Here is a 52,095-nt window from a genome sequence, read left to right on the forward strand (position 1 = left end):
CCTCATTGTGCTCAATAAATTCTAGTCGTAAGCGCATGCTGGTAATGGGGGTACGTAAATCGTGAGAAATAGCAGCAAGCATCTTTGTTCTATCATCAACAAACTGCGATAGTTGTGTTTGCATCTGATTAAATGCCTTAATTGTCGGTAAGATCTCTTCTGGCCCTGAAAGTTCAAGCGGGGTAAAGTCTCGTTCTTGCCCCAATTTTTGGGCGGCAACAGCCAGCTTTTTAACCGGAAGTAACGATCGTTTAACCACCCAATACATCGCAATCATCGTAAATAATGCCACTAAAATTAACCCAGTAATTGCGGACCAAGACCAGCGTAATGCCTGCTGATCAATCGCAGAACTAAAATTTAGCCAATAATTATTGGATAACTTTACCGAGCCAATCAGCTGCGTTTTATATTCAACCGCCGATTGTTGCATCATAGGCATGTGTTTCATCGACATATGCATATGCCGCATCATCTTGGTCATGCCTGCTCGTTGTTCGTTATGATGTTGCGAGGTAACAGATTGGATCTTCACTTGATGAGGAAGGGGCTCAGAGAAAGACTGTGTCAATTGTGAAGATAAATCTGCTCGTTGGTTTCCAGTCACAACCGCAGTCCTATCAAGCGACAAAGTTAAACCTGAGCTTTGACTGGCTGCCAATATTTCATCATGCAGCCCTACAGGCGTGCGATCAATCACATTAACCAAGGCTGCAACACGTTCTAAGGTACTATTACTTGTGGTTAAATTAAGCATCTGAACGCGTTCGTTCGTAAAAATTTGAAGGGCAATCAATAACTCAAATACCAAACCGAGTACCATAATGATACAAATTTTACCAATAAGGCTAGAAGGTAAAATACGTTTAATCATGTTTTACCTCGCACACCATTTGATAACCCCCACCCCAAATAGTTTTGATTAATTCAGGCTTTTTATGATCGATTTCTAACTTCTTCCGTAACCGGCTAATAATAGTATCAATAGAGCGATCATATACATCAGTCTCTCGCCCTTTGGCCAAATCCAATAACTGTTCTCGGCTTAATACTTTTCTTGGGTGCTCAACAAATACTTTCAATAAAGTAAATTCTGCACTCGTTAATGAAACCGCAATACCATCGTTGTCTGTTAACTCACGCTGACCAATATCAAAACACCAACGATTAAAACGATAAACATGGCTTTCTTTATCTTGCACCTCTTCAACAGAATCCGCTTTTGACTTAAGTACTGACTTACCTTCAGGAATCGCATTAAAACGACGAATAACAGCTTTTATGCGGGCTAATAATTCGCGAGGATTAAACGGCTTAGGCAAATAATCATCCGCGCCCATTTCGAGGCCAATGATTTTATCAACCTCCTCGCCCATAGCTGTCAGCATTATGACCGGTATATTAGAATGAACACGTAATTCACGGCATAAGGTTAATCCATCTTTTCCGGGCAGCATTAAATCCAGCACAATCAAATCAATGGTGTTGTCTCGAAGGCATTGCTCCATTTCATCCCCATCTGCGGCAACAGAAACCCGATAATTATGCTGGCTTAGAAAACGCTTTAACAAATCACGAATCTCACTATGGTCATCAACGATTAATAGATGAGGTAGTAAAGGTAAAGCGGAACTGTCCATGAAAACCCACAATATAAGACGAATGAATAATGACTATACGCCATTAACCTATTGAGTTCTTGTCAATGTATGTCAATGAGTTGAGTACAATTCAAACTGGCATAATTTGACATAAATGAATTCGTTTCTGACAAATCTGCGACAAACTTTTTTGTTTTAATAGCTAGGTCAAAACAAAAAACATTAAAGGTGATCAAATGAAACGTTCAATTTTATTAGCAGCAAGTCTAGTTATTCTTCCTTCGATTGCGATGGCTAACAGCGCTCATCATGAAACAGACCAAGATGGCACTCACATGACTGGAATGCATTCTGAAATGATGCACAACATGATGAAGAATCCCGAGCAGATGCAAGCCATGATGACCGAGATGCAATCAAACCCAGAGATGCAACAAATGATGAAGAAAATGGGGTGTCAGGGAAACATGACAACAATGATGAAAACCACCCCTGAACAACAATAACGCTGTCATTGAGTTCATTAATACATATTTACCCCAGGAGATACTATGCATACTATGCACACGATGACTATGATGCCATTTTCAATGATTTTCATGTGGATTCTTATGATTGCCTTTGTATACCTAATAATAAAGGCTATCAAGCAAGATAATAAATCGCCCTCTAGCTCTGCGATTGAAGTTGCAAAATGCCGCTTTGCTAACGGCGAAATTACGCGGGAAGAGCTAAAGGAAATAAAAAAAGAGCTGTAAATGATGATATTCACAGATGTCCTACCATCATGATGTAGGGCATCTAAAGCAACAGTAAATCGTTATCCCCTTACCAGCAGTATCATAGACTTCCCCATCATAGTTGCCATCAATACGCATCATCGTCATTCCCCCCAAAAAAACAAAAAACACACCGCATAAACTATTCGTAAAATATGCTAATGTATTGGCATATTAAACAACGTTGCTGAATTGTCGTCATTCACTAGCAATATTGATTGTCTCTTCTTATTGAATCGCTATAATCACCGCGCTTAACACTATACCTTTATTCTTTACTTCTGCTTTTAGGAGCATGCTCTGTGCATAATTACAGGCGTGAAACACGTCAACTTCTTACTCTAGCAATACCTGTTCTTATTGCATCTGTTGCCCAAACATCAATGGGATTCGTTGATACCGTTATGGCTGGTGGTGTCAGTGCTACCGATATGGCTGCCGTTTCTGTTGCTTCTAGTATCTGGTTACCTGCCATTCTTTTTGGTGTAGGGTTATTAATTGCCCTTGTACCAATCGTGGCGCAACTTAATGGTTCAGGCAAAAAAGATAAAATTCCTTTTGAAGTACAACATGGTTTTCTTCTTGCCTTGATCATGTCCATTCCCATTATGGCCATTTTATATAATGCCGGTATATTGATTGACTACATGGATGTCGAACCTATTTTGGCTGAAAAAACCATTGGTTATTTACATGCTGTTGTATATGCCGTGCCCGCTTTTCTACTATTCCAAACCCTAAGAAGTTTTGCAGAAGGGTTATCTTTAACTGTGCCCGGCATGGTTATCGGTTTTATAGGTCTAATGGCTAATATTCCGCTTAACTGGATTTTTGTTTATGGAAAATTCGGTTTCCCTGAAATGGGCGGTGTCGGTTGTGGGGTGGCTACAGCCATTGTTTATTGGTTAATGTTCTTCTCTATGTTGGTTTATGTATTAGTAAACAAGCGCCTTAAACGTGCTGGATTGTTTGAAATTTGGTACAAACCACAGCCTAAAGCAGTACTTCGATTGTTCAAGCTTGGTTTCCCTGTTGCCGCTTCAATGTTTTTTGAAGTGTCATTATTTGCGGTAATTGCTTTAATGATTTCACCATTGGGCTCAATTATTGTTGCCTCACACCAAGTCGCGATTAACTTTTCGTCGTTGATCTTCATGTTACCCATGAGTTTAGGTGTTGCATTAAGTATTCGTGTTGGTCACATGCTTGGTGAACAAGACTTAGTTGGCGCTAAAATAGCAAGCCATTGTGGTCTTATTGTTGGGTTAATTATGTCGTTAATGACCGCTATTTTAACCATTATTTACCGTGAAGAGATTGCTCTTCTCTACACCGATAATACCGATGTTATTGTACTTGCTGGCCAGCTTTTATTCTTAGCTGCTGTTTACCAATGTAGCGATGCGATTCAAGTTGTCGCTGCAGGAGCCTTACGTGGCTATAAAGATATGCGAGCAATCTTTATTCGTACATTCATCGCGTACTGGATACTAGGTTTACCTGTTGGTTATATTCTGGGTATGACAGACTGGATTGTAGAGCCGATGGGTCCGCATGGTTTCTGGATTGGTAATATTGTTGGTTTATCCGCTGCGGCGATTATGCTTGCCATGCGCCTACGTTGGATTCAGCGCCAAAGCGATGAATTCCAAATAGCAATGTCACTTAAATAAACGTCAAGATAGATAACAAATAAACCGCATATATTATCAGCTACAAAGTAGCTTCTGTATGCGGTTCTTTTTACCCTTTCAGTAAGAATATAAATGAGCTGGTGATTCAAAAAAAATGTTACCTTTGCTTTGCTATTCAGTGAATAAATGAAATCACTCGCACATATTAATATTGACAATATTCAATCTTGTAAATAAACCTACCTTTATTTCCAGCCTAAACAACCAAAAATTTCAAAACATAATATATTAAGCAAAACATTTAGAGTTAATCACCAATAGGGTGCGAACTTTCAGTTTAAAATGAAATTTCACCTCGGTGGTTCAAGTGCAAACAAGGTTATATATTGCAATAGCTATGCATTTGATAAAGAACGAAACTGAAGTCAACCCTAAGCAATAAACACTAATCGTTCATCGTGAATAGCACAATGAAACAAACAACATAAATGTTTATTAAAGGGATACTAATATGTTTAAATTCCGGCACTTAGCAATATTACTCAGTTGCCCCCTTGCCACCAGCAGCTTTGCTATGAGTATTCAGCCAGACCCCAATAACCCGGGTGGCTATGTTATACCTCGGTCTGATATTGAAGCTGCAGAGCAAGCTAAAACAACTGATCCAATGTATGACACCTGGGAAAAAGCACTTGAAACACTGCCTAATCAACAAGTTGAGACCATTTTACCAGGCTTAGCCTCTAATCCAAGTAACGTCATTCGAGCAGAGCGTGTATTTCCAAAAACAGAATGGAACTACCTAACGCAAATGGCTGCACCAGAATACACCTATACCCGCTTTCTTCGTGCAATAGGCAAATTCCCAGCGTTTTGTGGCGAATATACTGATGGTCGGGATTCCGACGCGATTTGTAAACGATCTATTATTACCTCTTTTGCCCATTTTGCTCAAGAAACAGGTGGCCATATTGCCGTCGACAATACTTGGGACAATCCGAAAGGTTTAGAAGAGTGGCAACAGGCATTGGTTCACGTTCGCGAGATGGGTTGGTCTGAAGGACAACCCGGCTATACAACTGGATGTGGTCAAGACGATTGGCAGAATAAACGCTGGCCATGTGCAGAAGGACAAGGCTATTTTGGACGTGGTGCCAAGCAGCTTTCATACCACTTTAACTATGGTGCTTTTTCTGAAGTCATGTTCGATGGTGATGCAACTGTCTTGCTTAACGACCCAGGACGAGTTGCAGATTCGTGGCTAAATTTGGCTTCTGCAACATGGTTCTTTCTAACCCCTCAATCGCCCAAACCTGCCATGCTGCACGTAATTGATCGTACATGGAAGCCATCTCAGCGAGAAACAGAGGCAGGAATTGGCTACGGTTTTGGTACTACTATTAATATCATTAATGGTGGTATTGAATGTGGTGAACAAAATAAAGATAAAGGGCAACCCGTTAATCGTATTCGCTACTGGGAAGGATTATCAGATTACTACCAAATACCTATCCAAGCAGATGAAAAAAATACGTGCTGGCAGCAAAAACCATACGGTAGCCTTAACCTAGATGGTGCGACCCATGTACTTTACACCAACTGGGATGGTGACTGGACGTATTACGCTGATCGCCCAGGTGGAGTCTCTTTTGAGTGTAAGCTGGTAGGTTATCAAACTGCCTATTCAGCTTTGATTAAAGCTGACTACGAAAAATGTGTCACTAATTTCTATGAGTCTCACGCTAATTGGCCAAGCGTCCGCGTGGTTGATCAATTAGATCCTGTAGACCCTCCAGTTGATCCTGAGCCGCCAATCGATCCAGAACCTCCTGTCGATGGCACCTACCCTGCGTGGAACGTAAACACTGTTTACATCGGTGGTGAGAAAGTGAGTTACAACGGTGCTTCTTATGAAGCGAAATGGTGGTCACAAGGTAATGAACCAATCAAAGGTAATCCGTGGAAACTCATTTCCAATACTCCCGTCAACCCAGAACCACAGATAGAGCCAGAGCCGCCCGTTGTTTCGTTACCACCAACAGGTTTCGTTCAATGGATTGCAGGGCAAACAACTGTGAATAACGGTGATAAAATAATGAATATCGGTAAGTGCTTTGTTGCCAAAAATAGCCCAGGCGTTTGGGAAAGCCCTACCAGTACAAATTGGTTCTGGGATGAAGTTTCATGTTAATAAAACGATGCACCGACTCTTAAATAGAAACCCTAACGTCTTTCTAGCAATAAGATAATCGTTAGGGTTTTCCATAAAGACTCTCGCTATACTTTTTTACCCGAACAAAAAAATCGAATTGCTCGCAAAAAGTCGGGCCAAGCTCCGAGCCAAACATTGTTAATACCCTTGACTGTCTAACGCTTGGTACAAGCTGCGGAACCATTGCCCCCACTAAACTCTATCCAAATTTTGGTGGGGTGATGACATGGTCTATCAATTGAGATGAACATGATGGCTATAATTTTTCAGGTCCTGTTGGTGACAAGCTAAAGGCAATGAACGGGAAATAGCAGCAATAGGAAATAACAACAACGAAAAAAATGATAAGAGATGTCAGTTTTTTTCTTAACTATAAATGCCCCCTGCCATAGATGGTAGAGAGCATTTTCTTCGAACACTCACTGCAAGCTAAATAATGTCCCTAAACATTTCTGATACCAATGCTATTAATAAGAATAAAGTTTCAACAACGAACTTATAAACAACATAATAAATAAGATTAGTGTCATATTTACAACACCTAATCTTTAACATGATAAAATCTCAAATCAAACAAATATATTCACACTAAGAAACAGCACTCAGCAATAATAATTAGGACATAATAAATATCACTTCCAATTTAACCTCTCACTTTAGAAACCAAAAAATCAAATATAAAAACAACATATTTTATATTTATAATAATATCGCAAAAATGATAAATAGTTTTTACATTTATCACTCATTATTAGTTGGCAAGGAATAAAACTTAATCATTGTTAATTGTGTTAGAAATAAAATTAAAACACTAGGAGCGCGTAATGAGTAATAGAACGAATAAAAGACGTTCACGGCTCGGTGCTGTGATAGCAGCTACAACTATATTTGGATTATCGACAGGGTATGTTTATTCAGTAGAACCAGTTGTTGTTGAACCTCCATCTATTGGTTCATTAAAAGGAATAGAACCAGCTGCGGTTCCAGGCATTGAAAAATATATCAAGAATAAAGATGCTGCTATTAAGCTAGGTAAAGCCCTATTCTGGGATATGCAAACAGGTAGCGAAGGTCAAAGCTGTGGTAGTTGTCACTTCAGTGCCGGTGCGGATCCTCGTGATAGAAACCAACTTAGCCCCGGTTTAAATCATACTGACCCAAGTAAAAGAGAAATATTCAACTCTACTAAGTCTGGCGGTAGCGGGGGACCGAATTACACCCTTACACTTGATGATTATCCATTCACCCAATTTGCTGACCCCAAAGATCGTAACTCTAACATTGTATTTGAAACCGATGACGTAACTTCTTCCCAGGGTATATTTGGGAGTAAGTTTAATGGATTAAACATCGTCAAGGAATATAACGACTTTACTGATGGTATTGAAAATTGCGATAAAGTAGAAGATATATTCCATGTTGCCAATGTAGGTAGTCGAAAAGTTGAACCACGTAATACACCGACTATGATTAACGCCATTTTTAATTTCAGAAACTTTTGGGATGGTCGCGCAAATAACGTGTTTAATGGTGTAGACCCATTTGGTCGTCGAAATGAAGACGCAAGAGTTGTTTATTATAACCAATTAACCCACAGTACCAGCCTTGAAGAAGTTAATCTAATTAACTCAAGTGCAGCATCACAGGCTGTTGGTCCCCCTTTAAGTGATTTCGAAATGTCTTGTGGCGGAAAGTCATTTAAACAACTTGGCCGTAAAATGCTAAAACTTAAGCCGCTCGCATTACAGGAAGTTGACCCTACCGATAGTGTGCTTGGTTCAACAGCTGTACTTGGTGGCAAAGGTTTAATGGTTGATTACCGTAAACTGATTATTGATGCCTTCCAAGACGGTTATTGGAAGAGCCCATATAAATCAACTGATGGCTATAACCAGTTTGAAATGAACTTTTCATTATTCTGGGGGCTAGCAATCCAGATGTATGAAAGTACATTGATTTCAGATGATTCTCGATTCGACCGCTTTATGGATGGTGATTCTTATGCATTAACCAGTGAAGAACAAGCAGGTATGGGCATCTTCCTAGGTAAAGGTAAGTGTGCAAACTGTCACAGCGGTCCTGAATTCTCGAAAGCTGCGACTCACCTTGTACCAGAAAACGAAGAAGATGGTTTAGTTGAACGTATGCTTATGGGCAACCAGCTTCCAGCTGCTTACGATAATGGATTCTACAACATTGGTGTTCGCCCATCTGAAGAAGACTTGGGAGTAGGTGCTGATGGACCATTTGGACACCCTCTATCCTTCACACGTCAAGCTCAGGTTGTAGCTGGTGGCGGTAATGCACCAGACGATTTTGAGGTAGATCCAGATACGTTCGAAGTTAACCCAGGCGTACCGCTCACAGCGTATGAACCTAACGCAGTAGATGGCGCATTTAAAGTACCTGGTCTGCGAAATGTAGAACTAACGGCACCTTATATGCACAATGGTGGTATGGCAACCCTAGAACAAGTTGTTGAGTTTTATAACCGAGGTGGTAATCGCCAAGGTACTGATACACATAATACATCAGGCTTTGGATCTCACGATTCTAACCTAGACCCTGATATTAATAGCTTAGAACTATCATACGAAGAGCAAGCCAACCTTGTTGCCTTCTTAAAATCACTAACAGATGACCGTGTTCGTTGGGAGGCTGCACCGTTTGATCGTCCACAGTTATTTGTACCAATCGGTCACCCTAATGATGAAAACTTTGCATCAAATCGTGGCGATGGTCTAGCAGTTGATGAGTGGTTAGAAATTCCGCGTGTGGGTGCACAAGGTCGAGCAGCTAAAAATCTACCAGCATTGGTTGGATTCTTAGATGCACCAGAAGACCTTTCACCTGATGCGGTAAACGACTATGCAACAACAAAGCGTTATAGAACAATCACCCTTCGAGTGCTTGATAATGACGTAGTTAATGGTGCAGCGCTTGATAAGCGATCTGTCGTAGTCACTAACCTACCACCATCAAGTAAAGCAACTATCACAGTCAGAAATGACGGTACAATTTCGTACTTCGCGAAAAGTAAAGGTACATTTAGCTTTAACTACACCGTTAATGATGCCAACGGTAATACTTCAAACGTAGCAACAGTCACTGTAACAGTGAACTAATTACCCTACAAAAAACTTGAAGTAACAAAACCCAGATCGAAAGATCTGGGTTTTCTTTTATATCGCACCTTCGGTACAGGCAATGTGCTTTTGCTTCGCTCAGGTGAACCCAATCTAGGATTCTGCATCCCTATCTTATTTGGTAAAACCCAGGCGTAAAAAAACCGCTAACAGAGTAGCGGCTTCTTTGAATGTGGCGGAGTGTTCTGGGTGAGGTGGATTTGGAACAAATCCCTCTAGCCACAATCCCTATATGCAAAAAGGGCGCTGATAAATCAGCGCCCTTTTCTAAATATGGCGGAGAGATAGGGATTTGAACCCTAGAAGGGCTATAAACCCTTGCCGGTTTTCAAGACCGGTGCTTTCGACCACTCAGCCATCTCTCCGTAGGCGGCAGATAATACGTATCTTCTTCTTTGCTGTAAACTCTTTTTATTAACTATTGGCTCGACTGCGCAAATTATATATAAAATGATGAATAAATCGTTATTTAGCTGAAATTTCACTTATTAATGACAACTTTTGTGTTTCTATATGTCCAATTATTGAATTTATTAATGTAAACACATAGACCGATATGCTTAGCAACATTAGCCGTTTTGCAGTTTACTGCTCATTATTTGCTTGCTTACCTTTTGTAAATCTAGCAAAAGCAAACTCGATACCTCCTTCAGGTAGTTCGTTATGCGCAGTTGAAATATCAACGACGAATAACGTGTGGAAACAACTTAACAATACTTGTGATATTGGTGCTGGGTTATGGGGAAAAATACCAAAATCAAACACTGGTAGTTTCTGGGTTCAATGTAACTACAGTAGCGCAATTCCAAACACAAATTTTTCGCGAAAAGTGAACCTCTTATTTCCGGACAATGCTTATTTAATAGAAGACACTGGTAAATATCGTTGTCTTATTGGTCCCTACTCGACGTACACCAAGGCTATGGGAGCAAAACAACAACTTGAAACCAAAAAAATAACAAGCACATTTATACGGCACACCACAAAAACAATATCTGGTTTAGCTAAATCACCTACATTAAAATCCGTATCAAAGTCCAAAAACACTCAAGTAACGCCAGCCAAAGAACCGAATAATCCCAAGCTAAACACGCTTGTTGAAAATCGAGTGGTACTTAACTCGATTATTTACTCTTTTACATTTAACGGATTACAGTATCACCAGCCCAAAGATATTTACTCGACTGAAAATATGCCACCAATGTTCATTAATGAACAAGATAACTATTGGTCGCGTATAAATATTAATAGTGCTCAAAAATGGTGTCGCAACTATGGATTACGGCTTCCTACGTATGATGAAATTGAACTGCTACAAAGCCATGGCAGGCACCTCTTAATGCGATATCGCTGGCCAACAGAGATCAGCTATTGGACTTCATCAGTCAACCCTATTACCAACGAAATAAAGACGTTAAATTTGCGAAGTGGTAAGTATGATGAATATCGCCCGCCCGCGCTTTTATATACAACGTGTGTTAAATAACAGCCTAAAAATAAACCATTACATTAACAACCCCATACTAGCCTCATTACTTATTCCGTGTTTTTTTGCTTTGTTATAGTGCAATTGCCACATAAACGAAGCAGAAAAACTCTTTCACCAATCATATATAAAAAACCACAATATGCATATATCCGAAAATTACAACATTGCGAAACGACCTTATCAATATTAATTCATTACAGTACTCTTCCAGTTTTATTATCAGGATAAAATCCAGTAGCCTTTTCTCCCTCCTAGAACAAATAAGATGACAAACAAAAAAATAGACATAAATCAATGAATAATATGCCAATATTACAATAAATATTTTCATCACAATAGTATCTCCATCTTTACCCCCCCTAATGTACCCCTACGTTTAACATTTCCTTCATTACAGATACGGCTATTAACCTCATTAAAAACCGGCTAAATCACGATGAGCATTCAATCAGTAATACGGCATAAAAATTCACACGACAATTTTAATCTGTAACTTGCTAATTATAAAGAATTAACGAAAACGTGATCAAAAACCGTCATAAGAATAGACGTTAATGATTATGTTTCTATACTTGTATTTGTTAACAAGCCATTTACATTTAAATGGTGAGAGATTCAAAACAAACACAACATGCGCTTTTACATTAAACAAGGACGACAATAATGGCTAAAAAATCATCAGTGCTATTTGCGGCAATAGCCACTACATCAGCACTTTTTGCGGTTAATGCATCTGCAGCGAATACAACCCTAGAAAAGGTAATGAAGCAAGGTTATGTCCAATGTGGTGTGAGTGCTGGCTTACCAGGCTTCTCAAATCCAAACTCTAAAGGGGAATGGGAAGGGCTTGATGTTGAATTCTGCCAGGCAATCGCAGCAGCAACTGTCGGTGATAAAACTAAAGTTAAATATATTCCATTAACAGCAAAAGAACGTTTTACTGCACTTCAATCAGGCGAGATTGATGTGTTATCTCGAAACACAACATGGACTCTACATCGTGATAGTGCTCTAGGCTTGAACTTTGCTGGTGTAAGTTATTATGACGGCCAAGGGTTTATGGTCAAAAAAGAACTAGGTGTCTCTAGTGCAAAAGAGCTAGATGGCGCAGCAGTATGTGTTCAATCAGGTACAACGACAGAACTTAACCTTGCCGATTATTTCCGTGTTAATGGCATGAAATATAGCCCAGTTGTATTTGATACGGCCCCTCAGACATCTAAAGGTTTTGACTCTGGCCGATGCGATGTATTAACCACAGACCAATCAGGGTTATATGCACTTCGTCTAAACCTTGCCGAACCTGCTTCTGCGGTTGTTCTTCCTGAAGTGATTTCTAAAGAACCACTAGGACCCGTTGTTCGACAAGGCGATGATCAATGGTTCAATATTGTTAAGTGGACATTAAGTGCAATGCTTAATGCTGAAGAATACGGCGTTACATCTGCAAATGTCGATAAAATGAAAGAATCAAAAGATCCAAATATTCGTCGTCTAATTGGTTTAGATGGTCCTAAAGGTAAAGGACTTGGCCTAAGTGATGATTGGGGATACCAAATCGTAAAACAAGTTGGCAACTATGGTGAAAGCTTCGAACGTACTGTTGGTACAGGTTCACCTCTTAAAATCGAACGTGGCTTAAATGCACTTTGGAAAGATGGCGGTATTCAATACGCAGCCCCTATTCGTTAATTTTAAATCAATCTACGTATTATGAAGCGGAGGCAGTGGCATTATTGCTGCCTCCCAACATCTCAATAGGAACTGAGGTTGTTGTATGGCTCCTAAAACAGCAAAAGCGTTAAATACATCGGATGTAGCAAGTCCACCTAAGAAACAAAACCTTTTTTATAACCCCACTTTTCGCGCCATTGTTTTCCAACTAATCGCGGTATTGGGGTTACTTTTCTTTTTTTACAACATCATAAATAACGCACTGGAAAATCTTGATGCACGTGGTATTGCAACAGGGTTTGGATTTCTCAACCAAGAAGCTGGTTTTGGTATTGGCTTAACACTGATCGATTACGATGAAACATATACTTATGGTCGTACCTTTTTTGTCGGCTTACTAAATACAGCGTTAGTGTCTGTTTTAGGTATTTTTTTAGCGACAATTATCGGCTTCACCGTCGGTATTGCACGTCTTTCTTCAAACTGGTTAATCAGTCGCTTTGCGGCGCTTTATATCGAAACATTCCGTAATATCCCCCTCTTATTACAAATTTTCTTCTGGTACTTTGCAGTACTTCAAGCACTGCCGTCACCACGTCAGAGCCTAAGCATTGGCGAGAGCCTTTTTATTAATGTGCGTGGGCTTTATCTTGCTGGCCCTGTATTTAATGAAGGTTCAGGTTGGATATTTGCAGCATTTGCTTTAGCGGTTGTGCTATCCATCATATATGCCATTCGATCACATAAAAAACAGCAAGACACAGGGGAGCAATCGCCAATATTACTCACAACCATAGGCATGGTAATTGGTTTACCACTTATTGCTTTTTTTGCAGCAGGTATGCCTATATCGGTTGAATATCCAGAGCTAAAAGGGTTTAACTTTCGTGGTGGTATCTCTATTTTACCGGAGTTAGCCGCTTTACTTGTCGCACTTAGCATCTATACCGCCTCTTTCATTGCTGAAATTGTGCGTTCAGGCATTAATGCCGTCAATCATGGACAAACAGAGGCATCGCTTGCTTTAGGTTTACCACGAAGTAAAACGTTACGCTTGGTCGTTATTCCTCAAGCGATGCGAATCATTATTCCACCTCTTACTAGCCAATATTTAAACCTTACCAAAAACTCTTCATTAGCGATGGCTATCGGTTATCCCGATCTTGTGTCTGTTTTTGCTGGCACAACATTGAATCAAACAGGTCAAGCTATTGAAATTATTGCTATGACTATGGGGGTTTACCTAAGTTTAAGCTTAATTACGTCATTCTTTATGAATATGTATAACAAGAAAGTCGCTTTGGTGGAGAGGTAATATAATGAGTCATCATAATTTTCAGCCTGACTTACCACCACCAGCAAATACTGTCGGTATTATTGGATGGGCTCGTCAGCACTTATTTTCATCAATAACAAATTCTATCATGACCATTTTCCTTGCTTATTTTGCAATAACGGGATTATGGGCCGTTATCCAATGGGCGTTTATAAACGCTGATTGGGTTGGTGATACGCGTGATGCATGTTCTAGTGATGGAGCATGTTGGGTATTTATTAATGTCCGTTTTGACCAATTCATGTTCGGATTCTACCCTGCCGATCAACTTTGGCGACCAAAGCTGTTTTATTTCACGCTAGCAATTTTCATTTCATTGCTTGTGATAGAAAAAACACCGGGTAGAAAATGGATTTGGTTATTCTTTGTTAATGTTTACCCTTTCTTTGCTGCCTTCTTGTTATACGGCGGTGTATTTGGCTTAGAAGTTGTTGATACCCACTTATGGGGTGGTTTGCTTGTCACACTGGTTATTGCGATTGTAGGCATTGTTGTTTCACTGCCTATTGGAGTAGCACTCGCTCTTGGGCGCCGTTCTGAAATGCCAATAATACGTAGTATATGTACCGTTTATATCGAGATATGGCGTGGTGTCCCCCTTATTACCGTATTATTCATGGCTTCTGTACTACTGCCATTATTTTTAACCTCAGAAATGGAAATGGATAAGCTTTTTCGGGCATTAATCGGTGTGGTGTTATTTAGCGCCGCCTATATGGCAGAAGTTATACGTGGTGGGTTGCAAGCCATACCTAGAGGTCAATACGAAGCGGCAGATGCTCTGGGGCTCTCTTATTGGAAGAGTATGTACCTGATTGTATTACCGCAAGCCTTAAAGATTACCATCCCTTCAATTGTGAACACCTTTATTGGTCTATTTAAAGACACCAGCCTTGTATTGATCATCGGTATGTTCGATGTGTTAGGTATTGGCCAAGCCGCCAATAGCGACCCCGACTGGTTAGGCTTTGCGACAGAAAGCTATATTTTTGTCGCTCTCGTTTTTTGGGTTTTCTGTTTCAGTATGTCTCGTTACAGTATCTTTTTAGAAAATAAATTGCACACGGGTCATAAACGATAAGCAAGGATAGCACTATGACAAGCAGTACGTTGATTGCAAGTAGTAACCTTTCTGGTGGTGAAGCCACTTTGGACGAAACAACAAAGTCGGATCAATCTATTATGACCGATACAATGATTCAACTATCTAGCGTTAATAAATGGTATGGGCAATTTCACGTACTAAAAGACATCAATCTAACCGTTAATAAAGGTGAAAAAATCGTTATTTGTGGTCCTTCTGGCTCAGGAAAATCAACCTTGATTCGCTGCATTAACCGCCTAGAAGAACACCAGAAGGGTCAGGTAGTTGTTGCAGGTAACGAACTAACCGATGATCTTAAAAATATCGAATTAGTACGTAAAGAAGTCGGTATGTGTTTTCAGCACTTCAACCTCTTCCCCCATCTTACCGTATTAGAGAATTGTACCCTTGCGCCTATTTGGGTGAAGAAAATGCCTCAGAAAGAAGCTGAAGCATTAGCGATGAATTACCTTGAGCGCGTTAAAATACCCGACCAAGCAGATAAGTATCCAGGGCAACTTTCTGGTGGGCAGCAGCAGCGTGTCGCGATTGCACGTTCGCTATGCATGAACCCGCAAATAATGCTCTTTGATGAGCCTACTTCAGCGCTAGACCCTGAAATGGTACGCGAGGTGTTAGATGTTATGGTTGAATTGGCTCATGAAGGTATGACCATGATATGCGTGACGCACGAAATGGGGTTTGCCCGTCAGGTTGCCGATCGCGTTATCTTTATGGACCTTGGTGAGATCATAGAAGAAAACAATCCTCACGATTTCTTTGACAACCCACAATCTGACCGTACGCAGTTATTCTTGAGCCAAATACTGCATTAAATGTAGTTGAATACAAAAACAGAAGCTTTATTCAGCTTCTGTTTTGCTGCATGATGTAATCTATCAATAGAGCAGAACATTAAATATAGAAAACTCTGTATCGCATTCGTTTCATTAAACCCTTTTGTACCACAAACAAAAGGGTTTATTCGCAATCACTCATTGAGTGTTACAATGTGCAAATTGAGGGTTATAACCTCATACGGATTTATACACGGATGACACTGAAACATTTATTTACATTTTTACCGTAAAAGATAATGAAATGTTAAGTATCATTCTACTCAAGAACTTAGATAGGATGTGTGCGTGAAGTAAATGGTTTTATTACAAGTTAATAGCTTGCAATTATGAACGTTTGCCCTCATATATGTCTTAACAAATATCAACATAACTAACCCTAAGGGGACACTTATGAACGATCGTATAGTTAATCGTACTGGATCTTACGATAGCGTACTTTCAACCAATAAGGTTTTAAGAAACACGTACTTCCTACTTTCTCTAACATTGCTTTGGTCTGCGGTTATCGCAGGTACCGCTATGGCAATGAACTTACCTTACCCAGGAATCATCATTACATTGGTTGGTTTCTACGGCCTAATGTTCTTAACTGAAAAGAATAAAGACAGTAGCCTAGGTATCGTATTCACATTCGCGTTAACAGGTTTCATGGGTTACACCCTAGGGCCGATTCTGAACATGTACGTTGGCGCTGGTATGGGACATGCAATTGTACCTGCTTTAGGCGGCACAGCCCTTACATTTATGGCTTGTTCTGCGTATGCACTAACAACTAAGCGTGATCTATCATTCTTGAATGGTATGTTAATGGCTGGTTTTGTTGCGATTATTGTTGCAGTTGTTGCAAATATCTTCCTACAAATGCCAATGCTTTCATTAGCAATCAGCGGTATGTTTGTTCTGTTCTCTTCAGCGGCGATTCTGCTTACTACGCAGTCAATCATCCGTGGTGGTGAAACAAACTACATCTCTGCAACCGTTACATTGTATGTATCTATCTACAACCTATTCCTAAGCTTGCTACAAATCTTAGGTATCATGGGTAACAACGATTAATCACTTCTTTAGTGAATCGTAAAATAGATAATAGAAAGCGTCCGAAATGGACGCTTTTTTATTGCCTGTAATTTGCATGATTTTTTCATTTCTACTTGCAGCACTGTGTTCGAATCACTATCCTTTCTGCGATCCGAATACCGAGGTACATCATGCTTGAACTTAATGGCAAACAAATAGAAACCGACGCTCAGGGTTACCTTAAGAACGTTGATGATTGGTCAAGAGATATTGTTCCCCTTCTCGCTCAAGATGAAGGCATTGAATTATCTGAGGCACATTGGGAAGTGATTCTCTTTGTAAGAGAATTTTATTTAGAATTTAACACTTCACCCGCTATTCGTATGCTTGTAAAAGCAATGGCGAAAAAATATGGTGAAGAAAAAGGTAGCTCTCGTTATCTTTATAAACTATTTATCAAAGGGCCTGCAAAGCAAGCAACAAAACTTGCTGGCTTACCAAAACCCGTAAAATGTATCTAACGCCTTTACAAGATACATAAGCAAAGACTACAAACAGGGCGCGATGTGATTTAACTAGCCCTGTTGTTTCTTTTATTTAACCCTCTTAATTCCACTCGTACTATTTATTTGCTCTATAAAAACCATGTTATTTGATTTCGAATCCATCAATATGTCGCCATTCAATGATTTCAGCGTCGATATTGTCAACCCTCGACGTTTTAGGTCCACTTTCTAGCCAAGTTAGCAGCTTATTCACGTTATCTTCATTTCCACACGCCAGCACCTCAACACTTCCATCAGGTAAGTTCATTGCATAACCACTCAAACCATCTTGTAAACCTTCATGAGCGGTATGAAACCTGAACCCAACCCCTTGAACGATTCCTTTAACGCTTGCCTTTATACAAATCTGTGACATATATCACCTCAAGAATTTTATAAACCAACCGATAACGACTTATAAAGTGAATTGTCATTAGACAGTAGCATTCTTCGTTAATCAGGACACCAATATGAAAGAAGTCGCATTTCGATGGATTGATAAGTACCTCATTCATTTAAAGATACAAGAAAAATTTTATCTTTTATTTCTTCTGCCTTTAATTGCCATTATTAGTGTTAGTGCCATTTTAGTCGATGCAGCTAATGAACAACGTATTGAAATCACGACAAACCAACTCAATACAGCAACAGCATTATTATCAAAATACAATGTTAGCCAATCAGATGCAGCCTCGCTACTTACTAATAGTGGATTAAAACTTGGAAATGGTGAAATTTCATCAACCGTTTCAAACATGAACTATGCAATATCAGCGATTGAGCCATCCAGTATCTATAACTATCTATCTACCACACAAATCAGCTTCACGATTCTACTGCTTGTTGTTGTACTAGCCTGTGTCTATTACATCATGACATTCATTGGCGGCGCGATGTTCACCATGAACAAAGCACTCGCTAATTTAGCTGATGGCGACTTAACACAACGAATGAACTTCTTTCAAGTACGCGACGAATTCAGCACCATTGCCATTACCATAGACCGCGTAGCTGATCGTGAACAAAAATTGGTTCAAGCCACGCAAGAAGCCACTGCTATGATGCAACAAATTAGTAGTGACCTGCGTCAACGTAGTCATCAAAGTGAAAACCTTTCAGTAAGTCAGCAACAGCATTTAGATTCATTAGCCAGCGCAACAGAGGAAATGGCGACATCAATCCGTGAAGTGGCTACTCACGCTCACCAAACATCGGATCAAACCCGTGAAGCGCAAGAAATGTCTGAGCTTGGACGAACACAAGTGGGAGAAACAAAGTCGGCTATTTCTACGCTTTCGAGTGAAATTAATGTAGCGGCAAGTGCTGTCTCTGAACTAGACAGTAACGCAACAAAGATAAACGACGTTGTCACAACAATTAATGGCATCTCTCAGCAGACCAACCTATTAGCATTAAACGCAGCGATTGAAGCGGCGCGTGCTGGTGAACAAGGTCGTGGCTTTGCTGTTGTTGCTGATGAAGTACGTACTCTTGCAGGACGCACACAAAGTGCAACCGTTGAAATTCAGCAAATGATTGAATCCTTACAGCAAAACAGCCAGCAATTAATGTCGGTAATGAATAGTACCGTTCAAAACGCTCAGCAAAGTGAGCAGTTAATGGATTCTGTCGATAATGAAATCAGTCAAATTACAGAACGTAATCAGCAGATATCGGATCGCAGTACTGAAATTGCCGCCGCCGCAGAGCAACAAGGAGCAGTGGCAGATAATATTGCCTCTAACGTTGAGCAAGTACGCGAGCAATCACGTCAGGTTTGTGATGTAATTTCTCAATCGAGTACTGAAATTGAGCGACTCAACCAACAAGCAGAAGTGCTTGAATCTTTGATGAGCGGTCTTAAAGCTTAATAAACTGTAACGGTTTAACTCAAGCCGCCTATTTTGGCGGCTTTTTCATTTGCTTTTAATGATTAGCAGCAACATAATACGCCCCCATTCGATTTCCTTAACTGGGCATGTCATGACTGCTTCTATTTATCTTGTTAAAGGCCGTGAAAAATCACTTCGTCGCCGCCACCCTTGGGTTTTCTCTCGCGGTATCGATCGCATTGAAGGAAATAAACCTTCAATGGGTGAAACTGTTGAAATTTACGACAACAAAGGCGAATGGTTAGCACGTGGTGCGTATTCTCCACAATCACAAATTCGTGTTCGTGTTTGGACATTCGATAAAAAAGAAGTAATCAACGTCGATTTCTTTGTTAAGCGCCTTAAAGCAGCACAAGCTTTACGTGATGTATTAGCAGCACGTGATGGTTTAACAGGCTACCGCTTAATTGCCGCTGAATCTGATGGTTTACCAGGTATCACCATTGACCGTTACCAAAACTTTTTGGTTTGTCAGCTACTAAGTGCTGGCGCTGAAGAGCAGAAAGATGCACTGGTTGAAGCATTAAATATTTGTTACCCAGAATGTAGCGTATACGAACGTTCTGATGTAGCCGTTCGTAAGAAAGAAGGTTTAAAGCAGCGTACTGGTGTTCTTTCAGGCGAAGAACCACCTAAGTTTGTGACTATCGAAGAAAACGGCATTAAAATCAATGTTGATATCGTCGGTGGACATAAAACAGGTTTCTACCTAGATCAACGCGATAGCCGCCAAGCAGCCGTTAAATATGTGAATGGTAAGCGTGTTCTTAACTGCTTCTGTTACACCGGTGGTTTCGGGCTTTACGCTCTTAAAGGCGGTGCAAGCCAAGTTATTAACGTTGATGTATCACAACCAGCACTGGATACAGCACGATTAAACGCAGAAGCGAACGGCTTACCTGTTGAAAATGCAGAATTTGTAAACGCTGATGTGTTCAAACTTCTGCGTGAATACCGTGAGCGTGGCGAATTCTTTGATGTTGTTATCATGGATCCACCTAAGTTTGCTGAGTCTAAATCACAGCTGGTAGGTGCATGTCGTGGTTATAAAGATATCAACATGCTGGCGATGCAAATTCTTAATCCAGGCGGTATGTTATTAACATATTCTTGTTCTGGTTTGATGGACAACGGTTTGTTCCAAAAAATCATTGCCGATGCAGCCCTTGATGCACACCGTGAAGTACAGTTTATTGAACGTTTTGGCCAAGCAGCTGATCACCCACTAGACAGTGCTTACCCTGAAGGTTTCTACCTGAAAGGTTTTGCTTGCTACGTTAAATAAAAACGAGCAAACCACAATTGCTACGCTAAACAACAAAGCCTGATTCTGTCAGGCTTTTTTGTTGCTAAAACATTAATGCCGCTATACAACCGCATAGAGTCATTATAAATAGGAACCATTTGAGAGTAGCGGGCTGTGCTTTAATCGCCATATTAACGGCAATATGAGCACCAAACATGGTGCCAAATGCTAAAATCAACCCAGGCACCCACATCACTAACCCTTCAGTAATGAATACCCCTAACGCAACAACAGTAAATACTAATGTACATAGCATTTTGAGTGCATTTGCTCTTACCAAGTCATATCGCAATGTACCAGCTAACGCTGCAATTAATACAAACCCCACGCCAGCTTGAATAAAACCACCATAAAAACCTGCAATACCTAACCCCCACCACGAGCTCGGAGTGTCCCTTACTTTATTAACTAACGTACCGGGCTCTGGGGCAATAAGAGAAGGCTTCACCAGCATCACTGCCGCCATAGTCAGCATTGTACCTAATAGCACGGGCTTTATGTATTCAGTTGGCATATACGCAGCAGCAGCAGCTCCGATTAAGCCACCGATAACAGAGGGAATAAGAATAGGGATTATATCGTCAGAATCCATCTTACCATGGCGTTTAAACCCTGATACAGCAGTCACAGCCTGCATAGCAACCCCTACCCGATTAGTGGCATTTGCCACTTCTGCAGGCATTCCCATGATCATTAGCGCTGGTAATGTTAAATTGGAACCGCCACCAGCCAGCGTATTAATAATACCAGCTAAAAAACCTGTGATGAGTAGCAGGCAAACATGTAAAAGCGTTATATCCATATAATGCTCATATTCCTATTTTAGACATTTGGTTATTAAGTAAGCTGAAAGTTACGCTAGCACAATAAATAAACAAAATTAGCTATAAATGATGTAAACCTGATATTTAGTACAAAATTTAATAGCATTGATATCAAAAGACACTATAAATTGATTACGGGTACAGCTGGTTCAGTTTAGATTCAGGTTTCTAGCTTCAGACTCAAGGTCGCTGGGTATACAATGTAATACTTTGTCACACTTACATTCGCTTTATCTTAATTCGTCATTAGAATTCGAAAGGAATAAACATGAAATTACGTACCGCCATCATCGCTTTAACAGCTTGTGGACTGAGTTTCCCAACATTAGCAGACGTAAATCTTGAATTACCTAAAAGTGCTGAACTTGTACTGGTCAACGGTGTTGATGCTGATGGTAACAATGCGCTTACTTTGAAAGATGGTAAAAACCAAATCGCATTCCGCATTGAAGAAAACTACCGCGAAAATGGCGATTACAATTTATTCAAGTCAGATATCGTTATCATGACGTTTGACGGTCAAGATGCTAATTATGTATTAACACTACCTAAAATCACATCAAGCCTTGAGGGTGAAAAGTTTAACCGCGCCCCTTCACTAAAATTAAAAAATAAATCAGATAGCTCTGTGGATTTTGAGCAGGGTAAGCTAATGAAAAATGGCGTACAGTTTGGTCGTGATTTAGAAAAAGAGATGGCAGTCTACAACCAATCATCTCAGCCAGCGGCCTATGCAATGGCAACAGGTGCAATCGCGGTAACACTACCAGCAACGATTAACCCTGCTGATTACCCTGCACTTCAAAATAAAAATGGCGACAAAGCAACTGTAGCTGGTCAAATGCTAGATTACTGGTACAGCCAAGCAGATGAAGCAACACGCGCAAACTTTAAAGCCCGTATTGCGAAGTAAGCTCTTTTTTCTATTTTATTAGAATGATAATACAAGGCTTTGTGAAAACAGAGCCTTTTAAACTGCTCATTATCGTTAATGTAAGTAACTGTTATTACGTACTTCACGGATCATTTGATTATACAAACGCCCTACCAAATCTGGCGAAATATTATGCCCTTCAGTTACACTATAAAGTAACTGCCAATCAGCCTGTTCAAATGCGATAACACTTTCCAGGTATTTTTTAAGTTCACACTCTTGCCCTAATAAGGCTTTTTTAATTTCATCATTAACCTTCAACAAATCTAACGCTTCTTGAATATCTAAGCCTAAAATATCGGGAAGATTTGAAAATAACCCAACCAAAAAAGCCCTATCTATAAATGTTTTATTTTTACCTGTATTCATTGCAACCAACTCACAAAAACGTGCTCGACTGACCGCTTTCGTATAAATATCAGTCGTTCTAGTTTGCGTTAATTCTTGCGCTGTTAATAACGATATAAACTTCCGCATATTATTCTCTCCCATAAAGCATACAGCTTGCTTTATCGAACCAATCGTACCTTGTCTGCCATACAAAGACGTATTCAGAAAAGAAATCAATTTATGCGTTAATTTAATATCAGACTCAAAAATGCTCGTTAGCTCTTTGTAACAGTAGTTATCTGTCATAACATGTTGAAATACATTAAGTAAAATACCTTCATTCAAAGTATTTGTTCTAACTTCAACAAGATTTTGCTTCGAAAAAACATCACCTTTGAAAAAGTCGACCTTACACAAAGAATACTGCTTAAACTCTTCATGAGAAGAGATATCATCAAGAATAATACGCAAATTGAACCTTTTTGCCTTATTGATCAATGATTCGACTAGCGATCTTTTCTTATTTTTTACCGATATTTTTACATGGCTTATACTTTTCAGGTAGTTTTCATAGCCGTTATAAAGAACACGATCATCCATTATTAAAAAGTAGTTATTGCGAGATGCTTTTTGGACTAAATCTAATAACTCAGTATCAAGAGTTTCTTTTTTTGATAATTCAATAACTAAGCCTCGTGAAGAAAAGAAGTAATCGATAATATTTTTAAATGTATTTTTCTCAAACGTAATAATTAACACTTTATTGTCTGAATACTGATTGATACCTGCATCAACCAATAAATCGTTCAATTTACGAGGGTCAGATCTGTCTGAAAAAACAGACATCGGAATACACTTGTCAGAAAACTGCGTTTTATTCATAAAGCTTATTTGGTAAGCAACCTTATTTTGCTGACGATTAAAAATAGGTTGTCTTACAACAGAAAAATCCATTTACTCTTACTCTTTTCTAAATATCGATAAAATCGTGGCAATTAGCACATTCTATGGAGCAGAATCACACTTTATTTATAGCATTATCCTGATGCTAGTCATTATTTAAATTTCATTTTTGCCAATTCAACCACAATTAACCTTAACACTGTAAATACATCGAAACCAACCCATTCATATAAAGAATGAATTTAAGTTGTTTATTTTCAGCCTAAATATCCGCTCTACCTCCACTCAAATTACCAATCTATCTAGCTTAGATTGACATTTAAATTAGTTATTGATGCAAAATAAGATCATTTCTGTTACATAAAAACGACAGTTATTTGCGATTTAGTATGTAAAACAAGACAATCGATAGTGCGCATTTTGCCATCAATCATATAGTTGTTTTTGTTCAGAACGAAAGTTTTATGAACGGTATAATTTTATTAATTCAATGAAACAATGTGTTAAGGATGATGACATGTACCATTTGAAGCAAAGGTCGGTATCTAAGCCCGTATTTACGCTCAGTACCCTCACCGTTTCTTGTTTACTTGCATTTAATGCGCAAGCAGCAATAGATTGCAGCAATATAGAAGAATGGAATTCAAGCTCTTCCTATTCAGGTGGATCGCAAGTACAAGAAAATAATATTGCTTATAAAGCAAATTGGTGGACTCAGGGACAAGCACCATCGACTCACTCAAATGACTTTCAAGAATGGTCTTTACTTGATAGTTGTGAAACTGGTGGAGGTATAGGCAACGAGGCACCAACTGTTTCGCTAAGCTCACCGTCAGCTTCTGATAGTATTACAGAAAATGACACTGTTTCGATTACAGCTAATGCAGCAGATACAGACGGCGCAGTGGTACGCGTAGACTTTTACACTAACGGCACGTTAATTGGTTCTGATTCATCCTCCCCTTTTGCTTTGGCATGGACAGCAATACAAGGCCAACATAACTTAACGGCAAAAGCGATTGACAATAAAGGCGCTGAAACAACCAGCTCAGCAGTTATTATTACTGTTGATACAGCTCAAGGTGGTAACGAATTACCATCAGTAGACCTAACACTCTCAACAAATATCGTAGAGATAGGTACAGCAGTAACCCTTACGTCGGTTGCTGCCGATTCTGACGGCACAATAGATAAAGTCGACTTCTTTGCCAATGGGGCATTAATTGGTACCGCCGCGACATCCCCATACACACTTACATACACTGCAACTCAGCCTGGAAGCATCACCCTTTTTGCACGTGCTACTGATAATGTAGGGGCAACCTCTGACTCTGCGATTAGTCAGCTTTCGGTATCAGGAGGTTCAGTAACAAGTAACTGCCGTCCTGATGGTTTATATCAAACAGAGGGGGTAACCGTACCTTACTGTAGCCTTTATGACGAAGATGGACGTGAAATCATGGGCGCAGATCATCCTCGTCGGGTGATTGGCTACTTTACAAGTTGGCGAGCAGGCGATGATGCACAAACCTCATACCTTGTAAAAGATATCCCTTGGGAGCAACTCACTCACATTAACTATGCGTTTGTGAGTATTGGTGCTGACGGTAACGTGAATATCGGAGACGTTAATGATCCGACTAACCCAGCAGTGGGGATGGAGTGGAACAACGTTGAAATAGATCCTACGTTAGGCTTCAAAGGGCATTTTGGTGCACTAGCAACAGCCAAAGTTAAATATAATGTTAAGACGCTCATTTCAATCGGTGGGTGGGCTGAAACAGGTGGTCACTTTGGTCCAAATGGTGATCGTGTTGCCGATGGTGGCTTCTACACCATGACAACTAATGCCGATGGCAGCATAAACCATGCAGGTATCGAAAAATTTGCAACATCTGCAGTTGAAATGATTCGTAAATACAAGTTCGATGGTGTCGATGTCGATTACGAATACCCAACCAGTATGTCGGGGGCTGGTAACCCTGATGACCAAATTTTTGCAGAAGCTCGTCGCCCTTACCTAATGCGTTCTTATCATGAGTTAATGCGCGTACTGCGTGAAAAATTAGATAAAGCCAGTGCAGATGATGGCACTCACTATATGCTAACCATCGCGGCTCCATCTTCTGGCTACTTGTTACGCGGTATGGAAACAATGGAGATCACTAAGTATCTCGATTATGTCAATATCATGTCCTATGATCTGCACGGTGCGTGGAACGAACATGTAGGCCATAACGCAGCCCTTTACGACACAGGTAAAGATTCAGAGCTTGCTATGTGGAATGTTTATGACACTGCGGCTTATAGCGGTATCGGTTACCTGAATACTGACTGGGCATATCACTACTTCCGAGGCTCAATGCCTGCAGGTCGTATTAACATCGGGGTTCCATATTATACCCGTGGTTGGCAGGGTGTCACAGGCGGAGATAATGGACTTTGGGGTAAAGCACCACTACCTAATCAAGCAGAGTGTTTAGCGGGTACAGGTGAAGGCGAGAAAAATAAATGCGGTAATGGTGCTATGGGCATTGATAACTTGTGGCACGACAAAGGAGCTGCCGGTGATGAAATGGGCGCAGGCTCAAATCCAATGTGGCATGCAATGAACTTGGCACAAGGCATTTACGGGACTTACACGGCTGCTTATGGCCTCACACCATCGAGTAATCCACTTGTGGGCACTTACGCGCGCAATTACGATGAAGTGGCTGTTGCACCTTGGTTATGGAATGCCGAAAAGAAAGTATTCCTATCTACTGAAGATAAAGAGTCCATTAACGTTAAAGCTAATTACATCGTCGATAAAGAGATCGGTGGCATCATGTTCTGGGAGCTAGCAGGTGACTATAACTGCTATGTGCTCGATGCTAATGGCCAACGTACCAGTATTGATGCAACAGAAAATGCCTGTAAGACCGGAAATGGCGAATACCATATGGGTAACACAATGACAAAAGCTATCTATGATAAGTTTAAGTCTGCTACACCGTATGGAAATACTGTCGCAACAGGTCCGATACCAACAGAAGCCGTCGATATTACAGTATCAATCAGTGGCTTTAAGGTGGGCGACAAAAACTACCCTATCAACCCTAAGTTAACCTTTACGAACAACACTGGATCTGAACTTCCTGGTGGAACAGAATTCCAATTTGATATTCCAACATCAGCGCCAGATAACGCAACCGATCAATCTGGTGGTGGTTTAGCGGTTATAGCATCAGGGCACACGGCTGCGAATAACATCGGTGGACTTCAAGGTGAAATGCACCGTGTTGCCTTTACCCTACCATCTTGGAAAAATTTACCTAATGGCGGCACTTACGAGTTGGATATGGTTTATTACCTCCCAATATCTGGACCTGCTAATTATGCAGTTAACATTAACGGTAAAGAATATGCATTTAAGTTTGAGTATCCAAATCTACCGCTAGGTAATATTGGCTCAGGTGGTAATGGCGGCGACTGTAATATTACAGGCATCAACATTTACCCTAACTGGCCACAAATAGATTCGGGCGGTCAACCTAGCCACGCTAATCAAGGAGACAAAATCATTCACAACGGCGTAATCTACCAAGCAAACTGGTGGACAAGCTCAACACCAGGAGGCGATGGCAGCTGGGCAACGGTTTGCTCAATTTAAACTAATTAACATCATTAATTTAAAACGCAGATAGTATCTGCGTTTTCATTTACCAAACGAACAATCAAGCAACCAACTATCAGTAAAACACATAAACCAGCTGCATATACGTTAATGTTTGGGTTTCATCTCTCACAAAAAATGAGATATTGTGCTCATTTTTTAGCCAAACAGTTCAACGGGCTATTTTTAACGTTGTTAGATAAATACAGATAATTTTATTAATAAATAACAACACGTTATAATCCGATACTGAAACTTTGTTTCACCTTTATATTCAATTTTGTAACCTTGGGTTTAAAGCCTAATTAAACGATGTTTAGTAAATAAGCGCCTGTTATTAAATTAATTATTACGCCATTATTTCAAACAACGCTTATGTAGTAAAAATATTATATACATTCCTTTACGCTTTAAGCACTAAACTTTATTATTTTTTATGTTAAAGTCTGCATCCCGTTAACACAAAGAATAAAAAGAGTGTTTAGTAAGTAAAATGAAAAAAGCAATTTGCCTATGCATTTTGATTTTCTTTTATTTGCCTATTCAGGCATCTGCAAGTAATGTCAAAAGTAGTTCATATTCTAATAATAATGCTGATATTGTAGTACAGTACGTTTACAAGAAGACAAACCTTGAAGGCGTTATTGATTATGCAATTTTCAAACAAGGATTTAACGCATACACCAATACTAAAGGAAAAAAGAAGTCGCTACTTACGATCATTGATTACAGTAAGCCTTCAACTGAGAAAAGATTCTTTGTTATTGATTTAAAAAACCATACATTACTGTACAACACGTATGTTTCTCATGGTGTAAACAGCGGTGGTAAAATGGCGAAAAATTTCTCTAATACTGTTGATTCCAGAAAAAGCTCGTTAGGTACATATCTAACATCAACGACCTATAACGGTGGCAATGGTTACTCACTAAAGCTAGATGGCCTCACTGCTGGCATTAATGATAACGCGCGTCGTCGTTACATCGTGATTCATGGTGCTGACTATGCGACAGAGACTTTTATAAAGCGAAATGGTTACTTAGGTCGCAGTTGGGGTTGCCCTGCTTTACCTAAAAAATTATCGAAAAAAATCATTGATACCATCAAAAATGGTAGTGTTATCTTTGCACATGCTTAATACTTTTTTAATTATGGTCGATATCATTTGATTTCGACCATAATGCATTTTAATCACACATAGTGATTAACTTAGAATATACAACGCTCGTTCATTCCAATCATGAAAAAACCAAATAAGAATAAGTACTTATATATCCCTCCTCACACTCCTAATTATTATAGTTTCATTAATAACAGCTAGCCAATTTACACTTACGATAACCACACAGCTTAATCTCTTTGATTTAATTATAATATTTATCGTAAAGAAAGGTAATTAACGGCTATATTGCAAGCCACCATAATGAATCCATTATCATCTCTTATTTTGAAATAAAGACAACAAACAATGTGTTCACATGACAGCCAATTTTAATTTATAACAATAATTCAAACGTTTGAAGGTAAGAGAGTTGCATTCGAGAATAGTAAACAACAACAAATGTAATGAATAATCACGTTTATAAAATATTTATTAATGATTCTATTAACCGGATAGATTCACAGAGAAGTAGTAAAAACGATATAAAAAATTATTCGTTTATTTTATTGACTATAACTTAATGAAGATAAAGAAAAATCCCCACCGAAGTAGGGATTTATTTAAAGCGTTGAGCAACTTTATTTAAGCAATTGCTTTATCTGCAGCAACAAACTCTAGGTCTAATGCAGATGCAACACTCTCACAAGTGATTTGACCACGGTAAACGTTTAGACCGTTTAGTAGGTGCTTATCATCTTGAAGCGCCGCTTTGTAGCCTTTATCTGCTAGCTTAAGAATGTAAGGCAGCGTCGCGTTGTTTAGTGCGAATGTTGATGTACGCGCAACAGCACCCGGCATGTTAGCAACACAGTAGTGAACAACATCATCAACGATATATGTAGGGTCGCTATGCGTTGTTGCGTGAGATGTCTCAACACAACCACCTTGGTCGATTGCAACGTCTACAATCGCAGAACCCGGCTTCATTTTCTTAATCATTTCAGCTGTGACCAGTTTCGGAGCAGCAGCACCTACAACCAATACACCACCGATAACAAGGTCTGCCGCTAGTACATGCTTTTCAATCGCTTCTTTCGTTGAATAAACACACTGAACCGTACCACCAAATTGCGCGTCTAAATCACGTAATACATCGATATTACGGTCAAGAACAACAACGTTAGCACGTAGGCCTACAGCCATTTGTGCAGCATTTGCACCAACAACACCACCACCGATGATAACAACTTTTGCAGGCTCAACACCTGGTACACCAGCTAGAAGCATACCGCTACCGCCTTTAGACTTCTCTAGAGCGAAAGCACCGGCTTGAATAGACATACGACCAGCCACTTCTGACATTGGTGCAAGTAGGGGTAAGCGCCCTTTGTCGTCTGTTACTGTTTCATACGCAATACATACTGCTTTGCTGTTTACCAAGTCTGTAGTTTGCTCTGGATCCGGTGCCAAGTGAAGGTATGTGAATAGAATTTGACCTTCACGCAGCATAGCGCGTTCAACTGCTTGAGGCTCTTTTACTTTGACAATCATTTCTGCTTCAGCAAATACCGCTTCAGCAGTTGGTAAAATTTGTGCACCAGCGTCGATGTAATCTTGGTCACTGAAACCAATACCTGAGCCAGCCAGAGTTTGGACGTATACAGTATGACCATGAGAAACAGCTTCATTTACTGACGCTGGAACCATACCTACACGGTACTCATGAACTTTAATTTCCTTAGGTACACCAATAATCATCTTAATTTTCCTTGCTGACTTGTTTAGGAGTTATATACACAATAATGAATTCCTCTTGGAATGTGTCACCGTTTTTTAACCAATATTCAACAAATGGTTCTGGTATTTTATTCCAAATCAGTATAATCAACCGTTCTTGAGCTGCGTCACACTATATAAATTCAATATAACCACCCAAAGCAGACCAGTTAACCAGGTTTACGAGCTAAAGTAGCGGTTAAAACCACAACTAAAAGAAAAAGCAGATATAAATACCAATAAAAACACTCGCATATAAGTAATATCAAGGTGTTAAATGCATATTTAGAGGATTAGCTATAGAACAAAGTACTATTTATATGAATTACAGCTCACAAAACACTACACTCGAAAACATATCAAAACCGCACAACAAAACACGGCCCGTTAACAAAAAAGCAACCAAATGGAGTGTTAGAGGCTGGTTTAAGATAATAAGATCACAAAAATGGAGACTGCAGATTTTCTATCAGTGATAAACATCACAGATAAACTTGTGACATTGAGTTCAAGAGGTGTTAGCCATTAAGGGTCACTCATTGGGCAAGCATTTTCACAGAGGGAGTTGATCTAAGTTTCAACGTTATACCATTCTGGATAAGTAAATTGTCAGATAATTGCGTAGAGAAAATTGATGATAACAAGGCTGGAATTGAAGTAACTAGTGGTTCCAATTATAAAATTCTAACGTACTTATAAGCTATTTTAACCAGCAAGGATGATCAGATACTTGTCTAGATTGGTATCTAAGTACAACAAGGCAGATTTATGGCATAAAAAAACCGCAAAAAGCGGCTTTCTTTCAAAACGATTATCGATTGATATAACGTTTAGCTTTTTACTTACTAACCTTAGTCTTCAACTTCCCAAGGCATGTCAGGCAATGCCGTTAAGTTTTCACTGTAACGCTTAAGGTCAAATGTACCTTCATTTTTGGCCACATCAAAAACTTCGATAGATAATGCACAAGCAATCATTTGAACGGCTTCTTCACGCGGCGTACCTGACATAACTAAGCGCATCAATGTTTCTTTCACCTTCACTGGATTACCATCAGTAAGTTGATTTTCAACAATTTCCACTAACATATCGCCAGTCATGATATCTTCGTTCTGCATTTTTATTGCCTGTATAATAAATTCTTGCGTATTTTACTCTATTTATAAGTCAGTACATACTGCCAGCTGAACTTTTACGTCCACTGACATAATCTTCACGAAATGTCCAATCTAGCTGATCGCAAATTCCGTTATACATAATGCCTTTCACGCCCAAGATATAAGCACTTTGTCGGCAATATTCAGCCCGCCCTTGCTCATACCCCTTATCATAAGCGCTCAATGTATCTTTATTTAACGTACTTAAGCTATCTAATGCCTTAAGCTGGGTTTCACTTTGCTTCGTATTACCGGAACTCGCACGCTCACTGCCGTAATCTTGCCAATCAGCCGCAGTTCCTAATGGTGGAACATTTTGATTAGCACAGCCTACTAAAAGAGCCAACAAACCTATTGTGATTTCAGCTCGCATATTTCTCCCCTTCTATGAAACACGCATAATCTATAGATATATAAAGTATATGCCCACGTAATATCAAAAAGCAGAAGTAAGCCGACAGCTAGCTAACACTAAGTATATTTAATTGGATTTGTCACTAAATTCAATACCGTAAGATGTGCTTGATGCATTGAATCAAAAGAGTAATCCAATGCAAGCGGCCCATATTTTGAGGAGCCTATAGAAAAGTCGGTAACATCAATATCGCTCACTAATACTGTTTTTAATCCCGCAGATAACGACGATTTGATGCCAGTAACGCTGTCTTCAATCGCTAAAACTTCATGAGGATTAAAACCCAATGTGGCACACGCTAGCTGGTATATATCGGGGGCAGGTTTATTAGAGGCAACATCTTCACCACAAAAAACGTGATCAAATAATTCAAGCCAACCATGACGTTGTAAAATACCTTCAACATAGATACGTGGCGCACCAGTAACGACCGCTAAAGGCACTTTTCCCGAGAGCTCATGCAGTAATGTACTCACACCCAACTTAGCCGGAATATTATCAAGCATTAGCGCTTTTTCTGTTATTACTTCCATTTGTTGCAACATGTGTTCTATAGGCATACTAATGGAAAAGCGAGTAAAAAGGTCTATCGCTACTTTATCCCATGTTACACCGGCATACCGCTCTAGAAATGCCCCCATTGAAAAGTCGATACCTAATGTCTTTAAAAAACCAGACCAATTTTCTGCATGGAACACTTCAGAATCGACAAGAGTGCCATCAAAATCAAAACAAATAGCCCGCATTTTACTTCCCCAACAAACAGAAGCGGCTATGGTAAAAGTTAGTTCTTCTGAAAGCAAAAAATTCACCAACACATCGTTATTAATGTGTTGATGAATACTTATCTCCAAGCTAGCTCAAGATGCCATCGTTCGTCGTTATAAAGCGGCTTCTACCTTAGGATGTGCAGGTAAGCGAATTGAAATTACCGTTGTTATAGTTAAGAAAACAAAAGAGACCCATAAACAAGCAGCAAGTCCGTACTCTTGATACATCCAACCCGATAAGATGGTACCAATTAAACGCCCCATCGCATTCGCCATATAATAAAAGCCAACATCCAGCGATACGCCGTCATCTTTGGCATAGCTAACAATTAAGTATGAGTGCAGTGAAGAATTAACCGCAAATACTGCACCAAAAATTAGTAGGCCAACGATAATAGTCAACTCTGGCTGCCAATTAAACTGTACACCAAGCGCGATGATTGCGGTAATAGCAGCAAGTAAAGCAGCCCACCCCATTGCAGCTCGCCCATCAGGTACAACACCTTTCGCTTTACCCGTTAACCGAGGAGCAAAACCTTGAACCACACCATAAGCAATAACCCAAGTAGCAAGAAAACCACCAACCATTACGTGGTCCCAGCCAAATACTTGTCCTAGGTAAATAGGCAATGCGACAACAAACCACACATCGCGAGCGCCAAACAAAAACATACGAGCAGCAGAAAGGATATTGATACTCTCACTTTTTGAAAATATCTGGCTAAATTTTATCTTGTTCTTCGCTTTTCCCATGTCTTTCTCAAGCCAAAGCAAACTCATGCAAAAAACAATCGCCAGCACAGCAGCCATTGCTAATACTGAGCCTTGAAAACCTAATGTCGCCAACAATAAACCACCTAAGAAAAAGCCTGCACCTTTAAGGGCATTTTTTGAACCTGTTAGAATTGCAATCCACTTATACAATGCACCTTGTTGATCACTAGGAACTAAGGTTTTAATGGCACTTTTCGCACTCATTTTATTTAAGTCTTTGGCTATACCCGACATAGCTTGTGCCAACATCACCCAAGCAACGGTAAGGTAAGCTGTCGGAATAGCAAGCATGACCAAAGCAATAACCTGCATAGCAAGGCCAATATTCATCGTGCGATTTAACCCAACTTTCGCACCAAGCCAACCACCAATAAGGTTGGTTACTACACCAAAAAATTCATAGAACAAAAATAGTGATGCAATTTCGAGCGGTGAATAGCCAAGTTGATGAAAATGTAAGACCACCAGCATGCGTAATGCACCATCAGTGATGGTAAAGTTCCAATAGTTAAACGTCACCAACATGTACTGCTTTACATCTTTCGACAGATTTGAAAACGCTGTAATCATTCCGATATCTCTATCTCATTCTCCGCATTTATTAGTTATTCATAAATACGGAGTAATTTTCTTCGTTAGCCATCATCAACTCAGCCAATGACAATGCTAGATGTGACTACGCAGAGCCAACTTGACGAATTAACTCTGAAGTACGCGTCGCGTAGCCCATTTCATTGTCGTACCACGCGTAAATTTTCACCATTCGATCATTAACAACCATGGTAGATAGTGCATCAACAATTGTTGAACGTTGATCACCTTTGTAATCAATAGAGACAAGTGGACGATCTTCAAAGCCCAGTACGCCAACCATTTCAGTTTCTGATGCTTCTTTTAGCAGTGCGTTAATTTCTTCAGCGGTTGTATCTCGGCTAACATCAAAAATAATGTCCGTTAATGATGCATTAGCTAAAGGTACACGCACTGCATGACCATTAATTTTTCCTTTTAACTCTGGGAAAATTTCTACAATAGCAGTAGCTGAACCCGTTGTGGTTGGAATCAAGCTTGAACCACATGAACGTGCACGGCGAAGGTCTTTATGCGGCGCATCAAGAATGGTTTGGGTGTTGGTTAGGTTATGAATTGTCGTAAAAGAGGCTTGATCGATACCGATCTTCTCATGAATCACCTTAACAATCGGTGCGATACAATTAGTAGTGCATGATGCTGCTGTAACTATGCTGTGCTTTTCTGGATCAAATAAATGATCATTCACACCCACCACCACATTGAGTACACCTTCTTCTTTTACAGGTGCAGATACAACAACACGTTTTACCCCCTGATCGAGGTACTTTTGCAGCAATGCTGTTTTACGATGAACCCCCGTAGCTTCAAGAACAACGTCACAGCCCGACCAATCGACAGCATCAATATCACGCTCTTGGCTACATGTGATGCTTGCATCGCCAATCAACAGCTGATCACCTTCGACAGTAACGGCATGATTCCAACGACCTTGAATCGAATCGAACTCAAGTAAATGCCCCAGTGTTTTTGCATCACCAGCCACATCATTTATCTGAACAAATTCTAATTCATCCCAATCAAAGGCTGCGCGAAGTGCTAAACGTCCGATACGGCCAAAACCATTAATACCGACTTTAATTGTCATGTTCTTACCCTTATTCATTCAATGTTAACGTAAACTGAAACGCTACATACGAAAACTCATATATATGCCTTACCGCATATTAATAAACCTAAGACTGATTGACCAGTTTTTTCTGTAAAAAAGCCCCTTAATGCATTGTAGTTCTTGCACTAAGGGGCTTAATTATCTAAGAGCTGAAAAATGTCCTAACTGTTAGAAACCGTTATTTAGCAAATTGTTGAATGTAATCAATGTGCGGTTGACGAGTAAATGCACCCGGACGAAGTGCTTGAATTTGTGCAATCGTAGGTTCTAATTCAAAACCACGAGCTAACATTAGGCGTGCAGCAATCAATCCTGTACGGCCTGAACCTCCCATACAATGAATAACCAATGACTCGCCATTATCTAGCATTGCTTGTGCAGCAGTATTCGCTGCACCCCAGTTTGCATCAAATGCTTCGCCTGGTGCACAATCATCTTCAATAGGAAGGTGAAACCACTTAAGCCCTAGCGTCTTACATTCTTGTGTCAACACTTCAAGTCCACCATCAGGTAAGTCACTTTCTTGCAATGCCGTTAAAACAGCGGTTGCCCCTGCCTCTTTTAATTGTACTAATGAATCATGCAAATTTGCTTCTTTCTTGCCTGGGCAAGGTGTTAGCAGAAGTTGTGCGCCCTGGCTGCTCAAAGTTGCATCTAGAGAAAGAGCCCAAAATGGATGTGTCTTTGACATTGTGTATACCTATATTTTATTATTTTGAAATGACTAAAACCTTGAGAGTTCAGTGTTCATAAAACTTATTTTTTCTTACTATATCCTGGCTTTTTTCTATCTTTAATCTGGCTAAGCTTTAATTTTTCATTATTGATTAGCCCAGGATTACCATTGCGTACAGTTGTTAATATGTGGTGGATCCAAACCGGTAAATTCTCAGGTAAACGATAGAAAACCCACAAACCTTCGCGTTGATCTTTTAAAATTCCCGCATCACGCAATAGAGCAAGATGACGAGAAACTTTTGGCTGACTAACAGACAAGGCTTTCGTTAAATCGCCCACAGAAAGGGCAAACTCATCTTCAATCAACATCAAGATACGAAGACGAAGCGGATCACTCATGATCTTAAAAAGTTCAACAGGACCAACAGCATCACTTTGACCTTCACCATTTAACATCAAAAATAATGCGATTCTTACTTTAAGCCCTTCATAAGTATCAATGAAACCCTGAGCCCCCTTTAGTGGTTTAGGATCTTTAAAATCCCAATGGATCAACGCATCAGATTCAGGGAATAATCCACATTCATTACTCGCCTTATCACATAGTGTTATAACCACATCAAAATGCTGATCATGTAATGACTCAGCTGAAACACTTTGAAGATTGTCACTATTCACACCATTTTGAGTTAATACTGTATAAACACGCTCATCAACAGTTTCGGGGCTCATACCCGCACTCATCACTTCATAACTATCATCAGCCATGTGTCGCATTAATGCCTCAGCCAGTTGAGAACGTGCCGAATTGCCAGTGCAGAGAAAAAGTATTTTTTTCATATGAGTCTTGATTTTCGATATTTGAAATCATTATATACGAACAATCATATATATCAAAATTCAGATATGGGAATTATTGATATAAAAATGCCACCTTGTGCATAGACAAAAGTGGCAAAAGATTAACTTATACATGAGCGTCCAAATGCTCGTTGTTTATCAACAATCAGAACGTAACGGGTCTTCCTTTAGGTCAAAGGGCTGGATCGTATTATCTAGGATCCATTCTTTGATTTTCGACATGATAAGGGGATGAGAAAGCAAATCGAGATGGTTTATTCCCTCGCCTATCCACTTATGCTTAGGTGGGAAATCCAACCCAATATGTCCTGTTTCAGCATCACCCAATGCACTTGATACAGGTACAAGCCCATCGCCTAACATTTGGCTTTTCTCATCGTAAAAATTATTCCCAAGGCAGCTCGCTATCGCATAACATGCAACCCCTTCAGGCAACGTAGGTCGCTTTTTAAGTATCTTTCTTGTTTCTTCATCTTGCTGCCAATCACTATGGCAAACAAAGCCTTGGCTTAGGTCTCTTGTTCCACTACTGCGAATTTCCGTTACTTTACTTAACACCTTTAAATACGGCGCATCTGCAATTCTCTCATCCACCCAGCTTGCCAGTTTAGCCAATGGGGCACCATTATGTGGTGTGCCTAATGTAATAAATGTGGTTAATTTATCTAACCAATCTACATCATGCTGCTTGCCATAATAACAAGCACTGCGAGTAACCAACCCGCCCATACTATGACCTACTATCACTAACTCAGTGACCGCACATGGCCAAGCGGCTAATAACGCCTCAAGTTTTAAGGCAAACTCTTCGCCGTTAGCTGAAATATGCATGCCAGTGTTATAACGAAGGTAGATGGGGGTATAACCAAATGTTGCCATGAAACGACCATGATCATGCTCTTTACGCAACCATTGCACATCATTCATGCACCAACCGTGTACGCAAAGTATAATTCTGTCTGTCGCTGCTGGCAGTTGAAGGGATAATAAAGCCGGATCGTTACTTAGTGTTTGCTGCTGATCGCGAAACTGCATCTTTTGCGCAAAACGACTATCACGTTGTTCAAGAGAATCACCTACCATGCCATTTAAGGTTGCAATCACTGCATCACTCTGGACGGGTGGTAGACCCTGCTCGATAAATTCTGTGACTTTATCTTTAGCGACTCCGGTGTTCTCAACCATTTTAGAAGAAATCTCATCTACTAATGCTTGGAATTTCTGACTAAGGTTATTCCTTGAAATCATACTCACACCCCGATTTGTGGTTCTAAATGCTTTCATCTAGTGATTCATCTTTCCAAGTACTAATATTTTAGCAACCTATTAGTAAATAACTTAATATCTATACAATCATATATTGTGTTGGCAATACATGTTTATATGACAATTTAGTAGATTTAATTGAAATAAAAGAAACAGAATAGAAAATAACAGGCAACTTGAATTTAAAACCAAAAAACATAATAATAAAAACCTGACAGATAATTATAATAAATAAAATTAGAATAATCACCCTAACTTTCACATTAAACATAAAAAAGGCTGAAATAATCCAGCCTTTCACGCTTATAGATAATACAATTAAACTTTTGTTGTTTCTTTAACCTTTATTTCAGTATTATTCTTTTTATAATCAATCAAAATCATATCAGCTGCTTTTTCTGCAATCATAATAGTTGGCGCATTGGTATTGCCACCAATTAACGTAGGCATAATTGACGCGTCTACAACACGCAAACCTTTAAGGCCAATTACCTTTAACTCTGGGTCGACGACAGCTTGATCATCAACACCCATCTTACAAGTGCCAACTGGATGGTAAATCGACTCCGCTTTTCGGCGAATGAATGCTTCTAACTGTTCGTCTGTTTGAACCTGTTTTCCTGGAAATACTTCAACACCTCGGTAATGATCAAAAGCTGGTTGCTTCAAAATTTCACGAGACATTTTAATGCCTTTTATCATGATTTTGATGTCTTCTTCGTTCTCTAAATAACGCGCATTAATCAAAGGAGGAACAGCAGGGTCTGCACTTCTCAATGTCAGTTCTCCTCGACTTTTAGGCCGAAGGTTACACGCATGCAATGAATAACCATGCCTAACTGTTTGCAATAGATTAAGACCATGATTATCAAGAAAACACGGTGAAAAGTGAAATTGAACATCAGGAACAGCAAGGGAGGGATCACTCTTTACAAAGCCACCAGCCTCTGCAATATTCGTGGTGAAATTACCTTTTCGAAATAATAAAAAGTCAAAAATACCTTTAATGGAACGCATTAAGGCAACAGGCGAAAAACCAACCGAGTGAAATGTACGTTCGCGAGTTACTGCCAGTACATCAAGATGATCTTGTAAATTTTTACCTACGCCATCGAGCTGAGAAATTTGTTCTATACCATACTGATTTAAAACATCTTTACCACCAACACCAGAAATTAACAAGAGCTGAGGACTGTTGATTGCCCCCCCACTAAGAATGACTTCTTTCGTTGCGGTTATCGTATGTGTTTTACCCTCTTTAAGGTAATCGATCCCAACTGCTGCTTTACCATCAAAGTTAATTTTTGTCGTCAATGCATCAGTAATAATGGTAAGGTTTTCTCTTTGTTCAATCGGTCGTAAATACCCGACGGCAGAGCTACAACGCTGACCATTTTTTTGCGTTACCTGATAATAGCCAACACCTTCTTGATCTTCGCCGTTAAAGTCATCTGCTAACTTATGTCCAGCTTGCTGAGAAGCGTTAAGAAACGCTTTGGATAATGGGTTTTTTGTCCGTAAGTCAGCGACATTTAACGGCCCACCCGCACCATGGTAAGTACTTGCACCACGCTCTTGGTGTTGAGCTTTTTTGAAGTAAGGTAATACGTCACTATAAGCCCAACCGTCATTACCTAGCGTTGCCCACTCATCGTAATCGCAAGCATGCCCACGTATGTAACACATCGCATTTGAAGCGCTACTTCCCCCTAATGTTTTACCACGAGGCCAAAATAGCTTTCGCCCACCAAGGTGTGATTCTTGCTCTGTATAGTAGCGCCAATTCATTTTTTTTGAGTGCATCATTCCTATCAAACCCAATGGTACATGTACCATTACACTTGAATCTTTTGGCCCAGCTTCTACCAAACAAACTTTTATATTTTTATCGGCTGACAATCTATTAGCAAGTACGCACCCAGCAGATCCAGCACCTACAATTATAAAGTCATACATAATATCCTCTCACATTCATTGTAATGATTATTGCCAGCCAAATTTTATTTAAAGTTAATATTGTTATTATAAATAAATGTTGTTTTTAATATAAAATCACTCTTTTCTACCATTATAAATCATAGTGTAACTTCCAAAAAAACTTATTAATTTTTTCACTTAAGATGAAATAAGGCCGTTAATTTAAATAAAAAGGTGATCTGTTTAATAGTTTCAAAGATTTAGTAACGACAAGAGCTCTGACCAGTGTATTTTGTATTTCTTAAAGGAATGTTATTAGATCAGTTGTATATTAAGGAGAGACCATGGCATATTTTTTGACTGGCGGTACAGGCTTTCTTGGACGAAACCTCATCACCAGACTTCTAAAGCGAGAAGGTAATATTTACGTCCTTTGTCACAATGAACAATCACGAGATATACTCAAAGCTTACATAGAAGAGAAGTCTATTCCTGCTGGCCGTGTATTACCTGTCACTGGTAATTTAACGCAGGCTGGTTTAGGTTTAGCGAAAGACGATATTGCAAAATTATCTGGCTCTATTACGCATTTTTTCCACCTTGCGGCTATTTATGATTTAAATGCCACAGCCGAAATACAAGAAGCTGTAAACATCGAAGGGACACAAAATGCTGTCGATGCGGCTGAATATTTACAAGCAGGTTGCTTCCATCACATCAGCTCAATTGCAGCTGCTGGTTTGTTCGAAGGGCACTTCCGCGAAGATATGTTCGATGAAGCGGAAAATCTCGATCACCCTTACTTCTCAACCAAGCACTTATCAGAGAAAGTTGTTCGCGAAAAATGTACCGTTCCCTTTCGTGTATACCGTCCTGGTATGGTTGTGGGCGACTCAAAAACGGGGATTGCAGATCGTGCCGATGGGCCGTACTACTTCTTCAAAATGCTACAACGCATTCGTAATGTATTGCCAGCATGGGTACCAACGATTGGTTTAGAAGGCGGACGTCTTAATATCGTACCCGTTGATTACGTTGTTGATGCACTAGACCATATTGCGCATAAAGATGACTTAGATGGACGTTGTTTCCACCTAACTGATCCTAAACCTTACCGTTCAGGTGAAGTGCTTAATATTTTTGCTGAAGCAGGCCATGCACCTCGTATGGCATTACGTTTAGATGCACGCTTATTTGGCTTTATTCCCAATCAAATGAAGAACGCTATTTTATCGTTACCAACGATTAAACAAATTAGCGACGTAACGATGAAAGATCTTGGTATTCCTTCATCAGCATTACAATTCTTCACCTACCCTACAGAGTTTGATTGCCGTGAAACGCAAAAAGCCCTAAAAGGTTCTGGTATTGAGTGCCCTCGCTTACCAAGCTATGCCCCTGCCATTTGGGATTATTGGGAGCGTCACCTTGACCCAGAGATCTCGGGTGATCGCAGCCTTAAAGGTCGCGTAGAAAATAAGATCATTTTGATCACTGGCGCAAGTTCAGGCATTGGGCAGGCAACCGCCTTCAAGCTTGCCGAGAATGGCGCACAAATGATTTTGGTTGCCCGTGATGAAGAAAAACTGGCTAACACTAAAAAGGAAGTCGAAGAACGTGGTGGTATCGCGCATACATACCAGTGTGATTTATCCAATATAGAACAGGTAGATACGCTTGTTGAAAATATATTGGCTGAACATGGTCGTGTTGATATCTTAATTAATAACGCTGGTCGCTCGATTCGTCGCTCTGTTGCAAACTCCGTTGATCGTTTCCATGACTATGAGCGCACAATGCAGTTGAACTACTTTGGCTCATTGAAATTAACCTTAGGCTTACTACCAAGTATGGAAGCACAAGGTGGCGGTCATGTTATTAATATTTCATCCATTGGTGTACTGACTAATGCCCCTCGTTTCTCTGCTTATGTTGCTTCAAAAGCCGCGATGGATGCATTTACGCGCTGTGCTGCCTCTGAATATTCAGACATGAACATTAACTTCACAACGATCAACATGCCTTTAGTGGCAACACCAATGATCGCACCAACGAAGATCTACAAATCGGTACCAACATTATCGCCAGATCAAGCTGCTGATTTGTTAGCAACAGCAATCATTGATAAGCCTAAACGTATTGCAACTAACTTAGGTATTTTCGGTTCCGTGATTCATGCCCTTTTCCCTAAACTTGCTGAAATAATCATGAACAGTAGCTTCCGTATGTTCCCTGATTCGAAAGAAAGTGAGCAAGGTAAAGAAGATAAAACAGAAAAAGCATCATCAGCAGAGCTAATGGCATTCTCTGCACTACTACGTGGTATTCACTTGTAGTTTAAAACCCACCTTCATCGGTGGCTAGGTATTAACAACTTTATAATTTTAATTAAGGATAGAAAATCATGGCAGATTTAAAAGCAAGCTTTGCACAAGCACAGTTAGACGTTAAGAAACTGACTCAGCGCCCAACAAACGATGAATTGCTCACAATGTATTCTTTGTTCAAGCAAGCCACTGATGGTGACGTACACGGCAAGCGTCCAGGCATGTTTGACTTTAAAGGGGCGGCAAAATACGAAGCATGGGAAAAGCAAAAAGGAATGGATGCTGAAACTGCGATGCAGAAGTATGTTGAGCAAGTAGAAAAAATGGCAGCAACTTACGCATAATCTATGCGTAGCTAAGATACTATAAGACCGCACTTGATGCGGTCTTTTTTATGCGCAGAAAAAACCGCAATCTATAAGTATAGATTGCGGCAATAAGGGGAAGGAACGTCTTTCTTATTATGCTACGTTATGATGAAGCTGATGAACTTTTTGGAATGATATCGATAGCAACTGATTCATTCATTAGCTCTTCATTTATCGGCTTAACTGCAGGATCAATCTCGATTGTTTTAGAAAGCATGGCAGTTAACTGTGATAATTGCTTTTCCAGTTTCTCTACTCGCTGCTGTTTCTCTATATACAAACGCTCAAATTCAGCATCATCTGGCGTAAGGGCTTCGCGTGCTGCAAGTACCGCCATTTCAACCGCCACTGTATCGCTATCATGACTTTCCATCTGCTCTGATACCGCTGACACTGCTGTATCCATGATGTCTTGTTCTAACTCATCTAAGGCTTCTTCCATGTATCCTGCAATTACCTCAAACCCAGGTAAAGACTGACTACATGCAACCAATGAGTAGTACATCTTCCCTGCATTACTGAAGAATGTAATATTCAGCGTTTGGCCTGGCATAAGCAACGATACTGGGTATTGCTCTTTTACTTCTGCACCCATGAAATACAAGGTGTCTTTTACACCCGGTACATTAGAGATCAGTAAGTTACTTGCTGGCGGAATAAAGCCATTTAAGCCAAATTTACCACTAATTAGAGACGCACCATTAACAAGTAAAGAGTAATTAACATAAGCATCAGGTGAGATATTTAAGGCTTCATTTTTTAAATCAACCGTTGCCTGCTGAATCGCTTCTAATCGCTCTAATGACGTTAAGTGTGCTCGACCTAGCTCAACATGCCCGATAGACATCTTATTGCCTTTACTTGCAACCTCTCCTTTACTACGAAGGTTAATTGGCATCATGGCAACTAACGGTTTTCTTAAAGGTAACGAGCGATCATTCAAGTACCGATTCAGCGCAATATCACTTACCGTAAAGAGTACATCATTCATTGATGAACCAGTAATGCGACTAAGCTGATTCAATTTACCCATCGAAAAATGCCCCAAACTCACCGCTCGGCTACGCTTAGGGCTCAAGTTAAAAGGCGTTTTGGGTGCGGTAAACGGCACCTTCAAATCACAATCAGCCAGTTTTACAGCTTTCAATGCAAGCTTACTACCCAATCGGAACATGGATGGAATAAGTGATATTTGCTTTGATGCCTGCGAGGCTGTTTTTATTACCATGTCGGTAAGGTGTGTTTCTGCACGACGCTCTGACGCCGTTTTACGTAAATCACACTGCCAAATAGGCTTAGTAAATGATTCTTCTGGATTTGTAGCACAACTGCGGGTAAATAAACTACTGGCACGAACACCATCAGCCATAGAATGGTGAATTTTAAATACAATAGCCACACGGTTATTTTCAAGTCCACCAATCACCCATACTTCCCACATTGGTCGACTTCGATCCAATACTTGACCATGTAGACGACCAACAACTTGTTGTAACTGTTGATCATTTCCTGGTGAGGGAAGCATAGTAATACGTAAATGATCTTCTAAATTCACTCTCGGTAGTGTTTGCCAGCTCGGTTTGCCTGTAAACGACCACTGAAGCTTCCAATTAAAAGGTGCTGTCACATCAGTTTGCTGTAAAAATTCACCATAAAGATCTTGCGCATACGTAGCCGCATGCTCTTTAGGCGGTTCTAATACAACTAAACCAGTTACATGCATTGGTGTTTTGTCAGATTCAAAAATAATGAAACTTAAGTCGAGAAGAGACAAACTAGGCATAGATGTTCCTCTTATTTTTGCAAAAGCTTATCAACAGCTGCCGTTAGCGTATCAATACGCTCTTCGAGGCCTGATAATTTAGTGCGGTCGATACCGCTGGTACGGCGAATAACATAGTTCACCTGCTTTTCAACGTTACTTAAGACAACTTTTTTGGTGGAACCGATACGCTGCTTACTCTCGGCTTCAACATATTCACCTTTATCAACTAAAGCGCGGAACTGACTACTTAACAAACCTCGAGTTTGCTGTTTTTGTTCCATGCCTTTGCTATAAGCACCTAGACCCGCTAAATAAACAGTGCGAGCAGTCTCTTCACCAACAGAAGTAACAGATTTAACACTTCCGATTATATTTTTTAGTATCATAATTAATTCCCTTATTTATTATTAGCCTGCTTCTTATTACGAAAATAAATAAAAGAAACAATGGCATCTAGCATTAAAATAAGGTTAGCAATTAAAATTAGATCATTCTTTCTAATTTTAAAATTAGAACATCGCTGAGATCACAAAAATAAAATACAGATAAATACAAACAAAATCAAAAACTTAAAGATGGTCAGACCTGTCTTCTTTTATTTTAGAATACTCAACCTAATTATCTTGATTTATTTCACCTAACTATCTGTGATTGGGTTCAACATATTGAAATAAAATTCAATTTTCAATAGACAACTAGAGTCATAACTCTATCCTTTAAAAGTATAAAGATAATAATAAAACAACTTAGCAAACACTCGCCACCAATAGTAAATATAGTGAAAAAGGAATTTGTCATGTCTGTGCTTGAATTTATAGATACACCTATTTACCCTTCAGCTCTTTCTCCTCGTCATTCCGATGACCAAAAATTGAATACAGAAAACGAAACAAAATTGGCGGCGCAAACAGTCGCAACACCAGATGAACTTGTTGACCAAATAATTGCACAAGTTGGAAAAAAAATCGTTATCGGCGTACCTCTTGCTATCGGAAAACCCATTGCTTTTATCAATGCGCTTTATCAACGAGCAAAAACCGATCCTTCTATTTCACTCCATATAGAAACGGGGATTACACTCGAAAAACCTATTGGTAAAAGTAAGTTAGAGAAAAACTTTCTAGGGCCATTCGTTGAACGTGAATTTGCGAATGTACCCGATATTGATTATATCTGTGGTCTTCGTAAAGGCGATATACCTAGCAATATCCACGTGAATGAATTTTTCTTCAAAGCGGGCAGCTTTTTAAATAGCCCGCAGCAACAAAATTACACCAGCACAAACTACACGCATGCAGTTAGAGATCTATTGGATAAAGGGGTGAATGTAGTCGCCCAAATTGTGGCCAAACGTGTCATTAATGGTATAACAACGTACAGCTTATGCAGTAACTCTGATTTAGCGTTAGATTTCATTCCCGAGATGGATCGCTTAAAAGCAGAAGGTATTCCTATGGCCATTGTTGGCGAAGTTAACAACAACATGCCATTCATGCGAAACCATGCAGAAGTCGCAGACTGTGAATTCGATTTCATTCTTGATGGTAACCTTAACGAAGACCATGAAGATTACGCACTATTTGCAGCACCTAATGCCAGTATCTCCCAAGAAGATCATATGATCGGTCTATATGCGAGTACGCTTATTAAAGACGGCGGAACATTACAAGTTGGTATTGGCTCACTCAGTAGCGCACTAACGTACAGCACTATGCTGCGTCATCAAAATAACCCTATTTACCAACAAGTACTTCAAGATCTTCAGGTCACAGAAAAATTTCCTCTTAGTTGTATTATTGGTGAAACAGGCACATTCGAAGAAGGCTTGTACGGCTGTAGTGAACTGATGGTCGATGGCTTCATGCACTTATTTAAAGCCGGCATACTCAAACGTGAAGTATTCGAAGATTTAACAATACAAACCCTACTGAATGAAAAGAAAATCACGCCGAAAGTGACTATTTCAACACTACTCACTTTGCTTGAGCATAACGCAATATCTTCAGTATTAAACAGTGATGATGTGGATTATTTAAAACGTATTGGCGTATTTAAGTCATCGGTTCATTACCACAACGGGTTGCTTAATATTACTGATAGCAGCTATTTAGCTAATTTGAAAAATGAAGAAGCCTTACAATGGATAACCAAACATTGCTTGAATTCAGCATTATGCGGCGGCGTAGTCATGCACGGTGCATTCTTCATCGGGCCTAAAGACTTTTACGAAGCACTTAATACAATGACCGATGCCGAGCATGATCAATTCTGTATGACGAGTGTGAACTATGTGAATGAGCTTTATGATCATTTTCTTGGTAGCCAGCAGCTCAAGCAAGCACAACGTAAACATGCACGTTTTATTAACTCAGCTATGATGGTGACGTTAAATGGGTCTGTTATTTCAGACGCCTTAGAAAATGGACAGGTCGTTAGTGGTGTAGGCGGTCAATATAACTTTGTCGCACAGGCCCATCAATTACCCGGGGCACGTTCTATTCTAAAATTACGCAGCTGTTGTATACGTGGCGGTAAACTCCAATCAAATATTTTATTCAATTACGGACACACGACAATACCTCGTCACCTTCGCGATACGGTTATTACTGAGTATGGCATTGCAAATCTTCGCAGCAAGTCAGATCACGTTGTATATACAGAACTGATTAAAATCGCAGATTCACGCTTCCAGCAAGAATTACTAGAAAAAGCCAAAGCGGCTGGAAAAGTAGCAAAAGATTACCAAATTCCTGCTGAATTTTGTAATAACACCCCAGAAGCGATTGCACAAATATACAACAAATATACAGCACAAAATTTCTTTGGCCCCTTCCCCTTCGGTTGTAGCTTTACTGAAGAAGAGCTCAAATTAGGTAAAGCATTAAAGTCACTAAAAAATAAAACCGCAACAAAAAAAGGCAAAGCACAGTGTTTATGGCAAGCACTATCAACTCCAAAGCCAACAGCCGCTATTGAACCACTATTAAAGCGTATTGGTATGAATGAGCCAAACAACTTACAAGACCGTATAACAAAACGCCTATTAACAGCAGAATTAAGTAAATAATTAAAATATCTGTGAGTAATCATTGAACGAGGTATGAGTGGATGGCAACAAAAAGTAAAGAAATGGCATTATGCCCCTATGCTGCCGTATGGGGATGCCCTAAATGTCCAGTTAAACGGATCTGTCCAGGTAAAACAACGATTGGTGATCAGCCAATCAAGCCCAAAGACAAACCGAAAGATTAATTAATTTGAAATAAAACGGGTCACTATTCCTAGCTAGTAACCCGTTTTTCTTTTTAAGAAAATACACACTGCTAAACAATTGCTCTTCTATTCACAAACCACTATCTAATCAAAGAATCAGTACCACTTCTGATAGCCGCTTACGTACCTCTATATACCCAAATTACTTCAAAATTCTCATTTCAGCGAAGATTTCAAATATGCGATGTTTTTATATGTGTATTTCATACGCAAATCACATGCTATAAATAATAAACAAGCACCGTATATCCAAGCTAACTAAATGGGCAGTAAGCAACATTTATGATAAACCTAAGAATGGCAACACAAAATGACATTAGCCAAATTTCACGTTTACATGCAAAAAATTGGCAAGATATATATCGCGGTATGCTGTCAGATAAATATCTAGATAACGACATATTTGAAGATCGTCAAGCAGTGTGGCTGCAACGATTTGAGACACCAGAGAACCATCAACGTATTTTAGTTGCGTGCGAAAATAATACTCTTTGTGGTTTTATTTGTATTTATATCAACAACCACGACAAATGGGGAACATTAATCGAAAACTTGCACATCTGCGAATACTATAAAGGGCAAGGTCTGGGCAAAAAGTTACTCACTGCTGCAACACAAATAGCTTACCAACACGCACCAGATAATGGGCTTTACCTTGAAGTATTAGCGGGTAACGTAGATGCTCAGAAATTTTATCAGAAGCTAGGGGCATTCAATGAGAAGACTCAGACATGGCAAGCGCCCGATGGTAGCCATGTTCAAGAGTTTGTTTATCGCTGGGAAACCATTAAAGAAATGTGTTGAAGCTCAGCTGTAGTAAAATTAGGAGTATCAGAAATACACGTGAGGCTAGCAGTTTGAGTACAAAAGAGGGTCTGTATTTTGTATAAATGAACAACAAAAAAGCCCAATACTTTCGTATCGAGCTTTTAAGTATGGAGGCGCGTCCCGGAGTCGAACCGAGGTACACGGATTTGCAATCCGCTGCATAGCCACTCTGCCAACGCGCCATATTTATGGCTAAGTCATTACTTAGCTTTATCGCTTATGGTAACGATAAATAATAGATGGTGCCCCGGGCCGGACTTGAACCGGCACAGCGCGAACGCCGAGGGATTTTAAATCCCTTGTGTCTACCAATTCCACCACCAGGGCACGCAATTATTTATTGCGATGCACCTAACCATGTGCTTTAGAAAAAGCGGTCAGACACCATCTTTAGTATCAACTCTTCAACATTAAAAGTGTCAATACTACAAAATTCTTTTCTCGGTTCAGTAACACCTGAGAACGAGATGTACTTTAACTGATTAAGATAATGAGTCAACAAGAAGTTTAACTTTATTAATCAATTGATTAAAAAGCAAGCCGCACTGTGCGAGTGGCGTTCAGTTAGCACAAAGATTACACATAACCAATTTTTACTAACTATTCATATCCATTAACAAAAAATGCTCGCTCATTGATATTCAGAGTTACAGAGCTCGTCCAGACGCTTAAACCCGAACCTTAAATTGATTAAGTACAGTAAGACATCTATTTACCACTTTTAGTAGCATTTAACATTGCCTTATTGGTTGATATACTGCCACACTTAATTAATTTCGTTGCAAAAAGTACACTAATAATGCGAAATACAGATGATTTTTTAATCTTTTACCATTTAATTGAGCAAGGCTCATTCAGCAAAGCTGCTGAGCAAGTTGGGCTAACAAAATCTGTCGTTAGTAAGCGGATAACCCGTTTAGAACAAGATCTTGGCGTGCAGCTGGTCTATCGAACGACTCGTAAGTTAACGCTTACCGAAGCGGGCGAGGTTTTTTTCGGCCATGCGAGAGAAGTTTATTATTCTGTCCAAAATGCTGAAGAAGCCATGAGCGGATTAGGGGAAAGCTTAACAGGCACCATTCGTCTTACCGTTCCAACTATTTCTGGTGAACTGCTATTACCTAAAGCAATATCAGAGTTTAGTGCTAAATACCCAGAAATTCACATTGATATGGATTTAGACAATCGGTTTGTTGATATTGTGAAAGAAGGATTTGACCTTGCGATCCGAACGGGTGAATTGCCAGATTCAAGTTTTATAGCCAGAAGACTTGTTGATGCTCATTGGGTTATTTGTGGTGCACCTGAATACTTTGCTCTCAATGGAGTACCAAAAGTAGCATCTGAACTGGTCAATCATAATTGCCTCGCTTATAGCTACCAAGAAACTGGGGCAAAAGAATGGCTGTTCAAAGGTGAAAATAAACCTTATACCATTAAGGTGAATGGTAACTTTACGACGAATAATGCATCTGCATTACGTCGCGCAGCTTTGTTTGGGCAAGGGCTTGTTTATGTCCCTAAAGTGCTGGTTGCGGAAGATTTAAAAGCAGGCAGTTTAATTGAAGTGCTGCAAGAACAAGTCGCTAAGTGCTTAGGTATTTATGCCATGTACCCTTACACTCGTCACCAGCCGATCAAAGTGAAATTATTTATAGAGCACCTTTATCAATGTTATCAGAAACACGAAGATAACTTTTAGTCCTCGATCATAAAGAAAAAGCGAGATGCTCGAAACTATCACCTCACTTTTTTATTAGGTCTGAGCGTTTACACTATGGTACTCATGATTGCAGCCACAATGCCGTAAGCAATCATCGGAACGACGGTGCGCTTAATAATAAAGCCTTCTTTATTGGCAATACCTAAAATGGTTGATACGGCAATTATGTTATTGATACACACCATATTACCCATAGCCCCACCGACTGACTGCAAAGCTAAAATTGTGGTTTGTGGCAAACCAACATTAATTGCAATTGTTTGCTGAATAGCACCAAAAGTCAGGTTAGACACAGTTGCAGAGCCCGAGAAGAATGCACCAAGTGCACCTAAATAGGCACCAACATATTGCCAACTTGTACCCATAAGATCAGAGAAGGCTTGACCTGCAGTCATGATCGGTGAATTCTCACCACCAGTCATCATCAGCTTCACCATAATTAATGCACCAACCAACGCGATAAATGGCATTTTGATTCGGCTCGCTGTTTCAGAAAACATTTGCTTAACGATGTTTCCTTGCAACTTGAACAGCGGGATAGAAATCAATACCACCAGAAGGAAAGGTATCAGTGCTGGCACATAAAGTGTCTTATAAGCCCAAGAAACATCGGTTCCAAGAATATGGCTAAGTTTAACAATCAATGCCTTACTTAGGCTGAAGTCACCTAGCGGGCCAAACGATAGAGAAAATATTTCTGTGCCATCAGTCAGTATCGACTTAATACCGAATTGCTTAATACGAGTAACAATAAGAATAACAATAAGTAAAATCGTTGGCGTCATCGCTTTAAAAATTTGTGCCGACGATACACTTTGACTTTGTACGCAGTGCTTCTTTGATGAACGGGTTTCTGCCGAGCGAGAATCAGTAGCTATCATATTGACTGCATTCACTTCACCAAAAGTTGTAGCATCACCAGCAAAAATAGTTTGGGTAACACTGTGCTGTTCTTTTGCCAAACCTAAGCCTAAACGCGCAACAATAACTGAAACAATCAAGCCAATAGCGCCACCAACAAGTGCAGGGAACTCATAATTCCATTGTGCAAGTAGGAAGTATGGAACAGTACATGACAAAGTACTGATTAATACAAACAGATAATTTTTGCGGATATCATTCCAACTAACGATGAAACGAAGCGCCATTGGCGGAATGATAAATGCGGCGACAAAATGGATTAAAGCAGTGGTTTTACCTATATCAAGTAAGGTTGCATCATCTAACCCTAGGTTGGAAAAGCCAAACCATGTTGGCGTACCTACAGCACCGAATGATACAGGTACAGAGTTCATAACTAGGGCCAACATGGCAACCTTCAATGGATTAAAGCCTAAACCAACTAGAATCGGGGCAGCAATTGCAGCTGGGGTACCAAAACCGGATGCACCTTCAATCATGAAAGCAAATGCCCAACCGATAATCATTAGCTGGGCGACTTGATTTCGACTGATCCCTTCGAGCCAACGACGAATGATATCTTCAGAGCCTGAAAGATAGATCATTCTGTTTAATAAAATAGCGCCAGCAACAATAGAAATTGGTGTTATAGCAGAAAGAATACCGGCAATGATGTTGGCGCTAATTAATGTGATGTCTGTACCGAAGTAAAAAAGTTGTATTGCTCCTACCATTAGAGCGGTAACTGGTAAGGCAATGTGCGATGGTAATCCATTTTTCTTTGTCATCATCCAAATCAAGATGACAATAGGTATAACGGATAAAAATAAGGACGTCATGATCTTCCACTCCATGTGTTTGGCTAGCTAGTTACCCGATTAATTAGGATATTTCTTAAGTTAGCTGCCATGTTTATAATTTTGTTATTTTCATTACAGGCTGTATTTAGAATAGTAATTTTCTATCAGCTGTTTTATGTGGGGAAGATATTCTAAAGCGAAAAAAATTAATGGCTATGCCTCTTTATTGTTACAGGAGGAATTAGTAAATATAAGTTACTTTGTTAAAAATTATATAATTTGCCACAAGACCTTTGATAACAAGGCTACAATAAACAAATAGTATAAATATCGACCTATTATTATACATAAACAGGAAACAATCATGTTCTATATCTTTACTAATAAATAAAAGTGATAACTTAAGATTTTACTATATCTAGATTTTTTAAATTATAAGTAATTATCATTACTATATACAATGGTGTAATAT

41 protein-coding genes, 3 tRNA genes and 1 pseudogene (1 of these 45 cut by a window edge) are annotated in these 52,095 nt (G+C 39.6%); 24 read left to right on the forward strand and 21 right to left on the reverse strand.

The features are described 5' to 3' along the window. Together C9J48_RS18975 and C9J48_RS18980 are read right to left on the reverse strand one after the other, a co-directional pair. Positions 1 to 874: the 5' portion of an ATP-binding protein gene (locus tag C9J48_RS18975; RefSeq protein WP_006232284.1), read on the reverse strand. Its footprint begins 563 nt before the window's first position; only the first 874 of its 1,437 coding nucleotides appear in the window; it begins with the start codon at positions 872 to 874; the stop codon falls past the left edge of the window. Then, a complete protein-coding gene (locus C9J48_RS18980) occupies positions 867 to 1,640 on the reverse strand; it encodes a response regulator (RefSeq protein ID WP_006232285.1) in 774 nt (257 codons plus the stop codon). The genes C9J48_RS18975 and C9J48_RS18980 overlap by 8 nt, the downstream gene beginning before the upstream one ends. 197 nt (positions 1,641 to 1,837) lie before the next feature. Between C9J48_RS18980 and C9J48_RS18985 the strand changes: the two genes are divergently transcribed. From C9J48_RS18985 to C9J48_RS19010, 6 genes and pseudogenes are all read left to right on the forward strand, one after another. Beyond that, a complete protein-coding gene (locus C9J48_RS18985; protein ID WP_006232286.1) occupies positions 1,838 to 2,107 on the forward strand; it encodes a hypothetical protein in 270 nt (89 codons plus the stop codon). Positions 2,108 to 2,152: 45 nt separating this feature from the next. After that, complete coding sequence (locus C9J48_RS18990) at positions 2,153 to 2,359, forward strand: SHOCT domain-containing protein (protein ID WP_006232287.1); 207 nt, start codon at positions 2,153 to 2,155, stop codon at positions 2,357 to 2,359. Between the two features lie 323 nt (positions 2,360 to 2,682). After that, positions 2,683 to 4,053: an MATE family efflux transporter gene (locus tag C9J48_RS18995; protein WP_006232288.1), complete on the forward strand. Its 1,371-nt coding sequence runs from the start codon at positions 2,683 to 2,685 to the stop codon at positions 4,051 to 4,053. A 472-nt stretch (positions 4,054 to 4,525) separates the two neighbouring features. After that, entirely contained in the window at positions 4,526 to 6,205 is a 1,680-nt protein-coding gene (locus C9J48_RS19000; protein WP_006232289.1) for a chitinase, read from the forward strand. A gap of 129 nt (positions 6,206 to 6,334) precedes the next feature. Further along, positions 6,335 to 6,537: pseudogene (locus C9J48_RS28290) on the forward strand (hypothetical protein); the annotation flags it as partial. A 513-nt stretch (positions 6,538 to 7,050) separates the two neighbouring features. After that, positions 7,051 to 9,351, forward strand: coding sequence for a cytochrome c peroxidase (locus tag C9J48_RS19010; RefSeq protein ID WP_006232290.1), 2,301 nt, complete (start codon positions 7,051 to 7,053; stop codon positions 9,349 to 9,351). A 295-nt stretch (positions 9,352 to 9,646) separates the two neighbouring features. On the opposite strand, the gene C9J48_RS19015 is transcribed toward C9J48_RS19010, so the two are convergent. Then, positions 9,647 to 9,737: transfer RNA gene (locus tag C9J48_RS19015), tRNA-Ser, on the reverse strand. A gap of 191 nt (positions 9,738 to 9,928) precedes the next feature. Between C9J48_RS19015 and C9J48_RS19020 the strand changes: the two genes are divergently transcribed. The 7 genes from C9J48_RS19020 to C9J48_RS19050 all read left to right on the forward strand — a co-directional run bounded on the left by C9J48_RS19020 (position 9,929) and on the right by C9J48_RS19050 (position 17,353). Then, positions 9,929 to 10,858 carry an SPOR domain-containing protein gene (locus C9J48_RS19020; protein WP_006232291.1) on the forward strand — a complete coding sequence of 310 codons (930 nt, stop codon included), beginning with the start codon at positions 9,929 to 9,931 and terminating at the stop codon, positions 10,856 to 10,858. 666 nt (positions 10,859 to 11,524) lie between these two features. Beyond that, complete coding sequence (locus tag C9J48_RS19025; RefSeq protein WP_006232292.1) at positions 11,525 to 12,553, forward strand: amino acid ABC transporter substrate-binding protein; 1,029 nt, start codon at positions 11,525 to 11,527, stop codon at positions 12,551 to 12,553. A gap of 85 nt (positions 12,554 to 12,638) precedes the next feature. Beyond that, positions 12,639 to 13,850, forward strand: coding sequence for an amino acid ABC transporter permease (locus C9J48_RS19030; RefSeq protein WP_006232293.1), 1,212 nt, complete (start codon positions 12,639 to 12,641; stop codon positions 13,848 to 13,850). 4 nt (positions 13,851 to 13,854) lie between these two features. Further along, positions 13,855 to 14,952, forward strand: coding sequence for an amino acid ABC transporter permease (locus C9J48_RS19035; RefSeq protein ID WP_006232294.1), 1,098 nt, complete (start codon positions 13,855 to 13,857; stop codon positions 14,950 to 14,952). Between the two features lie 101 nt (positions 14,953 to 15,053). Continuing rightward, positions 15,054 to 15,791: an amino acid ABC transporter ATP-binding protein gene (locus C9J48_RS19040; RefSeq protein WP_036803807.1), complete on the forward strand. Its 738-nt coding sequence runs from the start codon at positions 15,054 to 15,056 to the stop codon at positions 15,789 to 15,791. A gap of 414 nt (positions 15,792 to 16,205) precedes the next feature. Continuing rightward, the gene (locus C9J48_RS19045) at positions 16,206 to 16,871 is read left to right on the forward strand and encodes a Bax inhibitor-1/YccA family protein (protein WP_006232296.1); all 666 of its coding nucleotides are present in this window, start codon (positions 16,206 to 16,208) and stop codon (positions 16,869 to 16,871) included. Positions 16,872 to 17,023: 152 nt separating this feature from the next. Further along, positions 17,024 to 17,353 carry a TusE/DsrC/DsvC family sulfur relay protein gene (locus tag C9J48_RS19050; protein WP_107242184.1) on the forward strand — a complete coding sequence of 110 codons (330 nt, stop codon included), beginning with the start codon at positions 17,024 to 17,026 and terminating at the stop codon, positions 17,351 to 17,353. A 127-nt stretch (positions 17,354 to 17,480) separates the two neighbouring features. On the opposite strand, the gene yccX is transcribed toward C9J48_RS19050, so the two are convergent. Beyond that, a complete protein-coding gene (yccX, locus tag C9J48_RS19055) occupies positions 17,481 to 17,753 on the reverse strand; it encodes an acylphosphatase (protein WP_006232299.1) in 273 nt (90 codons plus the stop codon). A gap of 94 nt (positions 17,754 to 17,847) precedes the next feature. Between yccX and C9J48_RS19060 the strand changes: the two genes are divergently transcribed. Both C9J48_RS19060 and C9J48_RS19065 read left to right on the forward strand, forming a co-directional pair. Continuing rightward, complete coding sequence (locus tag C9J48_RS19060) at positions 17,848 to 19,248, forward strand: methyl-accepting chemotaxis protein (RefSeq protein ID WP_006232300.1); 1,401 nt, start codon at positions 17,848 to 17,850, stop codon at positions 19,246 to 19,248. A 112-nt stretch (positions 19,249 to 19,360) separates the two neighbouring features. Then, positions 19,361 to 20,554, forward strand: coding sequence for a class I SAM-dependent methyltransferase (locus C9J48_RS19065; protein WP_006232301.1), 1,194 nt, complete (start codon positions 19,361 to 19,363; stop codon positions 20,552 to 20,554). Positions 20,555 to 20,618: 64 nt separating this feature from the next. Here the strand turns inward: C9J48_RS19065 and C9J48_RS19070 are convergent, their stop codons facing one another. Next, entirely contained in the window at positions 20,619 to 21,377 is a 759-nt protein-coding gene (locus C9J48_RS19070) for a sulfite exporter TauE/SafE family protein (RefSeq protein ID WP_006232302.1), read from the reverse strand. A 290-nt stretch (positions 21,378 to 21,667) separates the two neighbouring features. On the opposite strand from C9J48_RS19070, the gene C9J48_RS19075 reads away from it, so the two are divergent. Beyond that, positions 21,668 to 22,312, forward strand: coding sequence for a DUF2057 domain-containing protein (locus C9J48_RS19075; RefSeq protein WP_006232303.1), 645 nt, complete (start codon positions 21,668 to 21,670; stop codon positions 22,310 to 22,312). 75 nt (positions 22,313 to 22,387) lie between these two features. On the opposite strand, the gene C9J48_RS19080 is transcribed toward C9J48_RS19075, so the two are convergent. After that, positions 22,388 to 23,617, reverse strand: a complete 1,230-nt coding sequence (locus C9J48_RS19080; protein ID WP_006232304.1) for an EAL and HDOD domain-containing protein — start codon at positions 23,615 to 23,617, stop codon at positions 22,388 to 22,390. Positions 23,618 to 24,083: 466 nt separating this feature from the next. Here C9J48_RS19080 and C9J48_RS19085 point away from each other — a divergent pair, with 466 nt between their 5' ends. Next, positions 24,084 to 27,218: a chitinase C-terminal domain-containing protein gene (locus C9J48_RS19085; protein ID WP_006232305.1), complete on the forward strand. Its 3,135-nt coding sequence runs from the start codon at positions 24,084 to 24,086 to the stop codon at positions 27,216 to 27,218. Between the two features lie 496 nt (positions 27,219 to 27,714). Continuing rightward, complete coding sequence (locus C9J48_RS19090; protein WP_006232306.1) at positions 27,715 to 28,359, forward strand: murein L,D-transpeptidase catalytic domain family protein; 645 nt, start codon at positions 27,715 to 27,717, stop codon at positions 28,357 to 28,359. A gap of 606 nt (positions 28,360 to 28,965) precedes the next feature. Here C9J48_RS19090 and ald read toward each other — a convergent pair. The 10 genes from ald to C9J48_RS19140 all read right to left on the reverse strand — a co-directional run bounded on the left by ald (position 28,966) and on the right by C9J48_RS19140 (position 39,678). Beyond that, complete coding sequence (gene ald, locus C9J48_RS19095) at positions 28,966 to 30,081, reverse strand: alanine dehydrogenase (protein ID WP_006232307.1); 1,116 nt, start codon at positions 30,079 to 30,081, stop codon at positions 28,966 to 28,968. Positions 30,082 to 30,950: 869 nt separating this feature from the next. Further along, a complete protein-coding gene (locus C9J48_RS19100) occupies positions 30,951 to 31,217 on the reverse strand; it encodes a hypothetical protein (protein ID WP_006232308.1) in 267 nt (88 codons plus the stop codon). Between the two features lie 49 nt (positions 31,218 to 31,266). Then, a complete protein-coding gene (locus tag C9J48_RS19105; RefSeq protein WP_006232309.1) occupies positions 31,267 to 31,629 on the reverse strand; it encodes a DUF2799 domain-containing protein in 363 nt (120 codons plus the stop codon). Positions 31,630 to 31,727: 98 nt separating this feature from the next. Further along, a complete protein-coding gene (locus tag C9J48_RS19110) occupies positions 31,728 to 32,483 on the reverse strand; it encodes an HAD family hydrolase (protein ID WP_242610850.1) in 756 nt (251 codons plus the stop codon). A gap of 69 nt (positions 32,484 to 32,552) precedes the next feature. Then, positions 32,553 to 33,785 carry an organoarsenical effux MFS transporter ArsJ gene (gene arsJ, locus C9J48_RS19115; RefSeq protein ID WP_006232311.1) on the reverse strand — a complete coding sequence of 411 codons (1,233 nt, stop codon included), beginning with the start codon at positions 33,783 to 33,785 and terminating at the stop codon, positions 32,553 to 32,555. 106 nt (positions 33,786 to 33,891) lie between these two features. Next, a complete protein-coding gene (locus tag C9J48_RS19120) occupies positions 33,892 to 34,893 on the reverse strand; it encodes an ArsJ-associated glyceraldehyde-3-phosphate dehydrogenase (RefSeq protein ID WP_107281216.1) in 1,002 nt (333 codons plus the stop codon). Between the two features lie 202 nt (positions 34,894 to 35,095). Further along, positions 35,096 to 35,608, reverse strand: a complete 513-nt coding sequence (locus tag C9J48_RS19125) for a phosphatase domain-containing putative toxin (RefSeq protein WP_006232336.1) — start codon at positions 35,606 to 35,608, stop codon at positions 35,096 to 35,098. A gap of 65 nt (positions 35,609 to 35,673) precedes the next feature. Continuing rightward, positions 35,674 to 36,435 (reverse strand): metalloregulator ArsR/SmtB family transcription factor, encoded by a 762-nt coding sequence (locus C9J48_RS19130; protein ID WP_006232335.1) that lies wholly within the window; start codon positions 36,433 to 36,435, stop codon positions 35,674 to 35,676. 159 nt (positions 36,436 to 36,594) lie between these two features. After that, complete coding sequence (locus tag C9J48_RS19135; RefSeq protein ID WP_107281222.1) at positions 36,595 to 37,704, reverse strand: alpha/beta fold hydrolase; 1,110 nt, start codon at positions 37,702 to 37,704, stop codon at positions 36,595 to 36,597. A 336-nt stretch (positions 37,705 to 38,040) separates the two neighbouring features. Next, positions 38,041 to 39,678: a GMC family oxidoreductase gene (locus C9J48_RS19140; RefSeq protein WP_006232333.1), complete on the reverse strand. Its 1,638-nt coding sequence runs from the start codon at positions 39,676 to 39,678 to the stop codon at positions 38,041 to 38,043. 305 nt (positions 39,679 to 39,983) lie between these two features. Between C9J48_RS19140 and C9J48_RS19145 the strand changes: the two genes are divergently transcribed. Next, the gene (locus C9J48_RS19145; RefSeq protein WP_006232332.1) at positions 39,984 to 41,975 is read left to right on the forward strand and encodes an SDR family oxidoreductase; all 1,992 of its coding nucleotides are present in this window, start codon (positions 39,984 to 39,986) and stop codon (positions 41,973 to 41,975) included. 68 nt (positions 41,976 to 42,043) lie between these two features. Next, positions 42,044 to 42,310 (forward strand): acyl-CoA-binding protein, encoded by a 267-nt coding sequence (locus tag C9J48_RS19150; RefSeq protein WP_006232331.1) that lies wholly within the window; start codon positions 42,044 to 42,046, stop codon positions 42,308 to 42,310. Between the two features lie 127 nt (positions 42,311 to 42,437). Here the strand turns inward: C9J48_RS19150 and C9J48_RS19155 are convergent, their stop codons facing one another. Together C9J48_RS19155 and C9J48_RS19160 are read right to left on the reverse strand one after the other, a co-directional pair. Next, positions 42,438 to 44,117, reverse strand: a complete 1,680-nt coding sequence (locus C9J48_RS19155) for a wax ester/triacylglycerol synthase family O-acyltransferase (RefSeq protein WP_006232330.1) — start codon at positions 44,115 to 44,117, stop codon at positions 42,438 to 42,440. A gap of 11 nt (positions 44,118 to 44,128) precedes the next feature. Continuing rightward, positions 44,129 to 44,485: a phasin-related domain-containing protein gene (locus C9J48_RS19160; RefSeq protein WP_006232329.1), complete on the reverse strand. Its 357-nt coding sequence runs from the start codon at positions 44,483 to 44,485 to the stop codon at positions 44,129 to 44,131. A 410-nt stretch (positions 44,486 to 44,895) separates the two neighbouring features. On the opposite strand from C9J48_RS19160, the gene C9J48_RS19165 reads away from it, so the two are divergent. From C9J48_RS19165 to C9J48_RS19170, 3 genes are all read left to right on the forward strand, one after another. After that, entirely contained in the window at positions 44,896 to 47,166 is a 2,271-nt protein-coding gene (locus C9J48_RS19165) for an acetyl-CoA hydrolase/transferase C-terminal domain-containing protein (RefSeq protein WP_006232328.1), read from the forward strand. A 41-nt stretch (positions 47,167 to 47,207) separates the two neighbouring features. Continuing rightward, entirely contained in the window at positions 47,208 to 47,351 is a 144-nt protein-coding gene (locus C9J48_RS27965; RefSeq protein WP_006232327.1) for a hypothetical protein, read from the forward strand. Between the two features lie 303 nt (positions 47,352 to 47,654). Then, the gene (locus C9J48_RS19170) at positions 47,655 to 48,176 is read left to right on the forward strand and encodes a GNAT family N-acetyltransferase (RefSeq protein ID WP_006232326.1); all 522 of its coding nucleotides are present in this window, start codon (positions 47,655 to 47,657) and stop codon (positions 48,174 to 48,176) included. Between the two features lie 132 nt (positions 48,177 to 48,308). On the opposite strand, the gene C9J48_RS19175 is transcribed toward C9J48_RS19170, so the two are convergent. Both C9J48_RS19175 and C9J48_RS19180 read right to left on the reverse strand, forming a co-directional pair. Next, positions 48,309 to 48,382: transfer RNA gene (locus C9J48_RS19175), tRNA-Cys, on the reverse strand. 58 nt (positions 48,383 to 48,440) lie between these two features. Further along, positions 48,441 to 48,527 (reverse strand) — tRNA-Leu (locus C9J48_RS19180). Between the two features lie 472 nt (positions 48,528 to 48,999). Here C9J48_RS19180 and C9J48_RS19185 point away from each other — a divergent pair. Then, on the forward strand, positions 49,000 to 49,902 hold the full coding sequence (locus C9J48_RS19185) for a LysR family transcriptional regulator (RefSeq protein ID WP_006232325.1): 903 nt from the start codon (positions 49,000 to 49,002) through the stop codon (positions 49,900 to 49,902). 68 nt (positions 49,903 to 49,970) lie between these two features. On the opposite strand, the gene C9J48_RS19190 is transcribed toward C9J48_RS19185, so the two are convergent. Then, entirely contained in the window at positions 49,971 to 51,662 is a 1,692-nt protein-coding gene (locus tag C9J48_RS19190; protein WP_006232324.1) for an L-lactate permease, read from the reverse strand. Positions 51,663 to 52,095 lie beyond the last annotated feature (433 nt).

This window comes from Photobacterium profundum, assembly GCF_003026285.1.
Taxonomy (GTDB): domain Bacteria; phylum Pseudomonadota; class Gammaproteobacteria; order Enterobacterales; family Vibrionaceae; genus Photobacterium; species Photobacterium profundum.

What these genes read in the sequence shown, in the direction of transcription:
- C9J48_RS19065 (WP_006232301.1), top strand. Translation starts at nt 19,361, where the DNA reads ATGACTGCTTCTATTTATCTTGTTAAAGGCCGTGAAAAATCACTTCGT.
- C9J48_RS18980 (WP_006232285.1), bottom strand. Translation starts at nt 1,640, where the DNA reads ATGGACAGTTCCGCTTTACCTTTACTACCTCATCTATTAATCGTTGAT.
- C9J48_RS19075 (WP_006232303.1), top strand. Translation starts at nt 21,668, where the DNA reads ATGAAATTACGTACCGCCATCATCGCTTTAACAGCTTGTGGACTGAGT.
- C9J48_RS19165 (WP_006232328.1), top strand. Translation starts at nt 44,896, where the DNA reads ATGTCTGTGCTTGAATTTATAGATACACCTATTTACCCTTCAGCTCTT.
- C9J48_RS19130 (WP_006232335.1), bottom strand. Translation starts at nt 36,435, where the DNA reads ATGAAAAAAATACTTTTTCTCTGCACTGGCAATTCGGCACGTTCTCAA.
- C9J48_RS19090 (WP_006232306.1), top strand. Translation starts at nt 27,715, where the DNA reads ATGAAAAAAGCAATTTGCCTATGCATTTTGATTTTCTTTTATTTGCCT.
- C9J48_RS19035 (WP_006232294.1), top strand. Translation starts at nt 13,855, where the DNA reads ATGAGTCATCATAATTTTCAGCCTGACTTACCACCACCAGCAAATACT.
- C9J48_RS19085 (WP_006232305.1), top strand. Translation starts at nt 24,084, where the DNA reads ATGTACCATTTGAAGCAAAGGTCGGTATCTAAGCCCGTATTTACGCTC.
- C9J48_RS19140 (WP_006232333.1), bottom strand. Translation starts at nt 39,678, where the DNA reads ATGTATGACTTTATAATTGTAGGTGCTGGATCTGCTGGGTGCGTACTT.
- C9J48_RS19070 (WP_006232302.1), bottom strand. Translation starts at nt 21,377, where the DNA reads ATGGATATAACGCTTTTACATGTTTGCCTGCTACTCATCACAGGTTTT.
- C9J48_RS19185 (WP_006232325.1), top strand. Translation starts at nt 49,000, where the DNA reads ATGCGAAATACAGATGATTTTTTAATCTTTTACCATTTAATTGAGCAA.
- C9J48_RS19150 (WP_006232331.1), top strand. Translation starts at nt 42,044, where the DNA reads ATGGCAGATTTAAAAGCAAGCTTTGCACAAGCACAGTTAGACGTTAAG.
- C9J48_RS19020 (WP_006232291.1), top strand. Translation starts at nt 9,929, where the DNA reads ATGCTTAGCAACATTAGCCGTTTTGCAGTTTACTGCTCATTATTTGCT.
- C9J48_RS27965 (WP_006232327.1), top strand. Translation starts at nt 47,208, where the DNA reads ATGGCAACAAAAAGTAAAGAAATGGCATTATGCCCCTATGCTGCCGTA.
- C9J48_RS19160 (WP_006232329.1), bottom strand. Translation starts at nt 44,485, where the DNA reads ATGATACTAAAAAATATAATCGGAAGTGTTAAATCTGTTACTTCTGTT.
- C9J48_RS19120 (WP_107281216.1), bottom strand. Translation starts at nt 34,893, where the DNA reads ATGACAATTAAAGTCGGTATTAATGGTTTTGGCCGTATCGGACGTTTA.
- C9J48_RS19050 (WP_107242184.1), top strand. Translation starts at nt 17,024, where the DNA reads ATGCTTGAACTTAATGGCAAACAAATAGAAACCGACGCTCAGGGTTAC.
- C9J48_RS19040 (WP_036803807.1), top strand. Translation starts at nt 15,054, where the DNA reads ATGACCGATACAATGATTCAACTATCTAGCGTTAATAAATGGTATGGG.
- C9J48_RS19125 (WP_006232336.1), bottom strand. Translation starts at nt 35,608, where the DNA reads ATGTCAAAGACACATCCATTTTGGGCTCTTTCTCTAGATGCAACTTTG.
- arsJ (WP_006232311.1), bottom strand. Translation starts at nt 33,785, where the DNA reads ATGATTACAGCGTTTTCAAATCTGTCGAAAGATGTAAAGCAGTACATG.
- C9J48_RS19060 (WP_006232300.1), top strand. Translation starts at nt 17,848, where the DNA reads ATGAAAGAAGTCGCATTTCGATGGATTGATAAGTACCTCATTCATTTA.
- ald (WP_006232307.1), bottom strand. Translation starts at nt 30,081, where the DNA reads ATGATTATTGGTGTACCTAAGGAAATTAAAGTTCATGAGTACCGTGTA.
- C9J48_RS19010 (WP_006232290.1), top strand. Translation starts at nt 7,051, where the DNA reads ATGAGTAATAGAACGAATAAAAGACGTTCACGGCTCGGTGCTGTGATA.
- C9J48_RS19030 (WP_006232293.1), top strand. Translation starts at nt 12,639, where the DNA reads ATGGCTCCTAAAACAGCAAAAGCGTTAAATACATCGGATGTAGCAAGT.
- C9J48_RS19105 (WP_006232309.1), bottom strand. Translation starts at nt 31,629, where the DNA reads ATGCGAGCTGAAATCACAATAGGTTTGTTGGCTCTTTTAGTAGGCTGT.
- C9J48_RS19155 (WP_006232330.1), bottom strand. Translation starts at nt 44,117, where the DNA reads ATGCCTAGTTTGTCTCTTCTCGACTTAAGTTTCATTATTTTTGAATCT.
- yccX (WP_006232299.1), bottom strand. Translation starts at nt 17,753, where the DNA reads ATGTCACAGATTTGTATAAAGGCAAGCGTTAAAGGAATCGTTCAAGGG.
- C9J48_RS19135 (WP_107281222.1), bottom strand. Translation starts at nt 37,704, where the DNA reads ATGATTTCAAGGAATAACCTTAGTCAGAAATTCCAAGCATTAGTAGAT.
- C9J48_RS19000 (WP_006232289.1), top strand. Translation starts at nt 4,526, where the DNA reads ATGTTTAAATTCCGGCACTTAGCAATATTACTCAGTTGCCCCCTTGCC.
- C9J48_RS18985 (WP_006232286.1), top strand. Translation starts at nt 1,838, where the DNA reads ATGAAACGTTCAATTTTATTAGCAGCAAGTCTAGTTATTCTTCCTTCG.
- C9J48_RS19190 (WP_006232324.1), bottom strand. Translation starts at nt 51,662, where the DNA reads ATGACGTCCTTATTTTTATCCGTTATACCTATTGTCATCTTGATTTGG.
- C9J48_RS19045 (WP_006232296.1), top strand. Translation starts at nt 16,206, where the DNA reads ATGAACGATCGTATAGTTAATCGTACTGGATCTTACGATAGCGTACTT.
- C9J48_RS19145 (WP_006232332.1), top strand. Translation starts at nt 39,984, where the DNA reads ATGGCATATTTTTTGACTGGCGGTACAGGCTTTCTTGGACGAAACCTC.
- C9J48_RS19170 (WP_006232326.1), top strand. Translation starts at nt 47,655, where the DNA reads ATGATAAACCTAAGAATGGCAACACAAAATGACATTAGCCAAATTTCA.
- C9J48_RS19080 (WP_006232304.1), bottom strand. Translation starts at nt 23,617, where the DNA reads ATGGATTTTTCTGTTGTAAGACAACCTATTTTTAATCGTCAGCAAAAT.
- C9J48_RS19100 (WP_006232308.1), bottom strand. Translation starts at nt 31,217, where the DNA reads ATGCAGAACGAAGATATCATGACTGGCGATATGTTAGTGGAAATTGTT.
- C9J48_RS18990 (WP_006232287.1), top strand. Translation starts at nt 2,153, where the DNA reads ATGCATACTATGCACACGATGACTATGATGCCATTTTCAATGATTTTC.
- C9J48_RS19025 (WP_006232292.1), top strand. Translation starts at nt 11,525, where the DNA reads ATGGCTAAAAAATCATCAGTGCTATTTGCGGCAATAGCCACTACATCA.